This is a genomic window from Streptomyces pacificus (assembly GCF_011766325.1).
Classification (GTDB): domain Bacteria; phylum Actinomycetota; class Actinomycetes; order Streptomycetales; family Streptomycetaceae; genus Streptomyces; species Streptomyces pacificus.
On record NZ_BLLG01000019.1, the window covers coordinates 1 to 57,671 of the forward strand.

Sequence of the window (57,671 nt, forward strand, 5' to 3'; positions counted from 1 at the left end):
GGGGCCTGGCAACCCGCTACGACAAGACCGCCACCAGCTACCTTGCCGGACTCCACCTACGCGGTGCCATGATCTGGATCCGCAGCCTCCGACCGACATGATCCGAACCTGGAACAGGCCCTAGGGCGGGTTGCGAAGGTCCCTCCTGGCCTGCGGACGCCTGGCACTACTCGCCCGTCGCTCTTCGGGTACGGGAGGTGCCCTCGCGCTGCGCTGTCAGATGCATCCGAGTACGTCCGGCACCAGGATGGTGCTCGGCCCCGCGAGCGCGCATGCGCCGTGCACCGGAGGCCCCGGCCCCACTGGTGCCGGGCGGAGCCGGCCTCACCGCCCGCCCGAGCCTGCTCCGCCCCCTTGCCCGACTGCGTCTCGGCGTCCCCGGTATGTATGCATTGCGGAGTGTCGTGGGGGAGCGGCCTTGCGTTGTGTGCATCGTGTTTCACGTGAAACGTCGCTCACTGCTGCAGGGAATCATCAGTCGTGGCCGTGCGGCTGCCGCGCCGCGGGACCGCATGCCGCTCGCGAGGGTTGGTGAGTTGTCCACAGAGGTGGATTTCTCCACAGAACCACCGGCCTCGCTGGTTCGTGACCCCGAAACCATGGCAGGCTCTGTTCATCGCGAGCCTGAAGTCGAGGAGAGTGAATCCTTGCGGTCCGACGCCAACATCGCGGGACCGATGACCGATCCGGTCCCTGGTCCCCGTACCGAGTCGGCGGGGGAGGATGTTTCACGTGAAACACCGCCGCCGCTGGACGACACCCCCATTGGTCGTGCTGCCCAACTGGCGATGCAGGCTCTGGGGCGTGCCGGTGAGGGCCTTCCCCGGCCTGAGCGGACGCGTGTCATGGTCGTCGCCAACCAGAAGGGCGGGGTGGGGAAGACGACGACGACTGTCAACCTTGCCGCCTCGTTGGCGTTGCACGGTGCGCGAGTCCTGGTGATCGACCTTGATCCGCAGGGGAATGCGTCCACGGCCCTCGGTATCGACCACCACGCCGAAGTGCCCTCGATCTACGACGTCCTCGTGGAGAGTAAACCGCTGTCCGATGTGGTCCAACCGGTCTCGGACGTCGAAGGGCTCTTCTGTGCCCCGGCTACCATCGATCTCGCCGGGGCAGAGATCGAGTTGGTGTCACTGGTGGCACGGGAGAGCAGGCTGCAGCGAGCGATCAAGGCGTATGAGCAGCCGCTGGACTACATCCTGATCGATTGCCCGCCGTCGCTTGGTCTGCTGACTGTCAATGCCCTGGTAGCGGGTGCCGAGGTACTGATCCCCATCCAGTGTGAGTACTACGCGCTCGAGGGGCTGGGGCAACTCCTCAGGAACGTCGACCTGGTGCGGGGGCATCTGAACCCCACGCTCCATGTCTCGACGATTCTGCTCACCATGTACGACGGTCGCACCCGGCTTGCCTCCCAGGTAGCCGAGGAGGTGCGCAGCCACTTCGGGGAGGAGGTACTGCGAACGAGTATTCCGCGGTCCGTTCGCATCTCCGAGGCCCCGAGCTATGGGCAGACCGTCCTCACCTACGACCCGGGATCGAGTGGATCGCTGTCGTATCTTGAGGCTGCCCGTGAGATCGCGCTGCGCGGAGTGGGGATTCACTATGAGGCCCATCCCGCCCATGCGCTCAGTCAGAGAAGCCAGCAGAGTGTGTCGGAGGGGATCCAGTGAGCGAGCGACGTAGAGGCCTGGGGCGTGGGCTCGGTGCGCTGATCCCGGCAGCTCCGCAGGAGAAGCCGGGCCTTTCCGCCGGGGCCGGGTCTCCGGTTCTGACGACGGAGCGCGGCGTGGCCGCGGCAAAGGTCGCGGCGCTTCCTGCCGGGCCCCGCCCACCCGAGCAACGCCTGGCAGAGTCCGAGCCGGAGGTTCCTCCTGAGGCGACTACTCCGGCCGGTGCGCACTTCGCCGAGGTGCCGCTAGACGCCATCACTCCGAATCCTCGTCAGCCGCGTGAGGTGTTCGACGAGGACGCGCTGACGGAGTTGGTGACCTCCATCAGAGAAGTGGGACTTCTCCAGCCGGTCGTCGTACGGCAATCGGGTCCGGAGCGGTATGAGCTCATCATGGGTGAGCGCCGCTGGAGGGCCTGCCGCGAGGCCGGCCTTGAGCGCATCCCTGCGATTGTGCGTGCCACAGAGGATGAGAAGCTTCTTCTGGACGCGCTCCTGGAGAATCTTCACCGTGCTCAGCTGAACCCGCTGGAGGAGGCCGCCGCATACGACCAGTTGCTCAAGGACTTCCACTGCACCCACGACCAACTGGCCGACCGGATCGGACGCTCACGGCCTCAGGTGTCCAACACACTGCGTCTGCTCCGGCTCTCACCCCCAGTGCAGCGCCGGGTGGCCGCCGGTGTGCTGTCCGCCGGTCACGCCAGAGCTCTGCTCTCGGTGGAGGACTCCGATGAGCAGGACAGGCTGGCCCACCGAATCGTGGCGGAGGGCCTCTCGGTACGAGCGGTGGAAGAGATCGTGACCTTGATGGGGTCACGTCCGACGAGTCCACAGAAGTCCCAGGGACCCCGCGCCGGCACACGGCTGTCCCCCGCACTCACGGATCTCGCATCCCGTCTCTCTGATCGTTTCGAGACCCGGGTGAAGGTCGACCTCGGCCGGAAGAAGGGCAAGATCGTCGTCGAGTTCGCCTCGATAGAGGATCTCGACCGCATTCTCGGCACGCTCGCCCCCGACGAGGAGCGGGTCACGGCAAAGGAGCCTCCCGAGAAGGACGAGCAGGTCTGAGACCTCGACCCCGCTTCACCCGTCGAGGGCGGATCGTGCCCCGTGGACGGACACGATCCGCCCTTTGGCATCTCACAGTAGGCGCGTCCACGCTGGGTGGATACGATGCGTTCTGGTACGGCGCATCCACCTTGACCCATCTCAGAGAAGGGCGAGCCATGCGATCGGTGAGCCGCGGCCACCTACTGACAGCCGGACTGGGCATTGGCGCGGTCGGCGGATTCATCGGCAGCCTGCTCCGTGAGCGGAGCGCGCTGTCCGCTGCTCTTGACGCGGCAGTCGAAGGAAGTGAGGAGCAGCCCTCATGGGACGTCGGCTCGTACCGCTCACGCTGGACAACTTTTCCGACCTCCCCAAACGCTGCCGGGCCTGTGTCTTCTGGGAGCTTGATCCAGTCAGCGGAGAGGCAGCAGTAAAGGCGGGCAAACCAGAACTCGAGAAGGAGGCCTGGATCTCGGCTGTGCTGCTCGAGTGGGGCTCCTGCGGTCGTGTCGTCTACGTCGACGATGTTCCCGTCGGCTTTGTGCTCTACGCACCGCCCGCGTACGTTCCCCGCTCGACGGCCTTTCCCACCAGCCCGGTGTCTCCTGATGCCGTACAGCTGATGACCGCCTGGATCACCCCCGGATACCAGGGGCAGGGGCTGGGGCGAGTGGTGGTGCAGACGGTCGCCAAGGATGTGCTTCGTCGGGGGTTCAGGGCTATCGAGGCGTTCGGCGACGCACGCCGGACCGAGGCGGCCTGTGTGCTGCCGGCCGACCATCTCCTTGCGGTGGGCTTCAAGACGGTCCGCCCTCACCCCACCTACCCCAGGCTCAGGCTGGAACTCCGCACCACGCTCTCCTGGAAGGAAGACGTGGAGCTTGCTCTCGACCGGCTTCTGGGGGCAGTGCAGAAGGAGCCCGCTCTTCGGCCGTTGTAGCCGTGTCCTTGAGCCGGTGCACGGGTTCGCCTATGCGCGGGGTCGGAGACACCGAATGGGCCAGCCGGGAGCGGCGGCCCATTCGTGTTTCACGTGAAACCAAGCGCGTCAGGGCTTGGCGACCTCGTCGCCGATGAAGGCATCGAGTTCCCGGAGGAGCATGGCCTTCGGCTTGGCGCCCACGATGGTCTGGGCCACCTCGCCGTTCTGGTAGACGTTCAGTGTCGGGATGGACATGACGCCGTACTTCGCGGCCGTGGCCGGGTTCTCGTCGATGTTGAGCTTGACGACCTCGAGCTTCTCGCCGTGCTCGGCCGCGATAGCCTCCAGTGAAGGGGCGATCTGGCGGCATGGCCCGCACCATTCGGCCCAGAAGTCGACCAGCACAGGCTTGTCGCTCTTGAGGACTTCCGCTTCGAAGGTCGCATCGGTCACGGTCTTGAGGGCCACGGTGGACTCCTTAACGTACGGGTTGGGGTGGAGGGCGAAGAGGGGTCAGACGGACGCTGCCGCGGCCTTCTCCTCGTCCGCGAGGGCGGCGAGGAAGCGTTCGGCGTCCAATGCTGCGGAGCACCCAGTGCCGGCAGCGGTGATCGCCTGCCGGTATGTGTGGTCGACCACGTCGCCCGCACCGAAGACTCCGCTGAGACTCGTGCGTGTCGACGGGGCGTCCACCTTCAGGTAACCCTCCTCGTCCAGTTCCAGCTGACCCTTGAAAAGCTCGGTGCGCGGGTCGTGGCCCACGGCGATGAACAGTCCGGTGACGGACAGCCTGCTGCTCTCGCAGGTCTTGGTGTCGCGGAGGGTGAGGCCGGTCAGCTTCTGGTCGCCGTGGAGCTCGGCGACTTCGCTGTCCCAGGCGAATTTGATCTTGGGGTCGGCGAAGGCGCGCTCCTGCATGGCCTTGGAGGCACGGAGGCTGTCGCGGCGGTGGACGACGGTGACGGACCTGGCAAAGCGGGAGAGGAAGGTGGCCTCCTCCATCGCGGTGTCGCCGCCACCGACGACCGCGATGTCCTGGTCCTTGAAGAAGAAGCCGTCACACGTGGCGCACCATGAGACACCGCGCCCCGAGAGTGCGTCCTCGTTCGGCAGGCCGAGCTTCCGGTGCTGGGAGCCGGTGGCGACGATGACGGCCTTGGCGCGGTGCACCGTACCCGCCGTGTCCGTGACCGTCTTGATCTCGTCGGTCAGACTGACGGCGACGATGTCGTCGGGGATGAGTTCGGCGCCGAACCGCTCCGCCTGCGCCCGCATGTTGTCCATGAGATCCGGTCCCATGATCCCGTCACGGAAGCCCGGGAAGTTCTCCACGTCGGTGGTGTTCATCAGGGCACCACCAGCGGTGACGGCACCCTCGAACACCAGCGGGTCCAGCGAAGCGCGCGCGGTGTACAGCGCGGCCGTATAGCCGGCCGGCCCGGAGCCGATGATGATCACGTTACGGACGTCGCTCACGGGTTACTTCCTCGTCTCTGCAGACTGCCTGCTGCCTCAGGGGCCGGTCAACGACTCTCACCCCACCCAACGGATCCTACGGGGCTCGCATTCCCGCGATCGCTGAGCGGCACGGAGGCCGTTCTCAGGGGCGGGGGTAGGTATGGGTGAGCAGCAGCTCTCCCTTGCCCTCGGGTGCGGTCTCCACGCATGCCGCTGCTACGACGTAAGCCTGTACGCGGGAGATCTCCTCAGGGTGCGGCAGCACCACCAGATAGGCCGGAGTGCCCTCGAATGTGCCCTGATCGACGGCGATGGCCGCCTCGACACGGCCCGTGCCCTTCTGGATGCAGGCGGGTACCCGCAACGAGGGTGAACGCAAGGGGGAGGCTTGCGCGCCGACGCTGGTGTTCCTCTCCACTCGAGGGTCGGGTGCCGCCCGGCTTCCGGAGTCTTCTGGTTCCCTCTCGGAGGACAGCAGCGAGGTCACCCGAGCCTGAAGCGTGGCCGCCGTGATCTCATGGGCGCCTGCTGCAGCACTCGCGGCGGTGTCCGTCCTCGTCCCGGTGCTGTCGCCGCCTGCGCCCGGGGAGGTCTGAAGGAGCAGCACGGTGACGCCTGCGGCGGCAGCGCCGAAAGCGGCTGCGACGAAGGTGCCGCGACGCCGACGCCGGGCCGCGGGACGGTGACCCGGCCCGGTGGGCGCAGGGGCGTGTCCTGCGGGGCGATCGGAGGGAGGGCTCGCGGGCCGGCGGGAGACGGGCGCCGTTTCACGTGAAACAGCGGTCGGCGCGCTGTCGGGTGCAGTGGCGTCGAGCAGGGCCTCGGCAGCCAGAGCCGCGTCGATCCGGCCGACGATGTCGGCGGGCATGCGCGGGGGGCCGGGCAGGGTGCCGAGTAGACCTCGAATCTCCTCCAGTGAGCCACGGACATCCGTGCACAGCCGGCAGCCCTCGAGATGTCTCCGCACGGATGCCTGGCGGCTCGGCGGGAGGAGGCCTTCGGCGAGGTCGGCGATCTCGGACACATCAGGATGCTGAGCCGTGCCGGTCGTGGAGGTCACGTGCGTCCACCTCCGCCCTTCACAGCTGCAGGACCGTGGGGCGGCCCTGGATCGCTTTCTCCGGTCAACGGTGGGACGGATGCCCCAGGCGTCCGGTTCCTTCCCCCTGTGGGGTCATTGCTATCCCTCGCATCACGGCGGAGATGCGTCAGCAGCGGAACCAGACGGGCCCGGCCTCGTGCGCATCTGCTCTTCACGGTTCCGGTCGGGACATCCAGCACGCGAGCCGCCTCCGCGACCGGGTAGCCCTGCATGTCGACAAGCACCAGAGCGGCCCGCTGATCGACCGGCAGGGTGGCGAGGGCGGCCAGGAGCTCGCGATGGAGGTCCTGGCGCTCCGCGGGAGCCTCAGCGGACTCATGGGGCTCCAGAAGCTGCTCCAGCCGCTCGGTGTCGTCCATCGGCGAGGTCCTGCGGGACGCCGCCTTGCGGGCTCGGTCAAGACAGGCGTTGACGGTGATGCGGTGGAGCCAGGTCGTCACGGCCGACCGTCCCCTGAAGGTATGGGCGGCACGGAAAGCGGAGACAAGGGCGTCCTGCACCGCATCCGCGGCTTCCTCCCGGTCCCCCAAGGTGCGCAGGGCCACGGCCCAGAGCCGGTCGCGGTGGCGCCGCACCAGCTCACCGAAGGCGTCCGGATTCCCCGCGACATGGCGGTCCAGGAGTTGCTGGTCGCTTGCGTCGTCGAGCGCGGCGTTGTCCAACCGTGAGCCCCCTCCCCGTCCTGACGCTGGTGTCAGCCGGTGAACTTCACATCGGTGATCGCCTGCTTGTAGCCGGCGCTGCTGAAGGTGGTGTCGTGCGACACATAGGGCATCGCGGTCATCCACAGCAGCACATACCGGCTCTTCACCGGTTCCTTCGCAGTGAGCTTCAGCGAGGTCGCATTGGTCTGACCGTCCGCGATCTTCTTCATGGAATCGACCGAACCGGACGGTGACAGGGAGTCCGCCGCATACAGTGCGATCTTGGTGTAGTCGCCTCCGTAGCGGAGCGCTATCGTCGCCGATGTCACCTCCTTCTCCGCGCCGAGATCGTAGACGATTCCCACGCCCTTTTTGATCTGCGGATGCAGGTCGGGCCCGTCTCGGTAGCTGTTGGTGCGCCAGAAGGAGCCTGAGTCGCCGTCGTGGGTGTTGCCGGCGTCTTCTGCGTTCTGAGCGGTGCCGTCCGGCGCGAACTCCCTGGCGTGCTGGACGGCCAGCGGCACCGGTGTCTCCGGCTTGTCGTCCTGCTTCTCGTCCGTGGTCCGGCTGTTCCCTGGTTCGTCGCTCGTCCGGCCGCGGTCCAGCAGCTTGTCGGCGATCTGCCAGCTGCCGAGCCCCAGAGCGGCGATGAGCAGGGCGGACACCGTCCACTTCAGGAGCTTGCCGGTGCGGCTTGCCAGGGGTGCCGGCGGCATCGCCACCGTGGCGGTCGTACGGGTCGGCGTCCGGCCGTAGGTGCCCTGCTGGTAAGTGGTGCGCTGGTACTCCGGCGGGGCGGTGAAGGCGGGCTCCGGAGGGCGGATGCGGGGCATGGCCGCCACCGCCTTGGCGAGCTCGTCCGGGGTGGTGAGGGGGAGTTCCTGCCGCGACGCAGTGGCCCCGTCGTTGACCAGCGCCCGCATGGCGAGTTCGGACAGACCGCGGTGGACGCCGGCGCGCACCTGGTCGGGGGCGATCAGGCCGACGCCCTTGGGCAGCCCCGAGAGACCGTAGGCATCGCTCTCGTAGGGCCATCGCTGGGTCAGCGCCGCGTACAGCAGAGCGCCGATCGCCTCGGTGTCCGTGCGCTGGGGGCGGTCGGCGCTGATGCCCCGCAGCGCGGCGTTCACGGCGAGGCCGCGGATCCGGTACTGCCCCGTGGAGCTGCGGAGTACGGCCCCGGGAGTGAGCCTCAGATGAGCAAGGCCCTCCCGATGGGCCGCCGCCATGGCCTGGGAGAGCTGGCCGACCAACTGGTAGGCGTCATGGGCCTCCATCGGCCCTTCGGCGAGCAGTGCCGTGAGCTCGGTGGCATCGGGCAGCCACTCGTGGACGACGTAGACGAGGTCGTCTTCCTCGACGGCGTCCAGCACCTGAACGAAACGTGGGTCGCCGAGCAGTGCCGCGGAGCGGGCCGCGGCCAGCACGGATCGCGTCCGGGGATGGTCCGCCGGCAGGATGTGCACCCCGACGGCCCGCCGCAGCTTCTCGTCGACGGCCCGCCAGCTGCTGAATCCGTCCAGACGGGTGACGCACTCCTCGAGCCGGTAGCGTCCGGCGAGCGTATGGCCGCTGTGGAGTTCGGGCGCGGTGCCGACGGGCCGCTCACGGTTGTTCCGCTCGCCGCCTCCGTCGTGAGCGTCCCTCTCGGCCATCTCGTCGGCTTGCGCCTCCCCGTCGGTCGCGGCCTTGTCCGCCTGGGCGGCCAGCGGGTCGTCACCGCTGTTGTCGGCCACGTCGACGGCAGCCGTGCTACGTTCCGCCACCGTCGTTCCCTGCCTCCCCATCCGTTGAGCCATATCCCACAGCCATGCCAATTGTGCCCACAGTCCGCTGCTATGCACGACACGCGGTGGCGGACGATGGTTGTGCTCGGCCCGCTGGTGCTATCGGCCGAGTCGGCCGCGCACCATCCCGACCAGGGTGTTGAGTTCCTGGATCCTCATCCTTCTGGCCGCCACGAAGAAGACTCCGAGGAGCATCGCACCGCCCGCGACGAGTGCGACGAGCGATCCGAATGCGTCCTCGCCCAGGGAGCCCAGCACGAAGTAGGCCACGGCACCGGATGCCGCGGCCGCCGGTACGGAGGCCAGGCACAGCCGCGCATAGGTCCGCACCACGCTGGTGCCGTCGAGGTCGCCGCCCAGCCTTCTCCGCAGCCGCCGCCACGCGACCCCGACGCCGACGGCGTAGGCGAGACCGTAGGAGCCGGCCATGCCGACGACGGCCCACTCGGCCGGAAGGAGCAGGTAGCAGGTGGCCGATGCGGCGGCATTGACCGTGGCGACGATGACGGTGTTGTAGAAGGGCGTCCGGGTGTCCTCATAGGCGTAGAAACCGCGGAGGACGACGTATTGCACCGAGTAGGGGATAAGGCCGAGACCGAATGCCATCAGGATGAAGCCCATGGACCGTGCCGCCTCGGTGCCCGCCGACGCGTACAGCAGGGTGCACATGGGGACGCCGAGCGCCAGGAAGGAGAAGGCGACGGGGACGATGGCGACCGCCGAGTTGCGAAGTCCCTGGGAGATGTCGTCGCGCACCGCGCCGGCGTCGTCGTCGTGAGCGGCCCGGGAGATCCTCGGCAGTAGAGCGGCCATCACGGACACCGTGATGATCGCCTGGGGCATGGCCCAGATCAGCTGCGCGTTGGTGTAGGCGAGGAAGCCGGCTCCGTCCTTGTCCGAGGCCGCACCGGCGGCGGTGGAGAGCTGGGTGACCACGAGCACACCGGCCTGGTTGGCGAGCACGAACAGCACGGTCCACTTGGCCAGCCTGAAGGTCTTTCCGAGGCCCTGACCCTTCCAGTCGAAGCGGGGGCGGAAGCGGAAGCCCGTCTCGCGGAGGTACGGGATCATCGCGAGCGCCTGTACGACCAGGCCGAGCAGGGTGCCGACCGCGAGCAGCCGCACGCCCTCCGGCGGGATCGTCTCAACGCTCATCCGGGACTCGGAGAAGCTGCCGTAGACCCAGATGAACATTCCGAAGGTGAAGATGATGACGATGTTGTTGAGGACAGGCGTCCACATCATCGCGCCGAACCTGCCACGGGCGTTGAGGATCTGCCCCATGACCACGTGCACACCCATGAAGAAGATCGTGGGCAGGCAGAAGCGGGCGAAGGTGACGGCGACACTGTTCGCCGGCGGCTCTCCGGCGATCGTCGGCGACAAGGCCTTGATCAGCAGCGGGGCCGCGAACACGGCGATCAGGACGATCGCGCCGAGAGCGACCATGACGAGGGTCAGCAGCCGGTTGGCGTATGCCTCGCCGCCGTCCTCGTCGTTCTTCATCGAGCGGACGAGTTGGGGGACGAACACCGAGTTCAGCCCGCCACCCACCGTGAGGATGTAGATCATCGTCGGCAGCGTCAGGGCGATGGTGTAGGCGTCACCGAGCACCGCGGCGCCGAGAGCGGCAGTGATCACCAGGCTGCGGACGAAGCCGGTGACGCGGGACACCATGGTTCCGGCGGCCATCACGGCGCTGGACTTCAGCACCCCCGAGGCCCGTCCACCACTCCCCTTGGGGGGCACGGGAGCGGGCACCGGCTTCGGCTCCGGTTCCGGCACCGCCATGGGGCGCCCGCCGGCCTGCTGGTCCCGGTAGAGGTGGGCGAACGCGTCATGCTCCGGTGCGGCCTCGCCGGCCCTGGTCACCAAGTCGTCGACGCCGGTGAACTGCACGGTCCGGGCATCGTCCCCGTAGGGCAGTCGGCGCGATGGGCCATCCGGTTCCGGCGGCGGGGTCTGGGCCCAGATCCGGGGGTCCGGCGCGGGCTGCCGAGCGGACGGCTGCCGGTACAGCGGCTGCACCTGCTGGAAGCTGCCGGGGGGTGGTGGGGGGTGCGCGGCGCGGTCGTAGAGCGCCTCCGCCACGGGGTCCTGGGCGGAGAGGTCCCGGGCACGATACGGGTCGTGCTGGTACGCATCCTGGATGTACGGGTCGTCGGCAGCTTCGCCGGCCTGCGGCGGCACCTGGGCCGCTGACGGCTGCTCCGCCTGCCGAGGGCCGTGCGGAGGGTACGGAGCGCCCGAGGGAGGCGCGGTGCCGTCCGCGCCCTGCCCGCGGTCACCGTCGTACGGCGCGTTCATGGTTACCCCACCTCATCGTCCGGCCCGCCGGCCATGACATCGCTCAACGGTCCACCTTCTCACCCGCACCCGACGCGTCGGCGCTTTCCGGTGCGGTGTCCGGTGTCGGGTCACTCGGCTGCTCCGAGGCGTCGGATACCGCACGCTCGTGGGTCTCGTCAGTGGCGCCGTCCGCGGCGGCAGCATCCCGGGCCGCCGCCCGCTTGCGCTGGCTGTACATCCTGACGCCGGCCAGAACCAGCAGGAGCACACCGCCGGCGATGACGAGCATCACGGTAGGAGTGATCTCGGAAGCCTTGACCGTGAAGGTCATCGGCCCGCCGTAGAGCTTGCCGTCCTCGGTGTACAGCTGGGCCGTGACCCGCACCGGACCGTTCGCGTTGGCGTCCGCCGCGAATTTCACCGACTGGCTGTGCCCACCGTCGATCGTGATGGGCTGCTCGGCGACCACGTTGCCGTCATCGAGCCTCAGCCGGGTCGGATTGGAGGACTTCAGCCGCAGGACGAGGTTCTCGACGCCCTGAACCAGCTTGTTCTGCACCGTCACGGGGATGGTGGCGCTGCGCCCGGACAGGGTGAGCGCCGATTTCTGGATCAGCCGCACCTCGGTGGTGAGGTCCTTCAGATGGCTGTGCACACCGTCGCGGTACTGGGAAGCGACGCCCGCCCTGCCGCGCCAGGAGGTGGACATCTGCCGGTTGATCGCGTTGCCGAACGGCGTCACGACCCGGTCGGGGGAGGTGAGGATGACCTTGAAGTTGTCCAGGGTCTCCTGTGTGTTCTTGATGTCCTGGAAGGTCTGCACGGGAAGCTCGAGGGCCCTGAGGTCCTTCGGGTACTGCGATGCGGACGGTACCCGGGTCGTGGCATCCGGGTCGGGCGTTGCCTCCGAGGCCCCGATCAGGTCAATGGGCTGTGTCCAGCGCTCGTCGGCCAGTCCCTCAAGCGCCTTGGCCATGGTCTGTGCCTGGCCTGCCGTGGGCATCCGCTGGGGGGCGACCACGATGCTGCGCTGGGCGTTCGGTGCCTGCTGAGTGAGGGCCAGCGACTGGGCCAGGAACTGCTGGATCGCGCTGGTGGAGGCACCGGCCGTGCTCAGGTCCCCGGAGAAGGCCTTGGAGAGCCGTGCGTCCGCGACCACGGCTGTGGTTCCACCGCCGATGGGGCGGGCGGCCGAAGGCGTGTACGAGACGGATCCGGTCTCCCGGAGGCTGTCGCTGCGGGCGATGATGTTGTGGGCGCCGGCCGAGGTGGCGACATCGACGATCGAGTGATCGATGGCGCCCTCCACGGGCCAGGCGAAGTCCGTCGACGGTGTCACGTGGAGGATGGTCTCCACCGTCGTTTCGGCAACCGCCGTGGCCGGCTGCAGATGACCCAGCGAGCCGGACACGTCCTTGCCCCGGTGGGCGAGGGACGCCAGGTCCGGGTCCGCGAAGGGGAGGGCGACGACCGGGCCGTTCTGCACCGCCTTCTCGAGGGAGTCGAGCCATCGCTTGGCCACGGCCTGGTTGCGCCCGGGGACCGTGTCCCCCGACTCCGTTCTGACTTCGTAGCTCCTGGTCATCGCATCGACGGTGGCGAGCAGATCCGGGTCGACGACCCAGGTGATGGGGAGTCTGCTGCCGAGTGACACGAGCTGTTCCAGCCGACCCCCGGTCGCGAGTTCCGTGGCGAGTGCGTCGTTCTCGAAGACCGGGGTCTGCTGCTCGTCTGAGCCGGTCTCCGCCGACAGACGGCTGGTGGACACCAGCGGCCAGAGGAAGGCGACCTGGGTCTTCTTGCCCGCGGATTCCGGTTCCCAGGGGAGGAAGGTGCGCTCGATGCCGAGTACCTGGTCGTGGGTGCCCCCGGCAGTCCGGCCGGAGAGGGACACACCGAGCTGGTAGACGCCCGGCTTGCCGAGATCCAGTGTGCCGACCGGGACGGTCAGGGTGAAGTCCTCGCTGATCCCGGTGGCCAGCCGGTCTATCGTGACGCGGTAGGGGTCGCCGAGTGCCTTTGCGTCGGAGCCCGCGGTGTATCCGGTGGCTTTCGCTACCTCGTCGATGTGAGGCCGGCCCGAGAGGCGCGGTCCGACGCGCAGGTCGACCTCCGCGTCCGTGACGGTGTCCTTGCCCTTGTTGATGACGGTGCCCGAGATGGTGAGCGTGTCGCCCTTCACCGGCGCGCTGGGGGAGAGGCTGTTCAGCGCGATATCGACGGTGTCGGAACCGTCCAGGGCCTCCGCGGGGGGAGCCGTCGGCAGCCACAGCATGCCCGCGAGCAGCAGGGCACCCATGAGGAGTGCGGCTGCGCGCCGCACCCGCCAGCGGGCAGGAGAGGGAGCCGTCCCCTGGAAGTGTGCCGCCTCGGCCACGCGCTCGTCCGTCCCTCGTCGTCTCTTGCCGTTCGCTGGGTGCGTCCACGCATGGTAACGAGGTGCGCTGTGACGAAGTGCTCGGGACTGCTCCACATGATCGGCAGGGAGAGCGGGGACGCGGTGCCCGGGAGCGGGAAACAGGGGAGCCGTGGGCCGGGCGGTGCACGTACCCTTTTCTGTTGTGCCGAACGCCAACGAAGACAACCTCACCGAACTGAGCCAGGCGCAGCGCCGTCCCCTGAGCGAGCTGCTGCGCGTTTCCCCGGTCGCCGATGATCTCGCCTGCCGATTCCAGGAGGCCGGATTCCGTCTGGCGCTGGTCGGTGGCTCCGTGCGGGACGCTTTGCTCGGCCGGCTCGGCAACGATCTCGACTTCACGACCGATGCCCGCCCAGCGGATGTTCTGAGGATCGTCCGCCCATGGGCGGACTCCGTATGGGATGTGGGCATCGCGTTCGGTACGGTCGGGTGCCAGAAGGACGGCCTGGTCGGGGAGAGTGTCCAGCGCTTCCAGATCGAGATCACGACCTACCGTTCCGAGGCGTACGACCGGACCTCACGGAAGCCGGACGTTTCCTACGGCGACTCTGTAGAGGAGGACCTGGTCCGTCGGGACTTCACGGTGAACGCGATGGCCGTCGCACTCCCGGAGAAGCATTTCATCGATCCCCATCAAGGAGTGCGGGATCTTGCCTCGCGGGTACTGCGCACCCCGGGGGCCCCGGAGGACTCGTTCTCCGATGATCCACTGCGTATGTTGCGAGCGGCCCGGTTCGCCGCGCAGCTGGACTTCGACGTCGCACCCGAGGTTGTCACCGCGATGACGGAGATGGCCGATCGCATCGACATCGTGTCGGCCGAGCGGGTCCGTGATGAGTTCAACAAACTGATTCTCGCCCCGAACCCCCGCAAGGGGCTGGCACTGCTCGTCGACACGGGGCTCGCAGGCCGCTTCCTCCCCGAACTTCCGGCGCTGCGGCTGGAGAGTGACGAGCACCACCGGCACAAAGACGTGTACGAGCACTCGCTGATCGTGCTGGAACAGGCCATTGCGCTGGAGGAGGACGAGCCCGACCTCGTCCTGCGGCTCGCGGCGCTCCTCCACGACATCGGCAAGCCGAAGACCCGGCGCTTCGAACCGGACGGCCGTGTGTCTTTCCACCATCACGAAGTGGTGGGCGCCAAGATGACCAAGAAGCGACTTGCGGCACTCAAGTACTCAAACGACCAGGTCAAAGACATTGCCCGGCTCGTGGAACTTCATCTGCGCTTCCATGGGTACGGCACCGGTGAGTGGACCGACTCGGCAGTGCGTCGTTATGTGAGGGACGCCGGGCCGCTGCTTGAGCGCCTGCACAAGCTGACCCGCTCCGATTGCACCACGCGCAACAGGAAGAAGGCGAGCGCCCTGTCACGCACCTATGACGAGCTGGAGCAGCGCATCGCCCAGCTTCAGGAGCGGGAGCAGCTGGACGCGATCCGACCGGATCTGGACGGCAACCAGATCATGGAGGTCCTGGGGACCGGTCCTGGGCCCGTTGTCGGAGAGGCGTACGCCTTCCTGCTGGAGTTGCGACTCGAGAACGGGCCGATGGGCCGGGATGACGCGGTGGCGGCCCTGAAGGAATGGTGGGCCGCTCAGGGCTGATGGCGAAAAGGGGCATGTTTCACGTGAAACATGCCCCTTGCTTCGAGCGCGACGGGTGATGTTCCACGTGAAACATCACCCGTCCCGTTTCACGGGCTCCCTCTCGATGCGGCGCCAGTGCAGGAGCGCCACGGCACTCAGTCCGTAGAGTGCTGCCAGCAGGGCGACCAGGGGGACGGATCGCCCGTCCGGCGGGAGCATCGCCGCGGTGACTCCGGCCGCGCCCACGAAGGAGACATTGAACAGCATGTCGTAGAGGGAGAAGATCCGGCCCCGGAACCCGTCGTCAACGGCGGTCTGTACGACCGTATCGGTCACGATCTTGGATCCCTGGGTGACGAACCCGAGGGCGAATGCCGCCGTGAGGACCGGAGCCGGAGCGAAGGTCAGTCCCAGAGCCGGTTCCAGAATGCTTCCGATGCCTGCGAGCAAGGCCATCCATCCGTACCGGCCGACCCGGCCGACGGCCCAGGGTGTGACGGCCGCGGCGGCGAAGAAGCCGGCACCGGAGAGAGCCACGGCCAAGGCGAGGAGCCTCAGCCCCTCGGACTCCGTCGCGGACCAGGTGTAGCGGGAGAGCATGAGTACCATCACCGTCAGTGCGCCGTAGCAGAAGCGCAGCATGGTCATCGCGGCCAGTGCGCGAGCAGCGGAACGCCGTTCCGCCAGATGGCGCAGTCCGTCGAGGAGCCCGCGGGCGGTCGAGGCAAGGGCAGCGGCGAGACGCGGCGGCATCAACTCCGGATCCGGTCCGAGTAGCTCCCGGCTCATGCGAAGCGAGGCCAGCGCCGCGCAGAGATAGAGCGTTGCCCCGAGCAGCACGACAACCACGTCCGAGTCGGAAGCGGCGATGCGCACCGCGAAGGCAAGGCCGCCGCCGATGGTGGCGGCGATGGTACCCGCGGTCGGCGAGAGGGAGTTGGCCATCACCAGTCGCTGCTCGTCGACAACTCGCGGAAGCGCCGCTGAGAGCCCCGCCAGCACAAAGCGGTTGACCGCCGTGACGCAGAGTGCGGAAGCGTAGAAGAGCCAGTCGGGGACGGTCGCCAGCATCAGCATGGCCGTGCAGCCGGCCAGTACGGCTCGCGCCAGATTTCCGTAGAGAAAGACCTGCCGGCGCGGCCATCGGTCCAGGAGCACTCCGGCGAATGGGCCGATGAGGGAGTACGGCAGGAGCAGGACCGCCATCGCGGCCGCGATGGCGCCCGCGGTGGCCTGTCTCTCCGGGGAGAACACGATGTACGTGGCGAGTGCCACCTGGTACACGCCGTCGGCCGACTGCGACAGCAGCCGCACGGTGAGCAGACGGCGGAAGTTCGCCAGGCGCAGGAGTACGCGCAGATCACGCACGACAGGCATGTGGGCAAGCGTCACATATGAAGAGAGTCCCCGGGCAGATGGCACGGGGACTCTCGACGGGACAGGAGAACGCGGGATGCGCGCCCCTGTGCTCGATCAGCGCTCGACCTCGCCCTTGATGAACCTCTCGACGTTCGCACGGGCCTCGTCGTCGAAGTACTGGACCGGCGGGGACTTCATGAAGTAGGAGGACGCGGAGAGGATCGGTCCGCCGATACCGCGGTCCTTGGCGATCTTCGCGGCGCGCAGCGCGTCGATGATCACCCCGGCCGAGTTGGGGGAGTCCCAGACCTCGAGCTTGTACTCCAGGTTCAGCGGAACGTCACCGAAGGCGCGGCCCTCCAGGCGCACATAGGCCCACTTGCGGTCGTCCAGCCAGGCCACATAGTCGGACGGGCCGATATGGACGTTCTTCTCGCCGAGCTCGCGATCGGGGATCTGGGAGGTGACGGCCTGCGTCTTGGAGATCTTCTTGGACTCCAGGCGCTCGCGCTCGAGCATGTTCTTGAAGTCCATGTTGCCGCCGACGTTCAGCTGCATCGTGCGGTCCAGCACGACGCCCCGGTCCTCGAAGAGCTTTGCCATCACACGGTGTGTGATGGTGGCGCCCACCTGCGACTTGATGTCGTCACCGACGATCGGAACACCGGCGGCGGTGAACTTGTCGGCCCACTCCTTGGTGCCCGCGATGAACACCGGGAGGGCGTTGACGAAGGCGACCTTGGCGTCGATGGCGCACTGGGCGTAGAACTTCGCGGCATCCTCGGAGCCGACCGGCAGGTAGCAGACAAGCACGTCGACCTGCTTGTCCTTGAGGACCTGGACGACATCGACCGGGGCCTCGGCGGACTCCTCGATGGTCTCGCGGTAGTACTTCCCGAGACCGTCGAGGGTGTGGCCGCGCTGGACGCTCACACCGGTGGACGGCACGTCGCAGATCTTGATGGTGTTGTTCTCGCTGGCACCGATGGCGTCCGCGAGATCGAGGCCGACCTTCTTCGCGTCGACATCGAAGGCGGCGACGAACTCGACGTCACGGACGTGGTAGTCGCCGAACTGGACGTGCATCAGACCCGGCACCTTGCTGCCCGGGTCTGCGTCCTTGTAGTACTCGACGCCCTGCACCAGCGAGGCGGCGCAGTTGCCCACGCCGACGATGGCTACGCGAACCGAACCCATTCCGGCTGCTCCCTGTGTGTTCTCGTGCGAGACCCTGCTTCGGAGCGGGGTCTCAGTTGGTGGTGTCTTCGGACGGATCCGGCGGGTCGGGGCGCCGCGAGGCGGTGCCTGATGGGGGCGCTGCGTCCCCGCGCCGGGGCGGGCCGACCGACTCTCCGGATGTGTTGTCCTGCCGAACGGCTTCCCCGGCGGCCATGGAGCGTCGCCGGTCCCGACCCGCCCGCTCGCTCTCGATGAGTTCGTTCAGCCAGCGCACCTCGCGCTCGACGGATTCCATGCCGTGCCGTTGAAGCTCCAGCGTGTAGTCGTCGAGGCGCTCGCGTGTGCGGGCGAGGGACGCGCGCATCTTCTCCAGGCGCTCCTCGAGCCGGCTGCGCCGGCCCTCCAGGACCCGCATCCGCACCTCGCGCTCGGTCTGGCCGAAGAAGGCGAAGCGGGCCGCGAAGTGCTCGTCTTCCCAGGTGTCGGGGCCGGTGTGGGAGAGCAGTTCCTCGAAGTGCTCCTTGCCCTTCGCCGTCAACCGGTAGACGATCTTGGCCCGCCGTCCCGCGAGTGAGGCGGCGAGGGCGTCCTCGGGAGCGCTGCCCGGCTCCTCGATCAGCCGGCCATTGGCGACCAGCGTCTTGAGGCAGGGGTAGAGGGTCCCGTAACTGAAGGCCCGGAAGATGCCCAACGAGGTGTTGAGCCGCTTGCGCAGCTCGTATCCGTGCATGGGGGCCTCACGGAGCAGCCCCAGGACGGCGAATTCGAGGATGCCGGAACGTCGGCTCATCGATCGCCTCCTCTGGCTTCCGGGATGCTTATGCCGTCTTGATGTATCGACTCGATACATCAAGACGATAGAGCGACGATTCTGCTGCGACAAGAGAGGCGCCTGTGACCGGCGTCACATCGTTGGTTCATGGCAAACGACTTGCCTTGTTTAAGGCGAAACATTCCTCTGGGGGGCTTTCGTACGTGCGTAGTCTGTGCGCCATGCCGACCACCGGGAACCGTGTGACACCAGGAGGAGTCCTGACCCTGGATGCATCGCGGATGAGCCCTCCGCCGGGCTGGTCCGTACTGATGTCGGGGGGACCGGATCTCAACTGCCGCTTCCAGGCGTTCGCGCCTGCTCGAGGAGTAGTCGTTCGATGAGCGAGCACCGTCGCAAGCCGCCGCAGCCCGAGGACGGCGGACGTGCCGCGGCCCGGCGCGCCGCCCAGCAGTCTCCGACTGGCCGCCGCGCAGTCCGGGGCGCAGGCACCGGCTCTCCCTCCGCCGCGCACGGGGAAGAGCGCCCCTACGAGGGCCGGGCCGCGGCCCGGCGCGCCGCCCAGCGTGCCGGGAGCGGCCGCAGAAGGGACTCCGAGGCCGGCGGCTCCGGAACGGGGGGCCACGGTGGTGGCCGGCGCGGCACCGGGGGGCCGGGAGGACGGGACCGGGGCGGGGACCCCGGCCGGAGGCGGCTGATCGACTACCCGAGACGCGACAAGTACGGCTGGCGCCGCTGGGTGCCGTCGTGGAAGCTCGTGGCCGGCCTCTGCCTCGCCTTCCTCGGCAGCTTGATGACCGCCGGCACCATCGCATACGCGGTGGTGGGGGTTCCCGACCAGGACAAGGCAGCCAAGGCGCAGAACAACGTCTACTACTACGCCGACGGCTCACAACTGGCCGCCACCGGTGGGGAGGTCAACCGTCAGATCGTCTCGATCGACAACATCCCCATCCACATGCAGAACGCGGTGATCTCGGCCGAGAACAAGACGTTCCGTTCCGACAAGGGCATCGACCCGATGGGAATCGGCCGCGCCGTGCTCAACATGGCCAGGGGCGGCCAGACCCAGGGCGGCTCGACCATCACCCAGCAGTTCGTGAAGAACGCCATGCTCGGTGACCAGTCGCAGACCCTGAGCCGCAAGGTCAAGGAGCTCTTCATCTCGATGAAGGTCGGCACCGAGATGGAGAAGCCGAAGATCATGGAGGGCTACCTCAACACGTCGTACTACGGGCGCGGCGCCTACGGCATCCAGGCCGCAGCCCGGACCTACTACGGGGTCAACGCCAAGGAGCTCACAGCGAGCCAGTGCGCCTTCCTCGCCTCGCTCCTCAAGGGAGCCACGTACTACGACCCGGCCGGGGCGACGGAGATCGACGCCAGGGCCACGCCGAAGGCCAACACCGAGCGCGTCACGAAGCGCTGGATGTGGATCCTCGGCGAGATGCGCAAGGACGGGCACCTGACCGCCGAGGAGTACGCGAAGGCCGTCGAGTCGTTCCCGATGCCCGACAAGCCGAAGAAGAACGCACAGCTCAGTGGGCAGACCGGATACCTGGTCGACCTCGCCAAGGCGTACTTCATCAACAACAACGACCGCGGTATCACCGCCGAGCATCTCGCCAAGGGCGGCTACGAGATCCACACGACCTTCGACAGGAAGAAGGTCGAGAAGCTGGCCAAGGCCGTAGAGGACGTACGAGAGAAGCACATCGACGCGGAGAAGCGCCCCGAGACGGACACCCACGTCCAGTTCGGCGGCGCCTCGGTGAACCCCAAGACCGGGGCGATCGTGGCCATCTACGGCGGCGAGGACGCGACGAAGCACTTCACCAACAACGCGGACAAGACCGGGGCCCAGGTCGGGTCGACCTTCAAGCCGTTCGTGCTCGCCGCCGCGATGCGGGACGGCGTGCGCGACCCGAACTCCGGGCCCGTACAGGGCCCCGAGGAGCGCAGGATCGTCGACCCGGACAAGAGCCGGTACAACGGCCTCAACAAGCTGAAGATCAAGAAGTACGACGGCAGCATCTGGCGGAACGAGAAGGGCGAGGAGTGGCTGCAGCGCAACGACGGTGACGAGTCCTACCGGGACATCAACCTGCGCGAGGCGATGATCCACTCCGCCAACTCGCCGTTCGTCCAGTTGGGCATGGACGTCGGCATCGACAAGGTGCGCCAGGCGGCGCTGGACGCCGGTCTGCGCGAGGACTCGCTGATCGAGGCCGACGTCCCGTCCTTCTCGATCGGTATCTCCGACCCCAGCGCGATCCGGATGGCCGGCGCCTACGCCACCTTCGCGGCCAACGGCGAGCAACACGAGCCGTACTCGGTGACGCAGGTGAAGCACGGCGGCCAGGAGATCTTCAAGCACGAGGACAAGTCGGAGCGCGCGTTCTCCTCAGCTGTGTCCAGCAACATCACCGACGTGCTGCGGGACGTCGTCGAGGACCCCGACGGCACGGGCCGCAACGCCCGTCTCCCGGGCCGGGACGTCGCAGGCAAGACCGGTACCACCGACGGCAACAAGTCGGCGTGGTTCGTCGGCTACACGCCCCAGCTGGCGACCGCCATCGACATGTACCGGATGGACGACGACGCCGAGAACAAGAACCGGGGATTTTTGGAGATGTTCGGAACGGGCGGTCAGCAGAAGATCCACGGCTCGTCGTTCCCGTCCGAGATCTGGCACGACTACATGGAGCAGGCGCTCAAGGGCACCGAGGTCGAGCGCTTCCCCGAGCCCGAGCCCCTCGGTGCCGAGACCGTGTACGGCGGCGGTCTCAGCAGCCCCGAGCCGACGCCGTCGTCTCAGACGCCGTCGGAAACCCCCTCTCCGACCCCGTCGGAGAGTCCCTCTCAGACGCCGTCGGAGACTCCGCAGCCCTCGAAGTCCTGCAACCGGTTCGACTGGACCTGCGATCCGACCGCGGGTCAGGACGGTGATCCGACCAACGGCGGGACCGACGTGGGCGCCACGGACGGCGGCGCCGCGGACGGCGGTGTGACCACCAGCCCCTCACCGCCGACCGGCGGCAACGGCAGCACCAGCGGGGGCGGCAACGGGGGTGCCGACGGGGGCACCACCCAGGGCGGCACAGGCGGATCGCAGGGAAGCGGGAACGGCGGCGGTGGCTGGCTGGGAGGGGCGGAAGGCTGACCGCCGGTTCGCCGGCACACACACCGCGAGGGCCGCGGCACTCGGAGACCGACTCCGGTGCCGCGGCCCTCGCCGTTGTCCACAGACCGTTGTCCACAGACCGTTGTCCACAGACCGTTGTCCAGGGGCCGTCCGCCGGTGCGGCCCGTACGGCAGGATGGCCCCATGCCGAGCCCGGAGAAGACGATGCCTCAGCACGACGAGCCGCAGGTCAGTCCCACGCGGAGGGACGAGATCGCGGCTGCCGGAAGCGAGCTGGCCGGGGGCCCCGTCGGCCGCTGGGCGAGGGTCGGCGGCAGTCGGCTCACACCCGTGAGAGTCGTCGCCCTGGTGGCGATCGGGATATTCGCGCTCGGCATGGTGCAGAAGATCCCCTGCTACGACTGGGCGTGGTTCCGAGGCGCCGGCTCGCAGTACACGCACGCCTGCTACTCCGACATCCCGCATCTGTTCCTGGGACGCGGTTTCGCCGACGGCCTGGTGCCGTACTTCGACCGGCTGGACGGCGACATGGAGTATCTCGAGTACCCCGTGCTGACCGGATTGTTTATGCAGGTCGCCGCCTGGCTCACACCGTCCGGCGGCTCGGTGCAGCACCGCGAGCAGCTCTACTGGATGGTCAACGCGGGCATGCTGATGATCTGTACCGCGATCATCGCCGTGTGTGTCGCGCGGACCCATCGCCGCAGGCCGTGGGACGGGCTGCTGGTGGCGCTGGCGCCCGCGTTCGCCCTCACCGCCACCATCAACTGGGATCTTCTGGCGGTCGCTCTCACCGCGGCGGCGATGCTCATGTGGTCACGCGGGCGTGCGCTGGCCTTCGGCATCCTCATCGGGCTCGCCACGGCGGCCAAGCTGTATCCGCTGCTCCTGCTGGGCCCCCTGCTGGTGCTGTGCTGGCGGGCCGGCAGGTACCGGGAGTACGGGACGGCCGTCCTGGGCGCGGCGGGGTCCTGGCTGGCGGTGAATCTGCCGGTGATGCTGCTGGCGCCTGAAGGATGGAAGAAGTTCTACACCTTCAGCCAGGAGCGGCAGGTCGACTTCGGATCCTTCTGGCTGATCATCACCCAGCGCACGGGTGAGTCGATCGAGGTCGGCGCGGTCAACACCTATGCGGCGGCGCTGATGCTGCTGGCCTGCGCCGCCATCGCAGGGCTGGCCCTCACCGCCCCCCGCAGACCGCGGTTCGCGCAGCTGGCCTTCCTTGTCGTGGCGGCGTTCGTGCTCACCAACAAGGTCTACTCGCCGCAGTATGTGCTGTGGTTGATTCCCCTGGCCGCACTCGCCCGACCTCGCTGGCGGGACTTCCTGGTCTGGCAGGCCTGCGAGGTCGTGTACTTCCTGGGCATCTGGATGTATCTCGCCTACACGACGAGCGGGGAGAGGCACCAGGGCCTTCCACCGGAGGGCTACCAGCTGGCGATCGCCGTCCACCTGCTGGGGACGCTCTACCTGTGCGCGGTGGTGGTGCGGGACGCCCTCATGCCCGAGCGGGACGTGGTGCGGCAGGACGGCTCGGACGACCCGTCCGGAGGGGTTCTGGACAGGGCGCCGGATGTCTTCGTGCTCGGTGGGGCAGCCCACTCGCCGAGGCATGCCGCGCACTCCGTGGAAGGCCCGAGAGTGGAGTGGGGGACGACAGGACCGGCGGCCGGCTGAGCGGGACCCGGCACCGCTCCCCACGGCCGCGGGTCGCGAGAGTCCGGCCTGGGCCCGCGACGCCTGGCACGCACTCCACCGCAGTCATGCGGGCAGGGGAGGTACCCGCGCGCCGCGTCGTCGGGAGCACCTGGAGTGCGTCCGGTACCACGTCCGATGCGGGGACGACCCTCCGCCGCGATACACGACCCGTGGTAACCCCGTGCGCCGCGCGGCATCCTCGGACGCCGCCCGGGCGGGTCAGCGGTCGACCATCCGATCGAACTGGGTGGTCGTGTGGCGCAGGTGGGCGACCAACTCGTCCCCGACCTTCGGCTCAGGGGAGTCGGAGGGCACGAAGAGGATGGAGACCTGCATATGCGGAGGCTCCGCGAACCACCGCTGCTTGCCCGCCCAGACGAACGGCGACAGGTTCCGGTTGACGGTCGCCAGCCCCGCCCGGGCGACGCCCTTGGCCCGCGGCATGACGCCGTGGAGTGCCTTGGGGGCCTCCAGGCCCACACCGTGCGAGGTACCGCCCGCGACGACGACCAGCCAGCCGTCCGAGGCCGCCTTCTGCTGGCGGTATCCGAAGCGGTCCCCCCTGGCGACGCGAGTCACGTCGAGGACGGCCCCCCGGTACTCGGTCGCCTCGTGGTCGCCGAGCCAGAGCCGGGTGCCGATCCGAGCACGGAAGCGGGTCTGCGGGAACTGGTGCTGGAGCCGGGTGAGTTCGTCGGCCCGCAGATGGCTCACGAACATGGTGTGCAGCGGGAGCCGCGCGGCCCGCAGCCGGTCCATCCAGCCGATGACCTCCTCCACCGCGTCAGAGCCGTCGGTGCGGTCCAGGGGCAGATGGAGGGCGAAGCCCTCCAGCCGCACGTCCTCGATCGCGGAATGCAACTGGTGCAGGTCGCGCTCCGAGACGCCGTGCCGCCTCATGGAACTCATGCACTCGATGACGACCCGCGCCCCGACCAGGGCATGCACCCCGTCGACGGACGAGACCGAGCGGATGACCCGGTCGGGCAGCGGCACCGGTTCCTCACCGCGGCGGAAGGGGGTGAGCACGAGAAGGTCGCCGCCGAACCAGTCCTTGATCCGAGCCGCCTCATAGGTGGTTCCCACAGCGAGCGTGTCCGCCCCGAAGCGGGTCACCTCCTCCGAGAGGCGCTCGTGGCCGAACCCGTATCCGTTGCCCTTGCAGACCGGAACGAGGCCCGGGAACTGGTCGATCATGGACTTCTGGTGCGCCCGCCAGCGCGTGTTGTCGACGTAGAGGGAGAGCGCCATGGCCGGGTCCGGAACCTTTCTGGTGGCGGCGGTGTGCCAGAGCTGGGACGAAGAGGAGGAGAGGAGGAGAGGAGGAGAGAAAGGGAGGAAGAGAGGAAGAAGCGAGGGTGGAAGGGGCGGAAAGGGAAGACGGGAGGGAGACGAGAGAGGGAGGCGGTCGAAGGAGAGAGTACGGAATGATCAGCGGCGCGACATATAGATGTCGAGAGCCTTGTGCAGCACCTTGTTGAGCGGGAAGTCCCACTCACCGACGTACTCGACCGCCTCGCCGCCGGTACCCACCTTGAACTGGATCAACCCGAAGAGGTGATCGGTCTCGTCGAGCGAGTCGCTGATGCCGCGCAGGTCGTAGACGGTGGCGCCCATGGCGTAGGCGTCCCGCAGCATTCGCCACTGCATCGCGTTGGAGGGCCGGACCTCGCGGCCGATGTTGTCGGAGGCCCCGTACGAGTACCAGACGTGGCCGCCGACGACGAGCATCGTCGCCGCCGAAAGATTGACCCCGTTGTGCCGGGCGAAGTAGAGACGCATCCGGTTGGGGTCCTCCGAGTTCAGGACCGTCCACATGCGCTGGAAGTACGAGAGCGGTCGGGGGCGGAAGCGGTCGCGCTCGGCGGTGATCTCGTAGAGCCGCTGCCACTCGGCCAAGTCCTCGTAGCCGCCCTGCACGACCTCGACGCCGGCCTTCTCGGCCTTCTTGATGTTGCGCCGCCACAGCTGGTTGAAGCCCTTGAGCACGTCATCGAGCGAACGGTTGGCCAGGGGCACCTGGTACACGTACCGCGGCTGCACGTCGCCGAAGCCGGCGCCGCCGTCCTCGCCCTGCTGCCACCCCATCTTCCGGAGCCGGTCCGCGACCTCGAACGCGCGGGCCTCGATGTGCGTCGCCTCCACGTCGCGCAGGCGCTTCACGTCCGGGTCCTGGATGCCTGCCTTGATCGCGGCGGCGTCCCAGCGGCGGATCACCACGGGCGGACCCATCTTCACGGAGAAGGCGCCCTGGCTCTTGAGGTGGGCCAGCATCGGCCGGAGCCAGTCGTCCAGGTTGGGGGCGTACCAGTTGATCACCGGGCCCTCGGGCAGATAGGCCAGATAGCGCTTGATCTTGGGGAGCTGGCGGTACAGCACCAGACCGGCGCCGACGAGCTGCCCCTCCCTGTCGAACCAGCCGAGGTTCTCGGAGCGCCATTCGGTCTTCACGTCCGCCCATGCCGGGACCTGGCAGTGACTCGCCGAAGGCAGGCTCTGGACGTAGGCCAGATGCTGCTCTCGGCTGATGGTCCTCAGGGTCAGGCTCATGCGGGGCGCTCCTCGGCTGGTGTGTCCCCATGGGTCAGGGGCTCCGGCTCTCGCGCCGAAGCCTACTGGGCCCGTGAAGCGCCCCGCGTGGCTGCGGGGGGACGTGTGTTAGTAGCCGATCAGGCCGCCGAAGAGGCCGCCCTGCGCCATTCCGAGGAAGAAGCCGATCGCGGACGCCCCCAGGCCGATGACCAGGAGGAAGCGCTCCCGGGTGGTGACCGAGATGAACTGGCCGTACGCGCCCGTGAGGATTCCGATGAGTCCGGTCCAGGAGCTGAGCAGGTGCAGGTGGTGGAACTGCGCGGCCACGAACGCCACCGCACCCAGGACGAGGGTGGCGATCACCAGGGTGTCCTGGCGTGGATGGGGCTTGCCGTCCGTGGCGAGGAGAGAGCCGGTGGGGTTCGGTTGCGGCTGGGCCATGAAGCACCTCCTGGCATTCCCGGAAGGCGGCGCACTGTGACGCCGCCCACACCCGATGCGTACAGGGTGCGGTGGATGGGTGCCGGATTTCAACCGGAAGCGGGTGTCCGGGTACTGTGTACCGTCCGCACCGGTGTCTGCCCAGGTCGGCACTCGGCATCCCGCTCTCCCTGACCGATTGCGGGGCCGACTGTCAGTGCCGCCTGATGTACTGCGTAGGCATCGATGCTCAACGCATCACGACCCTCCTGCCACGGAACGACCGTGGCCGCTGAGTCCGAAGGAGGTGGGTTCCACATGCGTCACTACGAGGTGATGGTCATCCTCGACCCCGATCTCGAGGAGCGCGCTGTCTCCCCGCTGATCGAGAACTTCCTTTCCGTCGTCCGTGAGGGCAACGGAAAGGTCGAGAAGGTCGACACCTGGGGCCGTCGTCGTCTCGCTTACGAGATCAAGAAGAAGCCCGAGGGCATCTACTCGGTCATCGACCTGCAGGCCGAGCCGGCGGTCGTCAAGGAGCTCGACCGCCAGATGAGCCTGAACGAGTCGGTCCTCCGGACCAAGGTCCTCCGCCCCGAGACCCACTGAGCACCCAGCTCAGAGGGCATCGGGCTCGAGTAGCAGCAAGCAGCCAGAAGCAATCCCGCCGAGAGGTTCACCCATGGCAGGCGAGACCGTCATCACGGTCGTCGGCAATCTCGTCGACGACCCCGAGCTGCGCTTCACCCCGTCCGGTGCGGCAGTCGCGAAGTTCCGCGTAGCGTCCACCCCCCGCACCTTCGACCGTCAGACCAACGAGTGGAAGGACGGCGAGAGCCTGTTCCTGACCTGCTCGGTCTGGCGTCAGGCGGCGGAGAACGTCGCCGAGTCGCTCCAGCGAGGCATGCGCGTCGTCGTGCAGGGCCGGCTGAAGCAGCGGTCCTACGAGGACCGTGAGGGAGTCAAGCGCACGGTCTTCGAGCTGGACGTCGAGGAAGTCGGCCCCAGCCTCAAGAACGCCACGGCCAAGGTCACCAAGACCACCGGCCGCGGCGGCCAGGGCGGCTACGGCGGCGGCCAGCAGCAGGGCGGCGGCTGGGGCGGTGCTCCCGGCGGTGGCCAGCAGCAGGGCGGCGGGGCTCCCGCCGACGACCCCTGGGCCACCAGTGCGCCGCCGACCGGCGGCCAGCAGCAGTCCGGCGGCTGGGGCGGTGGCTCCGGTTCCGGTTCCGGCGGCGGCTACTCGGACGAGCCTCCTTTCTAGGGGCAGGGCCCCTGGGGAGCTCGTACTCCCACTTCTTGATCACACAGGAGAAACACCATGGCGAAGCCGCCTGTGCGCAAGCCGAAGAAGAAGGTCTGCGCTTTCTGCAAGGACAAGGTCACCTACGTCGACTACAAGGACACGAACATGCTGCGGAAGTTCATTTCCGACCGCGGCAAGATCCGTGCCCGCCGGGTGACCGGCAACTGCACGCAGCACCAGCGTGACGTCGCCACGGCCGTCAAGAACAGCCGTGAGATGGCGCTGCTGCCCTACACGTCCACCGCGCGCTAAGGGAAGGGTGACCGAACCATGAAGATCATCCTCACCCATGAGGTCTCCGGCCTCGGTGCCGCAGGTGACGTCGTCGACGTCAAGGACGGCTACGCTCGCAACTACCTGATCCCGCGCGGTTTCGCGATCCGCTGGACCAAGGGTGGCGAGAAGGACGTCGAGCAGATCCGCCGCGCCCGCAAGATCCACGAGATCGCCACCATCGAGCAGGCCAACGAGGTCAAGGCCCGTCTCGAGGGCGTGAAGGTGCGTCTGGCCGTTCGCTCCGGCGACGCCGGCCGCCTCTTCGGCTCCGTCACCCCGGCGGACATCGCCTCGGCGATCAAGTCCGCCGGTGGCCCGGAGGTGGACAAGCGCCGGGTCGAACTCGGTTCGCCGATCAAGACCCTGGGCTCGCACCAGGTGTCCGTGCGTCTGCACCCCGAGGTCGCCGCGAAGCTCGGCGTCGAGGTCGTCGCCGGCTGAACGACTGCCCGCACAGCGCAGTGGGAGGGCCGCACCCGTCCGGGTGCGGCCCTCCCTCTCGATTTCGGCATCTGCCGCCGCCACGCAGGTGCATGCTCTGCGCGTCACCGCGTGGTGGCGACGGGTGCGCAGGAATGTTTCACGTGGAACGCCGCTCGTCAGCGGGCGGCCCCCGTCACGACCCAGCGGCCGGAGCGGGCGCGGGGCCACAGGGTCGCCAGGCGGACCGCCATCATCAGGGCCATGGCCCACCAGAGCGCGGTCAGGCCGCCACCGAGAGACGGCACCAGGAGTGCGACCGGTGTGAAGACCAGCAGGGTGACGAGCATCGCGCCGGCCAGATAGGGCCCGTCGCCGGCGCCCATCAGCACACCGTCCAGGACGAATACCACACCTGCGACGGGCTGGGTGACGGCGACCACCAGCAGCGCGGGCAGCAGGGTCTCCTTGACGGAGGGATCGCTGGTGAACAGGGGAACGAAGACCGGACGTGCCAGCACGATCAGCAATCCGAGCCCTACTCCCGAAGCGATTCCCCACTCGACCATGCGGCGGCACGCGGCACGTGCTCCCTGGGGGTCGTCGGCGCCGAGGCAGCGCCCGATGATGGCCTGGCCGGCGATGGCGACGGCGTCCAGGGCGAACGTGGTAAGGCTCCAGAGGGAGAGGATGATCTGGTGCGCGGCGACGCCTGCGTCACCGAGACGGGCGGCCACGGCGGTGGCGATCAGCAGTACGGCGCGCAGCGAGAGCGTACGGACCAGCAGTGGTGCACCTGCCTGGGCACTCGCCCGTATGCCTCCGGCGTCGGGTCGCAGGGAGGCGCCGTGGCGACGGGCGCCGCGAACGACCACCACGAGATAGACCGCGGCCATTCCGGACTGGGCCAGGACAGTGCCCCAGGCGGAGCCGGCGATGCCGAGTGCGGCCCCGTAGACCAGGCCGAGACTGAGGGCCGCGTTTGCCGCGAAGCCGCTGATCGCCACATAGAGGGGGGTCCGGGTGTTGTGGAGGCCCCGGAGTACGCCGGTGGCGGCCATGACCACGAGCATGGCGGGGATGCCGAGGCTCGAGATCCGCAGATAGGTGACGGCGTGCGGGGTCGCGGTACCGGAAGCCCCGAAGACGTCCACGAGCCATGGTGCGGCAGGGAGCGCTACGGCGACGACCACGACGCCGAGCAGCAGGGCCAGCCAGATGCCGTCCATGCCCTGGCGCATCGCAGAACGCAGGTCTCCGGCGCCCACGCGCCGTGCGACTGCGGCGGTCGTGGCGTAGGCGAGGAAGACGAAGACACTGACCGCCGTCATCAGCAGCGCCGCAGCGATAGCCAGTCCGGCGAGTTGCGGGGTGCCGAGATGCCCGACGATCGCGCTGTCGACCATGACGAACAGGGGCTCTGCGACGAGTGCTCCGAAGGCTGGCAGGGCGAGTGCGATGATCTCGCGGTCATGTTGTCGGCGGCTGGATCTGGACGCCGCAGGGGCCTGTGTCATGGGCAGCAATCTAATCTTCCACAGGTAAGAGATACAAGCCGAACTTGATCCTTACTGGGTGGCGGTGTGGAGCTTCTGCTGTGGGCCGTTTGTTGTGATCTTGGCCCGGCTGGGGAAGTTTTTCTCCCCCACAGCCGGTGGATGGAGAAGCTGCAGCTCAAAGGGTGTGTGGGTTGCGGTCTATGACTTTGTCCACAGTGCTGTCCCCCGCTCCGTGCACAGGTTCCGGCGAGTTCTCCACAGCATCGGCTCGGTCGTCCACATGGCCTGTGGATAACCAGATTGGCTGACGGTGCCCGCAGCCCTACGGTGGACCGGCGCCCGATGTGCCGTGATGCGGAATCGGGCCGCTCGTGTTGTCAGTGCCGTGTCCTAAAAAGAGTGCCACGCAGAGGTCCGCGGAGCGGACGGGAGGAGGCGGCCGGTGAGTGTCCCCGAGCCCCTGGACGAGCCCTGGACCGACATCGGTCCGGGTGACCGTCTGCCCGTCTCCCGCCCCCGCCGAGGAGAGGGCTCCGGGCGCGGTGGCCGCGAGGAGCAGCATGAGCGCGGCAGGGAGAGCGTCGCCTGGGACGACGGCTCCCAGGGCTTCGAGCGAGTTCCTCCGCAGGACCTCGATGCCGAGCAGTCCGTCCTCGGCGGCATGCTCCTTTCCAAGGACGCCATTGCCGATGTCGTCGAGATCATCAAAGGCCGCGACTTCTACCGGCCCGCACACGAGACCGTCTATCAGGCGATCCTCGACCTCTACGCCAAGGGCGAGCCCGCCGACCCCATCACCGTAGCCGCGGAGCTGACCAAGCGGGGAGAGATCACCCGTGTCGGTGGTGCCTCCTATCTGCACACTCTCGTCCAGTCGGTCCCGACGGCCGCGAATGCCTCGTACTACGCGGAGATCGTGCACGAGCGCGCCGTGCTGCGGCGCCTGGTCGAGGCGGGCACGCGCATCACGCAGATGGGGTACGCGGCGGACGGCGATGTGGACGAGATCGTTAACTCGGCGCAGGCCGAGATCTACGCGGTCACCGAGCAGCGCACCAGCGAGGACTATCTGCCGCTCGGCGAGATCATGGAGGGAGCGCTCGACGAGATCGAGGCCATCGGCTCGCGCAGCGGCGAGATGACCGGAGTCCCGACCGGCTTCACCGACTTCGACTCGCTCACCAACGGTCTGCACCCCGGCCAGATGGTCGTCATCGCCGCGCGCCCCGCCATGGGCAAGTCGACGCTGGCACTCGACTTCGCGAGAGCGGCATCGATCAAGAACAATCTGCCCAGCGTGATCTTCTCTCTCGAGATGGGGCGAAACGAGATCGCGATGCGACTGCTGTCCGCAGAGGCCCGCGTCGCCCTGCACCACATGCGCTCCGGCACGATGACGGACGAGGACTGGACCCGCCTCGCACGCCGGATGCCCGATGTCTCCCAGGCGCCGCTCTACATCGACGACTCCCCGAACCTGTCGATGATGGAGATTCGAGCGAAGTGCCGGCGGCTCAAGCAGCGCAACGACCTGAAGCTCGTCGTCATCGACTATCTGCAGCTGATGCAGTCCGGCGGCTCCAAGCGGGCCGAGAGCCGGCAGCAGGAGGTCTCGGACATGTCCCGCAACCTCAAGCTGCTGGCCAAGGAACTGGAGGTCCCGGTGATCGCTCTCTCGCAGCTGAACCGTGGTCCCGAGCAGCGCACGGACAAGAAGCCCATGGTCTCGGACCTGCGTGAGTCCGGTTCCATCGAGCAGGACGCCGACATGGTGATCCTGCTGCACCGTGAGGACGCCTATGAGAAGGAATCGCCTCGCGCGGGCGAGGCGGATCTGATCGTGGCCAAGCACCGGAACGGTCCGACGGCCACCATCACGGTCGCGTTCCAGGGCCACTACTCGCGCTTTGTCGACATGGCGGCGACCTGAGTTTCCGGGCTGATGTGCGGATCCAGGGTACGAACCGGGAGGTCGATCTGCCGGACCGAAAAGCCCAGTTCGGGCATCCCCGGCGCTGCGCCGGGGAGAGCGGTCGACCCCGGCCCGGAAGTCGGATAGATCTGGTCCATGACCTCACCTCGTGAAGCTCTGCTGCCGGGCACTGAACGGGCCCTGCTGCACCGTGTCGCCGTGGCCCAGTCCGAGGGCCGGGCCCCCTCGCTCGTCGGGGCCGTCGTGAGGGACGGGGGCATGGTCTGGAGCGGGTCCCGCAGCGGTATCGGTGAAGGTGCGCCGGGCGCGGACACCCAGTACCGCATCGGCTCCCTCACCAAGACGTTCACCGCCGTGCTGGTGATGCGGCTGAGGGACGAGGGGCTGCTCGATCTCGGCGACCCGCTGGAGGGGCACCTTCCGGGAACCGGCGTGGGCGAGGCGACCATCGCCCAACTCCTGTCCCACACTGCGGGACTTGCCGCCGAGAGCCCGGCTCCGTGGTGGGAGCGCACGCCGGGCTCGGTTCGCCCCGAGCTCGCCGATGTACTCGGGGAGCACCCCAGGATTCATCCGGCGGGCCGCCGCCACCACTACTCCAACACCGGGTACGCCCTGCTGGGCTCGCTGGTCGAGGCGGTGCGGAGAAGGCCGTGGGAGGAAGTGCTGCGGAGCGAGGTCCTTGAGCCGCTGGGAATGGGCCGCACGAGCTGTCATCCGGGGGCCCCTCATGCGAGCGGTTGGGCCGTCCATCCATGGGCGGACGCGGTGATGCACGAACCGGCCGTTGACCTGGGTCTGATGGCACCGGCCGGCCAACTCTGGTCGACCGCCGCCGACCTCTGCCGCTTCGCCGGGTTCCTTGCCGAGGGCGGTGAACGTGTGCTGGGCGCCGGCTCCCTGCGCGAGATGCGGACATCGTCCGCGCCTGCGGAGCCCGGGGACTGGGACAGCACCTATGGCCTCGGCCTTCAGATCGTCCGCAGGAACGGGCAGACGCTCGTCGGGCACGCCGGATCGCTGCCGGGCTTCGTGGCCTGTCTCTGGGCCGACGTGCAGGAGGGCGTGGCCGCGGTGGTGCTCGGCAATGCCACATCAGGACCGCTTCCTGCCGTCGTGGCGGCGGATCTCGTCCACATCGTGGTGGACGCCGAGCCGCGGTTCCCGGAGCCGTGGCGTCCGATGCAGGAAGTGGACGGAGGACTGCTGGAGCTGACGGGCGCTTGGTACTGGGGTACCTCCCCCTTCGGGCTGAAGCTTGTCGCGGACCGGGGACTTGAGCTGTACCCGCTGTCGGGCCCCGGCCGGGGTTCCCGGTTCCGGGCTCGCCCCGACGGGAGCTGGCGTGGGCTGGACGGCTACTTCGCGGGCGAGACCCTTCGCGCGGTGCACGGTCCGGAGGGGCGGTTGATCCATCTCGATCTGGGGTCCTTCGCCTTCACTCGTGAGCCCTACGATCCGGCCGGCGGGGTACCCGGCGGTGTGGACGCACGAGGGTGGTGCGCTCCGCCTTCGTGACGACCGGTTCCCGCGCGCACCGTGCGGGGCGTCTGTCGTGCACTGCGTGAGGTGGCGGTTTCACGTGAAACGCCGCAGCCGACTCCGCCGGCAGGATCGCCCGCGCCCGGCTCAGGAATGAGCGGATCGGGCGGTGCCCGGCCCTCCACCTCAGCCGGCCGGACGGCCTCTCCCGTGGTGGCTGAGGCTCCCGGCCTGCCCGGACGGGCCGGTGGCAGAGCGCGGCCGGCGAGGCGGGAGGCGTGCCAAGACGCCTGCGGGACGTCAGAGGGCGCGCTTGAAACCCACGTGTGACGCCTCGAAGCCCAGACGCTCGTAGAAGTGATGCGCGTCGGTGCGGGAGGCATCGGAGGTGAGCTGGACGAGCAGACAGCCGTGTCGTCGTGATTCCTCGACCGCCCATTCGACGAGCCGGGTGCCGAGGCCGCTGCCCCGCTCGTCGGCGTGGATCCGCACCGCTTCGATGATCGAGCGGGTGGCGCCGCGACGGGATAGTCCGGGAACGAGGGTGAGTTGCAGGGTGCCGACGGCCCGGCCGTCCCGCTCGGCCACGACGAGATGCTGGTTCGGGTCTTCTGCGAGTCGCGTGAACGCGGCCAGATAGGGAGCCGGATCGCCGGGTGACTCGCGCTGCGCGCCCAGTGGATCGTCGGCGAGCATCGCCACGATCGCGGGGATATCGGTGCGGGATGCGGGCCTTATCAGCAGATCGCTCATGATCGGCAGCTTATGCGTCCCTCACGGTGGGAGCGGTGGCCGGATTCTCACGCGGAGACGATGGCCGGCGCCGGGACCGTGGGTGCGGGGAGCTTCAGCTGTTCGACGGCCCGGACCAGCGGAGCCAGGTCGGGGTTCTTCGCCGCCTCGTCGAGCGCCTCGCGCAGCGCGCGATCGTGTGTCGGACGGGCCGCGGCAAGCAGTGCCAGCCCGGCTTCCGTGACATCGGTGTAGATACCACGGCGGTCGGTGTCGCACAGATAGCGGCTGAGCAGCCCTCGGTCCTCGAGCCGGGTGACGAGGCGGGTGGTGGCGCTCTGGCTGAGCAGGACGGCATCGGCCACCTGTTTCATCTGGAGGTGGCCGCCCGGCCCGCTGTGCTGACGGCTGAGCACGTTCAGCAGTGAGTACTCCCGGACGCTCAGATCGTGATGCGTCTGAAGGGTCCGCTCGACATGGCCCTCGATCCTTCCGTGCAGCAGAGAGAGCGCGCACCAGCTCTGGGCGAGCGCGGTGAGTGCCGGGTCCGTCGCTGTCATCGGTCCGTCCTCCGTCCAGGAGCGTCTGCGGGGTCGGTGCCCTCGGCCTGCGGAGCGGCCGGATCTCCAGGGTAGACGACCAGCGCAATAGCCCGCGCTTGCAAATAAGTGTTATCGCAATTATTGTGTGCGCCTGTAAGGTGCAAACGCAATTGTCAAGAAGGTGGAACCCGTGCCGCTCGCCCTCCTCGCCCTTGCCCTCGGGGCATTCGGTATCGGAACGACCGAGTTCGTGATCATGGGCTTGCTGCCCCAGGTCGCGAGCGGCTTTCAGGTGTCGATCCCCAGCGCCGGCTTCCTGGTGACCGGGTACGCCCTCGGGGTGGTCATGGGCGCACCGGTGATGACCGCCATCGGTACCAAGGTGCCCCGCAAGCGGATGCTGATGGTGCTGATGGGCCTCTTCATCGTGGGCAACGTGCTGTCGGCCCTCGCTCCCGTCTTCGGCGTCATGCTGGCCGGCCGTGTGGTGGCCTCGCTTGCCCATGGCGCCTTCTTCGGCATCGGCTCGGTCCTCGCGGCAGACCTGGTGGCTCCGGGCCGGAAGGCAGGTGCGATCGCGATGATGTTCACCGGTCTGACCGTCGCCAATGTCGTCGGGGTTCCGCTGGGCACCTTCATCGGGCAGAGCATCGGCTGGAGGGCCACATTCCTGGCCGTCGCGGGGCTCGGGGTGCTGGGACTCGCCGGCATCGCCCTGCTGGTCCCGGAGCAGCCCAGGCCCGAGGGCGTACGGCTGCGCCATGAGGCGGCCGCCTTCGGCAATGTCCAGGTGCTGCTGGCCATGGCGATGACCGTGCTCGGGTTCGGCGGCGTCTTCGCCTCGATCACCTACATCACGCCGATGATGACCCAGGTCGCCGGCTTCGCCGAGAGCTCCGTGACCTGGCTGCTGGTGCTCTTCGGTCTGGGCATGGTCGGTGGGAACCTGATCGGCGGCAGGTACGCCGACCGGGCGCTGATGCCCCTTCTCTACGTCTCGCTCGGAGCCCTCGCCGTGACGCTGGCGCTGTTCACCTTCACCGCCCACGACAAGCTCACGGCGGCCGTCACGATCGTGCTCGTCGGCGGGCTGGGATCCGCCACCGTATCGCCGCTCCAGAAGCGGGTACTCGACCAGGCATCGGGGGCGCCCACGCTGGCCTCGGCCGTCAACATCGGTGCCTTCAACCTCGGCAACGCCCTCGCCGCCTGGCTGGGCGGCATCGTGATCGCCGCGGGCCTCGGCTTCACCGCCCCGAACTGGGTGGGGGCGCTACTCGCCGGCTCCGCACTGGTGCTGGCGGTGCTCTCCGGTGCGCTCGAGCGCCGCGGTGTCCGCCGGGTCGGCCGGGTGGCCGCCGGTTCTGCCGCCGCCGTGCCCGCCCCGGTCGCCGCGGCTCGCCGGTGACGTCATCGGCGGGGCATACCCGGGCAGGACCGGGTTCCGGCCTCGCCGCGCCGGAGGCCCCTTCGCGCTGGGCCGCCCCCTCGCCCGGTGGAACCGTGCCAGAGCTCTGTGGACCGGTGCGATGCCACTTCCGGTCCGGGTGCGGGGGCATCGCCACCGAGATCCGAGCAGCGGCCGGATGGACAGACAGGGGTGCGACGCAGCCTAACGGGAAAGCAGGTGCGGATACCCGGACTTTCCACTCTTTGTCCGCCGTCGGGCAGGAAGTTGGCATGATGCCACGATGAGTGCCGCGGCCGGTGTCACCATCCGGTCCCACTCGCCCGGATCCCGCAATCGCGAAGTCTCGTGCGGGGCGGGCATGCGTCATTGAGAACAGAGCGGCGAAAACGAGGCACGTTCCAGACCAGCGGAAGTGCGCAGACCGACCGAGAGATGTTCGAGGCGAGGCACACAATGGACGCTCCGACCACGATGTCGGCCGACAACGGGACCTCCGGCGAGAACGGTGCGCAGCGCGGGGGTGGCTGGTTCACCCCCCGGAGACAGTCCCCCGATGGACCTGCGGACTCCGGTGCGGCGAGCGGCGAAGGCGAGCGGGCCTGGCCATCGGCCGGCGGGCGGATGGTCACCCCCAGCCGGCCGGTCGCCCCCATTCGCCCCGTCGGCACGGGAGCCGAGCGGGCAGCAGCGGCCCCGCCGTGCGAGATCACCGTCCCACGCGCGGGTTCCGCCCTCGACACCCGGGTACCACCGGGGGCGCCGGCGCGAGAGGCGCCAGCGCACCGGGCTCCGCACGGGGGCGGTGCGGCCCACGCGGACTCATCCCCCCACGGGAACGGCCGACCTCTCCGCAGCGCCCCTTGGCAGCAGGGCGCCCCGTCGCATGACGGGGATCCGCCCGACCCGCGTGCCGTGCCCCACCACACCCACCAGGGCGCCCCGCTGCCCGGGACCGCTCCCCGCAGCGGAGCCGACCTCGCCGCCGGTCCTGAGCGGTACACCGCAGGTCTCTTCCCTGCAGCAGCCGAGCGGACCGCGTCCCCCGACGCCGTCCTCATCCGCCGGACCATGGAGGAGATCGCCCCGGTCGCCGACAAGGTCACCTCCTACTTCTACGCCCTGCTCTTCCTGCGCCACCCTGATCTGCGGGCCCTCTTCCCGGCCGCCATGGACACCCAGCGCGACCGGCTCCTCAAGGCGCTGCTCACGGCCGCCGAGCACTTGGACGACCCGTCCGTGCTGGTCGGCTACCTCCAGCAGCTCGGCCGGGGCCACCGCAAGTACGGCACCCGGCCCGCGCACTACCCGGCCGTCGGCGAGGCGCTCATCGGAGCACTGACCCGGTACGCGTCGACGACCTGGGACGAGGAGACCGAAGGCGCCTGGGTCCGCGCGTACACGACCATCTCCCAGATCATGATCGACTCGGCCGCCGAGGACGAGCGGTACGCGCCCGCGTGGTGGCAGGCCGAGGTGGTGTCCCACGATCTCAGGACGCCGGACATCGCGGTCGTCACCGTGCGTCCCGATCAGCCGTACCCGTTCCTGGCCGGTCAGTACACGAGTCTGGAGACCCCGTGGTGGCCGAGGGTCTGGCGGCACTACTCCTTCGCGGGGGCGCCCCGCTCCGACGGACTCCTGGCATTCCATGTGAAGGCGGTCCCGGCGGGATGGGTCTCCAACGCCCTGGTCCATCACGCCCGACCCGGCGATGTGCTCCGGCTGGGCCCGCCGGGGGGGTCGATGGTGGTGGACCACGCCACCGAGAACGGCATGCTCTGCCTGGGCGGCGGTACCGGCATCGCGCCGATCAAGGCACTCGTCGAAGACGTCGCCGAGCACGGTGAGCGCCGTCCGGTGGAGGTGTTCTACGGGGCGCGCAGTGATCACGACCTGTACGACATCGACACGATGCTGCGGCTCCAGCAGAGCCACCCCTGGCTTCAGGTCCGGCCCGTCGTGGACGGCAGGACGCGGCTGCCCGACGCGGTGCTCGCATACGGGCCGTGGAACGAGTACGACGCCTTCGTCTCCGGTCCGGTCGGGATGATCCGCAGCGGGGTGGACACGCTCAGGGGCGTCGGCATCCCCGCCGAGCGCATCCGGCACGACTCGCTCGGGTAGCTCCTGGCGGCCCTCCTCACCGGGCCGCTGTGCGGCCGAAACAGCTTCGCCTCGCCCGCAGAGCCGGGGCCGCTCCCTGCCGGGCAAAACCTGTCTGTCGGGGGCCAGGAGGGCATCCGGCCACACGTCCCTGGGCCGCATCCGGGCCGGGATCCGGCTTGCAACCCGTCCGGCGGGGCGGACGCCGGCGTCGGACGAGGGGGCGGAGCACGGATCGAGGGACCCGCTCAGCCCAGGTCGGGTGCGTGCATCGCCCGGAGCCCCTCGATGTTTCCGTCCAGGTAGTGCCGCAGGGAGAGCGGGACGAGATGCACCGCGGCGATGCCGACGCGGCTGAAGGGCACCCGGACGATCTCGTACTCGCCGCAGGGTTCCTCCACCTCGGGACCGTGCCGCCGGGACTCGTCCATGGCCGCCAGCCGGCAGACGAAGAAGTGCTGCACCTTCACCCCCGAGGCACCGCCGTCCACGATGTGCTCGACGGTGTCCACGAAGCAGGGCACCACATCGACGATTCTGGCGCCCAGTTCCTCGTCCACTTCACGGTGGAGGGCTTCGGCGACGGTCGTGTCCCCGGGCTCGACCCCGCCACCGGGAGTGACCCAGTACGGATCCATGCCGGGCTTGGTGCGCTTGATCAGGACGAGGTCGTCGCCGTCGAGCAGAATGGCGCGTGCGGTGCGCTTGACCACTGGCCGTTCGGTCATGGTCAGAGAGTGGCCCAGGGCATCCGTTCTGAAACGCCCCGCCTTCGTGCTTGCCCCAGCGCCCGCCTCGGCGAGTTCACGTGCCGCTCCCTGCCGTCACCAGGCGGCAGCGGCGCGTAGCAGCTGCTCGTGCGCACGCGCGAGGTGGGTCAGTGAGAGGGTGCCGGTACGGACGGCCAGGAAGTATGTGCGCAGGGGTGGGACAGGCGGTTCCAGCAGTGCCACCAGCCGGCCGCGCTCCAGCACGTCCTGGCACAGATAGCGGGGCAGCACGGCGAGCCCGGCGCCGGCCGCCGCCGCTTCCCGCGCGGCCCGAAGGTCGGGCGCGATGACGGCGGCCACGGCGGGCGGGCGGCTGTCGAACACCGAGGACCAGTAGCGGGAGACGAACGGCAGGGACTCATGGACCTCGACCACCGGCAGCTGCTCCAGCACGACGGCTCCCTTGCGAAGGAGTGCCCCGTCGTCCAGCCGGACCGCCAGGCCGGGCGAGGCGACCAGGACGTGCTCCTCGTCCCAGAGCGGGGTCGAGGCGAGCAGCCCGCCGCGGGGCCGGGCCGTGGTCACCGCGAGGTCGTGGTGCCCGGCCGCCAGGCCCTCGAGGACCTCCTCGGCGTTGCCCGCGAACGACGTCCGCAGCGCCAGTCCCTGCGGGACCAGGGCGGCCAGCGCGGGCAGCACCCTGGCCGAGGTGAACTCGGGCGGTCCTGCGAGATGGAGGGTGCGCACCCCGGACTCCGGCTCCAGCCCCTCCTCCACGATCTCCACCAGCGCGTCCAGGTGGGGAGCGGCTCGATGGGCCAGTTCGTCACCGGCGGTCGTGGGGCTGACTCCGCGGGCCTGACGGAGGAAGAGCGGCCGTCCCAACTGCCTTTCCAGGGTCCTGATCTGGCTGGTCACCGTGGGCTGGGAGAGACCGAGGAGCGCGGCTGCACGGGTGAACGAGCCGGCCCGGTGCACCGTGACGAACGTGCGCAGCAGGGCCAGATCCATCGTCCAACCATAAATAAGTCGATAGGCCACTGTCTCTTCCGTGATTGGACACTGACGCACAGTCAACTAGCCTTGTGCGAGCGGTTTCCGCTCCGGGCGCACCGCACGCGGCGCTGCGCGCGGAGTGTGCGTGGTGCCATGTGCCGCCGGACGGGGCGACCGCCTGCGGAAGGGGGACGGTCCGAACCATGAGGGGGGAGGCTCGGACCATCCCTCACGCCCGCGGGACCCGCGGCCGGGGCAGCGGCCGCGCCAGGCGCAGCGCCTGCCCCAGCACCCGCCGCCCGGTCACGCGCTTCGCGCCGCTGCGGCGTCCAGTGCCCGGAGCACGTCCGCGACGAGGTCCTCCGTGTCCTCCACGCCCGCCGAGAAGCGGATGAATCCCTCCGCCACGGCGTCGCCGCCCCAACGGCCCCTGCGCTCGGCGCTGGAGCGTACGCCGCCGAAGCTGGTGGCGTCGTCGACGAGCCGTGTCTGCGCGAGGAAGCGCTCGGCGTGGTCACGGCCGGGCAGCTCGAAGGAGACCACCGAGCCGAAGCGGCGCATCTGCCGGGAGGCGATCGTGTGCGCGGGATCCTCGGGCAGCCCCGGGTAGCGCAGTCCGGTGACCTCCGCGCGGCCGGCCAGCGCCCGTGCCAGCGCGAGCGCGGTGGCGCACTGGCGGTCGGATCGCAGCTGGAGGGTGGCCAGCGAGCGATGGGCCAGCCACGCCTCCATCGGGCCCGGGACGGCGCCCACGACCTTGCGCCACTGCCGGACCGGCGCGGCGAGTTCGCTGTCCCGGCACACCACGTACCCGAGCAGCAGATCGCCGTGGCCCGTCAGGCCCTTGGTGGCGCTGGCGACCGCGAAGTCCGCGCCGAGTGCCAGCGGGCGCTGGCCGAGCGGGGTGGCGAGCGTGTTGTCCACCGCGACCAGGGCGCCGCGGGCGTGCGCGGCGTCCGCGAGCCGCCGTACGTCGCACACGTCGAGGCCCGGGTTGGAGGGTGTCTCGATCCACAGCAGCTTCGCACCGTCCAGCACGGAGAGCTGGGCGCCGCCGCCGGTGGGCGCGGTGCGCACCTCGACCCCGTACTCCTCCAGCCGCTCCCGTACCAGCGGCAGGGCCTGGTAGCCGTCGTCCGGGAGCACCACCGCGTCGCCTGCAGCCACCTGGGACAGCAGGACGGCCGTGACGGCGGCCATACCCGAGGCGAGGACGACGGTCTCGGCCTCCGCGTCTCCCGGTGCCTCCAGCTCCCCGATGGCCCGCTCCAGCAGGGTCCAGGTGGGGTTGGAGTCGCGCCCGTAGGTGTACGGGCCCGTCGGTTCACCGGGCAGGTGGTAATGGGCGGCGAACGCAGGCCCGGGCAGGGCCGGCTCGTGCTTGTGCGCCTTCGGCAGACCGGCCCGTACGGCCCTGGTGCCCTCACCCGTGCTCATGCCGCCTTCTCCTCCACCGCGTCGCGCACCGCGGCGGGCGGTCTCCCGCTCGCGGTCTCCACCATGCCGGGTACTCCTCGCCCCCGTTCGTCCCGCTGCCGTGGTACGGGCCGGTGATGCCGGGATTGGTCGCCGGCCGTCGGGTCGTACAGGCGCGGCAGCCGCGCGTCCGCCGAGGTCGGTGTGATCGGCGCAGGCCCGCGCGGACGGCCCTCGTAGAAAGCGGTCACCGGGCCCGGCCCGGAGGCCCGCGCCAAGGCGCCGCTCCCCACGGGCCGGGAGCACGGTCTCCCCCGTAGGCGACCGGGGGATGCCGCCGGCAGAGGCGGGGCAGCCGGAGGAGAGGGCATCATCCGTTCAGTCCCTGCCGTCCGGGAGCACCACGTTCAGCGCCCACGACACGATCGAGACGATCAGCCCGCCGAGCACGGCCGTCCAGAAGCCCTCCACGTGGAATTCCAGATCGAGGACGCCGGCCAGCCACGAGGTCAGCAGCAGCATCAACGCGTTGACCGCCAGCGTGATCAGGCCGAGCGTGAGGATGAAGAGGGGAAGCGTCAGCAGCTGGACTATAGGCTTCACGAAGAAGTTCACGAGGCCGAAGAGCAGGGCCACGATGAGGAGAGTGGCGGTCTTCTTCGCGGTGCTGTCGCCGGTGAGCGTGATGTCCTGGAGCAGCCAGATGGCCACGGCGAGTGCCCCGGCGTTCGCGAGCGTCTTGACGAGGAAATTCATCATGTGTCTGATCGTGGCAGACGTGAGGGGACCGATGGCAGGGGCGGACGGACGATGAAGGCATTCCGGTTGGACGAACTCGAGGCGGAGCGCGCCGCCAACGACGGCGCGTATCTGCAGTTCCTGCGTGAGCGGAACATGTCCGTCGGGCTGTACGCGCTGAACGCGGGGGAGGCGGACCCGCAGCAACCGCACGGACAGGACGAGATCTACTTCGTGGTCAGCGGCCGGGCCTCGATCACCGTGGGCACGGAGACGACCCAGGTGGGTCGGGGCAGCGTCGTCTACGTCCCCGCGGGTGCGGCCCACAAATTCCACCACATCAGCGAAGATCTGCGGGTGCTGGTCGTGTTCTCCCCGCCCGAGGGCTGACCGGTCGACGCCGGTTGTCCCTAGGGGACGGCTCAGGGGCTTTCGGGGGACGCAGGCGCCCCGCGGACCGCCCTGGCGCCTCTAGCATCGAGGGTGGGACAACTCACAGAAGCGAGGTAGGACGATGGCGGTGCGCGAGATGTTGACGGGGATGCCGTGGTGGGTGAAGTGGATCGCCATCCCGCTGATCGCCCTCGTCGTCTTCGGGGGGATGATCGCGAGTGTCATCGGCTTCGTGGTCTGGCTGCTCTTCAAGGTCCTGCTCTTCGTGGCGATCGTGGGCGGGCTGATCTACGTCGTGCGGAAGTTCACGAGTGCGTCGTCCTCCAAGGGCGACTGGTAGTCCCGCACCTGACCTGACCTGACCTGACCTACCTGACCGGGGTTCCTGCCCGCGTACCGCGCGCGGGTACGCCTGTGAGCTCGTGCGGGGGGAATGGCGCAGGTGCTCCCCGGGGCCCGTCCGGACTGCCGCCAGGCCGACACTGCGGTGGCGGTCCTCCGGCGCACCCGGTCGCTCCCGTGCCGACGGTCACCGCGCACAGCCCGTTCGTGCGATGCGCCGGACGGCTTCCGGGTCCGGCACCGTTCGATGGGGCGGACGCAGCCGGTCGCCGAGCGCCGGGAATCCGCCCTGGGAACGGCCGACGGGGCGGTTCCCGTCACCGTGGGATGCACCGCCGGCGCAGCGGCGCTCTGCCTCCCGCCGCACCGGGAAGACCGTCTGGTCCCTGCGGTCGAACAACTACGCAGTGGCGTGGGCAGCATGCTCAGCCCATTCACCTTCTCTATCAGTATCGGAAAAACTACTCCTTGTGATCTACTGGTCACTTACAGCACGATGGCGGGTGGGCTCGGGCGTATATTCCCGGCCGTTCTCACAAGGTGTCTCATCCACTGCGGAGTTCACACGATGCGCGAGTCGGTTCAGGCAGAGGTTTTGATGAGCTTCCTGGTCTCCGAGGACCTCTCCTTCCGGATCCCGGTGCAGCTCACCTATGAGACGAGAGATCCCTATGCGGTGCGGATGACGTTCCACCTGCCCGGTGACGCCCCTGTGACCTGGGTGTTCGGCCGGGAGTTGCTGCTGGACGGAATCAACGGCCCCAGCGGCGACGGCGATGTGCACATCGCCCCGACCGATCCCGAGGGGCTGTCCGACGTCCGCATCCGGCTCCAGGTCGGTTTCGACCGGGCGCTGTTCCGGGTCGGCGCCGCGCCCCTGGTGGCCTTTCTCGACCGGACCGACAAGCTGGTTCCGCTGGGGCAGGAGCGTACGCTCGGCGACTTCGAGGGCAGTCTGGAAGCCGCGCTGGGCCGCATCCTCGCGGAGGAGGCCGCCGGCTGACCGTCCACCGCCGGCCGATCATCCGACGCAACCGGGCGCGAACCTATTTCGCACGCCGACGGCGCCCCCTGCTGCGCACCGCTCCGGCGGCCACACCGGTCACCGTCCCGCCGGGCCGGTCGGCCGAGACGACCAGAGCGGCCAGCGCCGTCGTCACCGGAACCGAAGCCACCAGGCCGATGGACCCGATGAGCGTCCGGACGATCTCCTCCGCCACCAGTTCGCTGGTCGCCACCATGCCCACCCCGGAGTCCGCGACGGAGAACAGCAGGAGCAGCGGCAACGCCGCCCCGGCATAGGCCAGTACGAGTGTGTTGACCACCGAGGCGATGTGGTCGCGGCCGATCCGGATACCCGCTGTGTAGAGAGCGCGCGGTCCCATCGCCGGATCCGCCTGGTGCAGTTCCCAGACCGCCGAGGTCTGGGTCACCGTGACGTCGTCGAGTACGCCGAGCGAGCCGATGATGACGCCCGCAAGCAGCAGGCCGGACATGTCGATGCTCGGGTACAGGCCGTGGATCAGACCGGTGTTGTCGTCGGTGTTGCCGGTCAGAAACGCCCAGCCGATGAACACCGAGCCGAGCAGCCCGATCAGCAGCAGTGAGATCAGCGTCCCGAGGACGGCGACCGACGTGCGGGCGTTCAGGCCGTGGCAGAGGTACAGCGCGATCAGCATGATCGCGCTCGCCCCGACCACGGCCACGATCAGCGGGTTCGAGCCCTGCAGGATCGCGGGGAGGATGAACAGGGTCAGCACGGCGAAACTCAGGCACAGAGCGATCAGCGCCATCACTCCGCGGAACCGCCCGACCAGCACGACCACGAGCGCGAAGATGCCGGCGAGCAGCATCATCGGCAGGTCCCGGTCGACATCGCTCACCGAGTACTGGAGATCGCGCGGCGCGTCGGGCGCGTACGCCACCACCACGCCTTGGCCCTCCGCCAGCTGGCGGGAGGCGTCCGGCTGGACGATCTCGACGAACGTACGGCCCTCGTCCTTTCCGGAGGTGACCTCCACGGTCGCCTTCTTGCACTTTCCCTGCTGGGAGTTGACCGCCTCCCGCCCCTCGGGGGTCGAGGTGTCACCCGTCGGAGGTACCTGTCCGGCGTTCACCTCGGCGCAGTCGACCTCCTGCACCTGCACCACCCGGGCCTGCTCGGTCTGCCGGTCGAAACCGACTCCCGTGCGCTCGTGCTCCGGTGCGCCGCCGGGCCAGAGAACGACGAGGCCGACCACCACCGCGGCCGCGAACGGGATGAGGACCGCCGCGATGACCCGTCTCAGATGCTGTGAGACGGGGGCGGCGGGCCCATGGGCATGCGCATGAGCATGGCCGGGGGCATGGCCGGGGGAGCGCGGCGGACCGCCCTTGCGGGCGTCCGGGTCCGGCGTCTGCTGGGAGGAAGTCACACACAGATCATCGCAACAACGGATGGGGCCCACTGGTCAGCACGCCAGACGGGGCGCTAGCGTGGTGTCTCACCTTTGCACACGCGGGAGCTCGGAGCACCGGGCTGAGAGGGCGCTGACCGGCCGTAACGGCCGTACGGGACAGCTGCGCCGACCGCCGAACCTGTTACCGGGTAATGCCGGCGTAGGGAGTAGGTCACATGACCACATCGGACACGCGCACGCCTGCCTCCGGATCGCCGGGGGCGGGGAAGTCCGCCGGCTGGCACAAGGGATACGTCGAGGGCTCCCGCCCCGACATCCGGGTGCCGGTCCGCAGGGTCCACCTCACCAACGGCCGGGACGTGACGCTCTACGACACGTCCGGCCCGTACACCGATCCGGGTGCCGAGACGGATGTGCGCCGCGGGCTGGCTCCGCTGCGTGAGAACTGGATCATCGGACGGGGTGACACCGAGGAGTACGCGGGCCGGCCGGTGCGGCCCGAGGACGACGGGGTCAGGCACACCTCCCCGCGCGGCGGTCTGCGCAACCTCGACGCGGTCTTCCCGGGCCGCCCGCGTCAGCCCCGCCGGGGACGCGGAGGGCAGGCGGTGACACAGCTCGCCTACGCCCGGCGCGGTGAGGTCACACCGGAGATGGAGTTCGTGGCGATCAGGGAGAACGTCTCCCCCGAGGCCGTCCGCGAAGAGATCGCCGCGGGCCGGGCCGTCCTGCCCGCCAACGTGAACCACCCCGAGACCGAGCCGATGATCATCGGTAAGCGGTTCCTGGTGAAGGTCAACGCCAACATCGGCAACTCCGCCGTGACCTCCTCGATCGAGGAGGAGGTGGAGAAGATGACCTGGGCGACACGGTGGGGAGCGGACACGGTCATGGACCTGTCCACCGGCCGCAACATCCACACCACGCGCGAGTGGGTGCTGCGCAACTCCCCCGTGCCGATCGGCACCGTCCCGCTCTACCAGGCGCTCGAGAAGGTCGACGGCCGGGCCGAGGAGCTGACCTGGGAGATCTACAAGGACACCGTGATCGAGCAGGCGGAACAGGGCGTCGACTACATGACGGTCCACGCCGGTGTGCTGTTGCGCTATGTGCCGCTCACCGCCCGCCGCAAGACCGGCATCGTCTCCCGCGGCGGCTCGATCATGGCCGCCTGGTGCCTCGCGCACCACAAGGAGTCGTTCCTGTACGAGAACTTCGATGAGCTCTGCGAGATCCTCGCGGCGTACGACGTCACCTACTCGCTCGGCGACGGGCTGCGGCCCGGCTCCATCGCCGACGCCAACGACGAGGCGCAGTTCGCCGAGTTGAGAACGCTCGGCGAACTCCACACGATCGCCAAGCGGCACCAGGTGCAGACCATGATCGAGGGCCCGGGGCACGTCCCGATGCACAAGATCAAGGAGAACATCGACCTCCAGCAGGAGATCTGCGAGGAGGCCCCGTTCTACACGCTCGGACCCCTGACCACCGATGTGGCGCCCGCCTACGACCACATCACCTCCGGAATCGGCGCGGCGATGATCGCCTGGTGGGGCACGGCCATGCTCTGCTACGTCACGCCCAAGGAGCACCTGGGCCTGCCGAACCGGGACGACGTCAAGACGGGCGTCATCACGTACAAGATCGCGGCGCATGCCGCGGACCTCGCCAAGGGGCACCCCGGCGCACAGGAGTGGGACGACGCGCTCTCGGACGCGCGCTTCGAGTTCCGCTGGGAGGACCAGTTCAACCTCGCCCTGGACCCCGACACGGCACGGGAGTTCCATGACGAGACGTTGCCGGCCGAGCCGGCGAAGACCGCGCACTTCTGCTCCATGTGCGGTCCCAAGTTCTGCTCGATGAAGATCAGCAGAAGCATCAGCGAGCAGTTCGGCGGTGACGAGCCGGCGGCCTCGGACCAGGAGATCGCCGAGGGCATGCTGCAGAAGTCCAGGGAGTTCGCCGCCTCGGGCAACCGGGTGTACCTTCCGCTGGCGGACTGACCGGGCAGCGGAAGCGGCCCGGGATCCCGTGCGGTCGCGGACCGGTTCCGCCGCCCCGACGCCCCGGGGCCCCGGGGCCCCGGTCCGCGGAGGCAGGCGCGTGCGGGCTATTCGGGCCGGTTCTCCGGCGGCCCGAAGTCGGGGCTGGTGAAGTCCGGGCTGGTGAACGTCGGGCGGGGCCCGGTCGGGCCGCCGTCGCTCGGACTTGAGAAGTCGGGTCCGCTGTAGCCCACCTTGGGGATGCGGTTCACCGCGCGGGGCGGGGTGTGGGAGGCCGGATCGGCGCCGGGATCCGCCAGGGCGGCTCGCAGGAACGGGAGGACGCCGCGTTCGAGGAGGGCGTGCCGCCAGGCTTCTTTGGCGCGCGCCACCTCGTCGGGCAGTTCGCCGGTGGCGTCCTCGGCGGGTACCTGGGTCGCCCTGTTCCGAAGCGCGGTGACCAGCAGGCCGATCGCGGCGGCGAGGAGCCCTGCGGCCGTCAGCGCACCGAAGAACCAGCCCGCCGTCAACAAGGTCTCGGCGAATGCGGCGTCGGGGCTGACGGCCTTCAGGACGTAGCCGACGAGCAGGAGGATCAGCGCGGCGGTGCCGGCGAGCACCGGTGCAAGGACGGTGATTACGGCGGCGAAGCCGGCGCCCGTCTCCGAGGGGGCGCCGGCCGCGGGGCCGGGGCCGCCCCCGGGCCCGCCCGCCGATGCACGTGCCTCCTGGCGGGCCGTCACATAGTGGCCGTACTCGGCCGCGGCGGCGCCGGTGATGTGCGAGGTGGCCTTCAGCGCCATCGTGCGCAGTTGTTCGGCGGTGAGCCGCCGGCCGATCCCGTCGAGTTCTGGACGGTTGTGCGCGGTGCGCAGCACGTCGTTGAGGACGCGCTCATACTCGGCGCGGTCCTCGGAGTGCAGGTGCGGAGCGCTGTTCATGTGTGTCCCCCGATGCTCCGTAGGGCCGGTTTGCCCATGGGGATGCGGCAGCTTGGCGGAAACGGAGGAGAGCCTGCCACGGATAGGCCGATGGTAGAGCGGTTACGCCACGGCGTGGCAGGGGTTCTCGAAATCGGCCGCCAGGATGGCTTCAAGCCTGCAGTGGGAGGGGGGCGACCAGTAGCTTTCCGGCCATGGTCACTCCGCCGTCCATGGCGACGGCCAGGCCGTCCGCGTACACATGCGGGCCTTCCACCAGCGGCTCGGCCTTCCCCTCACCGTCCGCGTCCTCGGCGCCGACCTCGCCTAGCAGGTAGGGGATGGGGCTGTGGCCATGGACGATCCGGCCCCCGCCGTAGGCGGCGAGCAGCTCCCTCACGGCCTTGGGGCCGTTGTCGTCCCGGAAGGCGAAGCGCTTGGTGAACTTCCGGAAGAGGTCCCAGCACTCGTCAGCGTCGTTGCGGTTGATGATCTCGTGGACCGTGTCGTTGACGTCCTCGATCGTGGTGCCGTAGTCGAGGTAGGCGGTCGTGTCGGAGTGCATCAGCAGATGCCCGTCCTCCTCCACCACCGCGTCGAGCCGGGACATCCACTGCAGATGGACGTCCTGGAGGCGGTCCATATCGTTCTTCTGGCCTCCGTTGAGCAGCCATGCCGCCTGGAAGGTGGCAGTGCCCGCGCCCGAGTTGACGGGCGTGTCCCCGAAGCGCCTGGCACCGATGAGCAGCAGCTCGTGATTGCCCATCAGGGCCTTGCAGTAGCCGCCGGCCGCAGCGGCCTCGGCCGAGAGCCGCATGACGAGGTCGATGACGCCGATCCCGTCCGGTCCGCGGTCGGTGAAGTCGCCCAGGAACCACAGCCGGGCGTTGCCCGCGGACCAGTGGCCTTCGGAGTCGATCAGCCCCTCGGTGGTGAGCGCGGCGACGAGTTCGTCCAGGTAGCCGTGCACGTCCCCCACCACATAGAGCGGACCGGGGCCCTCCGGGGCGGGTTGCCGATCGGCGGCGGCCACCCGGACGGTGCCGTCGCGGTCGAGCACCGGCAGGTCGCGCTCGGTGGGGGTGTAGCCCTCGGGCGGTTCGTCGTCCGGGACGGCATCGCCGGGGTGGACCTGCGGGTCCTCGGGGTCCTCGGGGGCCCCCGGCACGGCGTCCTCGGCCCGGTGCGGGGCCGTCCCGGGGGCGCCGGCCTCTCCATCGGCTGCCCGGGCCGCAGGGGCCGGGTCGTCCGCCCGGTGTGGGTCGTCCGCCCGGTCCGCGGGTGCCGGTTGCGGGGCGGATTCCCCGGACCGCAGCGGAATCGGCCGGGGTACTGAGTCCTCCGGGTGCGCGAGCGCGTACTCCCGGGAGGAGCATTCCGACTGCACCGGAACCTGTGCGTACGGCGGGACGCGGAAGTCGCGCGATGTCGCCGTGCGCACCACGGGTCCCTGACCTGCCCCCTGAGTCATCGACCCCTCCACCACCGTCGCGCCGCCCTCACCGCCGGACCGGCCTGGTCGGGGACGGTCCTCGGTGTCGTGCGCCCATCATAGGAATGCGGATCGTGCTCTGTGACGCACCAGGGGTGCTGAATCCGGGTACTGCCGCGGTTCACTGGTCGTTTCGCCCTGATTGCACTGGTTCTGCGGGACGGCTCTCACTTCCGGGAAGGGGATCGCGGGGCGCTTACCGTCGTACGGGGAGAACTCCGCTGCGACGACGCCCGGACGATGAGTTCGGTCGGTATCACCTGCTCCACCGGGCGCCCGCCGTCCGCTCCCTCGATGGCGTCGATCAGCAGCTGGACCACGGCCGTGCCGATGCGCCGCGGCTTGAGCGAGAGCGTGGTGATCGACGGGTCCGTGTTCGCGTACACGGTGGACTCGCTGCAGCAGACCAGCAGCAGATCGTCGGGCACGCGCAGCCCGTACCGGCGGGCGGCGGCCAGCAGGTCCGTGCCGTTGGGGTCGAAGAGCCCGTACACCGCGTCGGGCCGGTCGGGCCGGGCGAGCAGCCGGTCGGCGGCGACCGCGCCGGCGCACGGGTCGTGGGCGGGGTACGCCTCGTAGACCGGATCCTGACCCACCCGTTCGCACCAGTCGAGATAGGCCGTGGTGGAGAGCCGCGTGTAGGTGTCCGTGGTGGTGCCGGTGAGCAGGCCGATCCGTCGTGCGCCGCCGGCCGCCAGATGGTCGAGCAGCTCGAGGACGGCGGCCTCGTGGTCGTTGTCGACCCAGGCGGTGACGGGAAGGGTGCCTGCGGGGCGGCCGTCGGAGACGACGGGCAGGCCCTGGCGGACGAGTTCGGTGACCACGGGGTCGTGGTCCGACGGGTCGATCACGACGGTGCCGTCGAGCGCGACATTGGACCAGACGTCATGGCGTGAGGTGGCGGGGAGGATGACCAGCGCGTATCCGCGGGCCAGCGCGGCGGAGGTGGCGGCGCGGGCCATCTCCGCGAAGTACGCGAACTCCGTGAAGGTGAAGGGTTCGTCCCCGTATGTCGTGACCGTGAGGCCGATGAGGCCGGACTTGCCGGTACGGAGCGTGCGGGCCGCGGCCGAAGGGCGGTAGCCCAGCCGGTCGGCGACCTCGCGGACATGGCGGCGGGTGGCGTCCGGGAGCCGGCCCTTTCCGTTCAGCGCGTCCGAGACGGTCGTGATGGAGACACCGGCCGCGGCCGCGACGTCGCGGATGCCCGCCCGGCCCTGCCGATTGCCCCGGCGTGATGTCTCCGTCCGGCTCACCTGGTGCTTCCCTGCTGCTGTCATGGCAGGCCGATAGTAGGGCGAGGCGGGTCGGTGCAGCCGGTCGGATATACCGGCATGGGAAGGCACGTTTCTGCACGGCCATGTATGGCCAATAGCCTTGCAATGCAAGGCAGTTGAGGGTGGTTGTGCTGGTCTTGGGGCTCTCGACCGGTGCGGACCTGCCGAATGGCTCAGGTATCGAAGCGGTCTCAACTCACCACTACGAGGGATGCGCGCCACGGAGTGAGCCACCGGCGCGCGGCAATCCGGTATGCGCTCTCCATCGCCTCGGCCCGGGCACCCGCTGATCCCGGTGAACCCCGGCACCCTCCCGGTCGCGCACGGTCCGCTGTCTGACCGTGCCCGCCCAAGGCCCGGCTCCGGGCCCCGCTCGCTCCCCCATTCGCAGGAGAAGGGAATCCTCATAAGGTGAGCAGCATTGGCGAACCCAGACGCACGACGGTCGAGGAGGACCTGCGGTGAGCGAGACGAGCCCCAAGCTGCGCGCCGAACTGGACGGCATTCCCACATACAGGCCCGGCAGGCCCGCCGCTGCCGGCGGGCCGGTCGCGTTCAAGCTCTCCTCCAACGAGAACCCCTATCCGCCGCTGCCCGGGGTGATGGAGACCGCCGTCGCCGCCGCGGGAGACTTCAACCGGTACCCGGACATGGCCTGCACCGGACTGATGAACGAACTCGCCGACCGCTTCGGGGTGCCGGTGACGCACCTGGCGACGGGCACCGGCTCGGTGGGCGTCGCCCAGCAGCTGCTGCAGATCACGTCGGGCCCCGGCGACGAGGTCGTCTACCCCTGGCGGTCCTTCGAGGCATACCCGATCATCACCCGGATCAGCGGTGCCACCTCCGTTCCCGTGGCGTTGACCTCCGAGGACGTGCACGACCTGGACGCCATGGCGGACGCCGTCACCGACCGCACCCGGCTGGTCTTCGTCTGCAATCCGAACAACCCCACCGGCACGGTGGTGCACCGGCAGGAGCTGGAGCGGTTCCTCGACCGTGTGCCCTCTGATGTGCTGGTGGTCCTGGACGAGGCGTACCGCGAGTTCATCCGGGACCCCGGGGTGCCGGACGGCCTGGAGATCTACCGCGCCCGCCCGAACGTCGCGGTGCTGCGCACCTTCTCCAAGGCCTATGGCCTGGCCGGGCTCAGGATCGGGTTCGCCGTGGCCCACGAGCCCGTGGCCGCCGCGCTGCGCAAGACGGCGGTACCGTTCGGCGTCAGCCAGGTCGCCCAGGACGCGGCGGTGGCGTCGCTGCGGGCGGAGGACGAACTGCTCGGCAGGGTCGGCGCGCTGGTCGCGGAGCGGACGCGGGTGTGCGGGGCGCTGCGGAAGCAGGGCTGGACGGTGCCGCCGACAGAGGCGAACTTCGTATGGCTGCGGCTGGGGGAGCGGGCGGCCGAGTTCGCGGCCGCCTGCGAGGCTGCGGGTGTGGTGGTGCGGCCGTTCCCGGGCGAAGGGGTGCGGGTCACCATCGGCGAGTACGAGGCGAACGACGTGTTCCTGCACGCGGCCGAGGCGTTCCGCCGCGGCCGGTAGGGCGCGGGGCGGAGCGGCGGCGACCCTCCCGGTCCCGGCCCACGCCCGGCTGCCGCTGCCGCTCTGCCCCTTGTCCCTGCCCGCCTGCTCTGCCCGTCTGCTCTGCCCGCCTGCCGCCCTGTCCGCTGCCCCGTGCCGGGCCCCGGTCCGCAATCCGAGGGTGGCGGATTTCGCCATCTGCCGGGCGTCCGAATCGGGGCCGGCAGGCCGGATCCAGCGGTCCGGGCATCGCGTCGGCGGGGGGAGCGTGAAGCCGCTCCCCCGCCCGGAGCACCGCGGGTCGCCCGCGGCGGAGGAGCGACGGCCCCTTCGAGGGCGCCGCGCCCGATGGAGGTCCGGCCGAACGCCGAGCGGAGCGCTGCGGAGAACGCCGAGGTGAGACGCTCAGCGGGCCGGGTACGGCGGGTCTCCCGTGCCGCGGGTCCCTCCGCATACCGCGGCCGTCGGCCGAGTGGTCGCACGGCCGGGACGGCATGCCGACCGGTCGGTATCTCCTTGGGGCACCCCCGCCCGCATGTGCGGATTTCGGATGGCTCATAATTGCTTGTGAATGTGAACGCGTTCACAAGCGTGGGCTGTGGCGCGGTTCCGGGAACCGCGCCGCGCCCGCCGTGACGCATACGACGAGAGCGCCGATGCGACCCGAGGCCATGCAAGGAGAGACGACGTGGACCTAGCCCTGGCGCCAGAGACACTGGCCCGCTGGCAGTTCGGCATCACCACCGTCTACCACTTCCTCTTCGTCCCCCTGACGATCTCCCTGGCGGCGCTGACTGCGGGGCTGCAGACGGCGTGGGTGCGCACCGGCAAGGAGAAGTACCTCAGGGCGACCAAGTTCTGGGGGAAGCTCTTCCTGATCAACATCGCCATGGGTGTCGTCACCGGCATCGTGCAGGAGTTCCAGTTCGGCATGAACTGGTCCGACTACTCGCGCTTCGTCGGAGACGTGTTCGGTGCCCCGCTCGCCTTCGAGGCGCTGATCGCGTTCTTCTTCGAGTCCACCTTCATCGGGCTGTGGATCTTCGGCTGGGACAAGCTCCCCAAGAAGATCCACCTCGCCTGTATATGGATGGTCGCCCTCGGCACCATCCTGTCCTCCTACTTCATCCTGGCGGCCAACTCCTGGATGCAGCACCCCGTGGGGTACCGGATCAACCCGGAGAACGGACGGGCGGAACTCACCGACTTCTGGCTTGTGCTGACCCAGGACACGGCCCTCACCCAGGTCTTCCACACGCTCTCCGGCGCCTTCCTCACCGGAGGGGCCTTCATGGTCGGCATCGCTGCCTTCCACCTGCTGCGCAAGAAGCACGTCCAGGTGATGAAGAGCTCACTGCGCCTGGGCCTGGTGACGATCGCCGTCGCCGGCCTGCTGACGGCGGTCAGCGGCGATCTGCTGGGCAAGGTCATGTTTAGGCAGCAGCCGATGAAGATGGCCGCGGCCGAGGCGCTCTGGGACGGCGAGAGCCCGGCGCCCTTCTCCCTGTTCGCCTACGGCGACGTGGACAAGGGCCACAACAAGGTCGCCATAGAGATCCCGGGCCTGCTGTCCTTCCTGGCGAACGACGACTTCACGTCCCATGTGCCGGGTATCAACGACACCAACAAGGCGGAGCAGGAGAAGTACGGCCCGGGCGACTACCGGCCCAACATCCCGGTCACCTACTGGGGCTTCCGCTGGATGATCGGTTTCGGCATGGCGTCGTTCGCCGTCGGCCTGGCCGGGCTCTGGCTGACCCGGAAGAAGTTCATGCTGCCGCCGGCGTCGAGGGCCGGCGAGGACGACGTACCCCATGTGGTGCTGTTCCGGAAGCCGCTCGGGCCGAGGCCCACCCGGCTGTACTGGCTCACGGCCGTCTGGACGCTCGGCTTCCCGTTGATCGCCAACTCCTGGGGCTGGATCTTCACGGAGATGGGGCGTCAGCCCTGGGTCGTGTACGGCGTCCTGCGCACCCGGGATGCCGTCTCCCCCGGTGTCACCCAGGGCGAGGTGCTCACGTCGATGATCGTCTTCACGCTCATCTACGCGATCCTCGCCGTCATCGAGGTCAAGCTGCTGGTCACGTACGTCAAGGCCGGGCCTCCCGAGCTCACCGAGGCCGACCTCAATCCACCCACCAAGATCGGCGGCGACGAGCGTGACGCCGACCGGCCGATGGCCTTCTCGTACTGAGACCGAGGACTGGGATCTGAGGCATGGAACTCCACGACGTCTGGTTCGTACTCATCGCCGTCCTGTGGACCGGCTACTTCTTCCTGGAGGGCTTCGACTTCGGGGTGGGTGTCCTGACGAAGCTGCTCGCCCGCGACCGGGCCGAGAAGCGCGTCCTCATCAACACGATAGGCCCGGTCTGGGACGGCAACGAGGTGTGGCTGCTGACGGCGGGCGGTGCGACGTTCGCCGCCTTTCCCGAGTGGTACGCCACGCTGTTCTCGGGCTTCTATCTGCCGCTGCTGCTCATCCTGGTCTGCCTGATCGTGCGCGGTGTCGCGTTCGAGTACCGGGCCAAGCGACCTGAGGAGCGCTGGCAGCGCAACTGGGAGCAGGCCATCTTCTGGACCTCGCTCATACCGGCGTTCCTGTGGGGCGTGGCCTTCGGGAACATCGTGCGCGGCGTGAAGATCGACCAGGAGATGGAGTACGTCGGCACGTTCTGGGACCTGCTGAACCCGTACGCGATCCTGGGTGGTCTGGTGACCCTGGCGCTCTTCACCTTCCATGGCACGGTGTTCACGGCGCTGAAGACCGTCGGGGACATCAGGGAGCGGGCCAGAAGGCTCGCCCGGAGCCTCGGCGTGGTCACGGCCGTGCTGGCACTCGGCTTCCTGGGCTGGACGCAGGCCGAGAAGGGCGACGGCGCCAGCCTGGTAGCCGCGACCGTCGCGGTGGTGGCGCTGGTCGCCGCGCTCGGAGCGAACCGGGCAGGGCGCGAGGGCTGGGCGTTCGCCCTCTCGGGCGTCACGATCGTGGCGGCGGTGGCGATGCTGTTCCTGACCCTCTTCCCGAACGTGATGCCGTCGTCGCTCGACGAGGCGTGGAGCCTGACGGTGACCAACGCGTCCTCGAGCCCCTACACCCTGAAGATCATGACCTGGTGCGCCGGGATCGCGACGCCCATGGTGCTGCTGTACCAGGGCTGGACCTACTGGGTGTTCCGGAAGCGGATCGGCACGCAGCACATCGCCGACCCGCACTGAGGCCGGAGCCCCATCGGGACCACCCGGTTCCTCGACCAAGGGATGTTTCACGTGAAACCCGTCGACCCGCGCCTGCTTCGGTACGCCCGGGCCACCCGCCTCTTCCTGGCGACCGTGGTAGCACTCGGCCTTGCCGGGGCTGCGCTGGTCGTGGCCCAGGCGATGCTGATCGCCGACGTGGTGGTCGGCGCCTTCCAGCGCGGTCTGGGCGCCGACGAACTGTGGACGCCGCTGGCGCTGCTGGCCGTCGTCGCCGCCGGGCGCGGGCTGGTGACCTGGCTCACCGAACTGGCCGCCCACCGGGCGAGTGCGGCGGTCAAGTCGGAGCTGCGCCGGCGGGTGCTGGAACGGGTCGGGGAGCTGGGGCCGGGGTGGCTGAGCGGACAGCGGAGTGGTTCCCTGGCCGCCCTCGCCACTCGCGGGGTGGACGCGCTCGACGACTACTTCGCCCGCTATCTGCCGCAGCTGGGGCTGGCGGTGGTCGTCCCGGTCGCGGTGCTGGCCCGGATCGTCACCGAGGACTGGGTCTCCGCGGCGGTGATCGTGGTCACCCTGCCGCTGATCCCGATCTTCATGGTGCTGATCGGCTGGGCTACGGAAGCCCGGATGAACCGTCAGTGGACCCTGCTTTCCCGGCTGTCCGGACACTTTCTGGACGTGGTCGCCGGGCTGCCGACGCTCAAGGTGTTCGGCCGGGCGAAGGCCCAGGCCGAGGCGATTCGGAAGATCACCTCGGAGTACCGGCGGGCGACGCTGAGGACCCTGAGGATCGCGTTCCTCTCGTCCTTCGCCCTGGAACTGCTGTCGACGCTCTCCGTGGCCCTGGTGGCGGTCGGCATCGGCATGCGGCTCGTGCACGGGGATCTGGATCTCCACACCGGGCTCGTCGTGCTCATTCTGGCCCCCGAGGCCTATCTGCCGCTGCGGCAGGTCGGGGCGCAGTACCACGCCGCCGCGGAGGGGCTGGCGGCGGCGGAGGAGATGTTCCGGGTGCTGGAGACCCCGGTCCGGGCCGGTGGCACGGCGCCGGCGCCCGGCGCCCGGGGACTGCGGCTGGAACTGGACTCCGTGACGGTGCGGCACGGGGGCCGGGCCGCACCCTCGCTGGACGCCGTGTCACTGACGGTGGAGCACGGTGAGACCGTCGCGCTGGTCGGCCCGAGCGGCGTCGGCAAGTCGACGCTGCTCGATGCCGTGCTGGGCTTCGTGGCACCGGACGAGGGCGCGGTCCGGGTGGGCGCCCCGGGGCAGGGGCCGGTGGACCTGACCTCCGTGGACCGGGCGGCCTGGCACCGGCAGATCGCCTGGGTACCGCAGCGGCCGTACCTCTTCGCGGGGACGGTCGCGGAGAACGTACGGCTCGCCCGGCAGGACGCGGATGAGGCGGAGGTCCTGGCGGCACTCCGGGAGGCCGGTGCGGAGGACTTCACGGCCGCGCTGCCGCAGGGGGTGGACACGGTCCTCGGTGAGGACGGGGCAGGGCTGTCCGCGGGCCAGCGCCAGCGGATCGCGCTCGCCCGGGCCTTCCTCGCCGACCGGCCGCTGCTGCTGCTCGACGAGCCCACCGCGGCGCTGGACGGGGAGACCGAGGCGGGCATCGCGGACGCGGTACGGAGGCTGGCACGCGGCAGGACGGTACTGCTCGTCGTCCACCGGCCCGCACTGCTGACCGTGGCCGACCGCGTGGTCGAACTGGGTTCGGCCCGGCAGGCTGACCACGGTGCGGAAACCCCCTGGCCCCCGGCCTCGCCCGACGGCGACGTCCGGGCTCCGGCCGCCATCCCGTCCGCCGAGCCCTCGCATGACCGAGCACCCTCGCATGACCGAGAGTGCTCCACGACCGGCTCCACGACCGGCTCCACGACCAGCTCCACGACGGGTTCCACGACGGGTTCCACGACCGGTTCCACCAAGGGCTGCGTCACCGGTTCCGTGCACCGGACCTCCGCGGGGGCGACCGACCGGGCGGACGTGCGGGTGCTTGCGCGGGTGCGCGGGGCGGCCGGCGCGAACCGCGGCCGTCTGGTGACGGCGCTGCTGCTCGGGAGCCTGGCCCTGGGATCCGCCGTGGGCCTTATGGCGGTGTCGGGATGGCTGATCTCCCGGGCCTCGGAGCAGCCGCCGGTGCTCTATCTGATGGTGGCCGTCACGGCGACGCGGGCATTCGGGATCGGGCGGGCGGTGTTCCGCTACGCCGAGCGGCTCGTCTCCCACGACGCCGTGCTGAGGATGCTGGCCGAGTTGAGAGTGGGCGTGTACCGCCGGCTGGAGCGGATCGCGCCCGCCGGGCTGAGCCGCACCCGCCGGGGCGATCTGCTGTCCCGGCTCGTCGCCGACGTGGACGCACTCCAGGACTACTGGCTGCGCTGGCTGCTGCCGGCCGGCGCGGCTCTCGTCGTCGGGGCCGCATCGGTCGGCTTCACCATGTGGCTGCTGCCCGAGGCGGGAGCCGGTCTGGCGGTGGGACTGCTCGCGGCCGGGGTGGTCGTACCCCTGCTGAGCGGGGCGGTCGCACGGC

At 69.3% G+C, this 57,671-nt stretch carries 47 protein-coding genes (1 of these 47 running past the window's edge); 22 read left to right on the forward strand and 25 right to left on the reverse strand.

Features of this window, described 5'->3' with window-relative positions; all coding sequences use genetic code 11:
• Positions 1–599: 599 nt before the first annotated feature.
• The 3 genes from SCWH03_RS23430 (at position 600) to SCWH03_RS23440 (ending at position 3,668) form a co-directional block, all read left to right on the forward strand.
• Positions 600–1,676 carry a ParA family protein gene (locus SCWH03_RS23430; protein WP_173266368.1) on the forward strand — a complete coding sequence of 359 codons (1,077 nt, stop codon included), beginning with the start codon at positions 600–602 and terminating at the stop codon, positions 1,674–1,676.
• Positions 1,673–2,746: a ParB/RepB/Spo0J family partition protein gene (locus tag SCWH03_RS23435; protein WP_173266287.1), complete on the forward strand. Its 1,074-nt coding sequence runs from the start codon at positions 1,673–1,675 to the stop codon at positions 2,744–2,746. The genes SCWH03_RS23430 and SCWH03_RS23435 overlap by 4 nt, the downstream gene beginning before the upstream one ends.
• Before the next feature lie 304 nt (positions 2,747–3,050).
• Positions 3,051–3,668: a GNAT family N-acetyltransferase gene (locus SCWH03_RS23440; RefSeq protein WP_173266288.1), complete on the forward strand. Its 618-nt coding sequence runs from the start codon at positions 3,051–3,053 to the stop codon at positions 3,666–3,668.
• A gap of 108 nt (positions 3,669–3,776) precedes the next feature.
• Here the strand turns inward: SCWH03_RS23440 and trxA are convergent, their stop codons facing one another.
• The 7 genes from trxA to SCWH03_RS23475 form a co-directional block, all read right to left on the reverse strand.
• A complete protein-coding gene (trxA, locus tag SCWH03_RS23445; RefSeq protein WP_173266289.1) occupies positions 3,777–4,118 on the reverse strand; it encodes a thioredoxin in 342 nt (113 codons plus the stop codon).
• Between the two features lie 45 nt (positions 4,119–4,163).
• Complete coding sequence (gene trxB, locus SCWH03_RS23450) at positions 4,164–5,126, reverse strand: thioredoxin-disulfide reductase (RefSeq protein WP_173266290.1); 963 nt, start codon at positions 5,124–5,126, stop codon at positions 4,164–4,166.
• Positions 5,127–5,250: 124 nt separating this feature from the next.
• Positions 5,251–6,168, reverse strand: a complete 918-nt coding sequence (locus SCWH03_RS23455; RefSeq protein WP_173266291.1) for an RsmA family anti-sigma factor — start codon at positions 6,166–6,168, stop codon at positions 5,251–5,253.
• Positions 6,165–6,872 (reverse strand): RNA polymerase sigma factor SigM, encoded by a 708-nt coding sequence (gene sigM / locus SCWH03_RS23460; RefSeq protein WP_173266292.1) that lies wholly within the window; start codon positions 6,870–6,872, stop codon positions 6,165–6,167. Before sigM ends, SCWH03_RS23455 begins: the two co-directional genes overlap by 4 nt.
• A gap of 32 nt (positions 6,873–6,904) precedes the next feature.
• The gene (locus SCWH03_RS23465) at positions 6,905–8,620 is read right to left on the reverse strand and encodes a protein kinase family protein (protein WP_173266293.1); all 1,716 of its coding nucleotides are present in this window, start codon (positions 8,618–8,620) and stop codon (positions 6,905–6,907) included.
• Between the two features lie 120 nt (positions 8,621–8,740).
• The gene (murJ, locus tag SCWH03_RS23470) at positions 8,741–10,948 is read right to left on the reverse strand and encodes a murein biosynthesis integral membrane protein MurJ (protein ID WP_173266294.1); all 2,208 of its coding nucleotides are present in this window, start codon (positions 10,946–10,948) and stop codon (positions 8,741–8,743) included.
• A 43-nt stretch (positions 10,949–10,991) separates the two neighbouring features.
• A complete protein-coding gene (locus SCWH03_RS23475; protein ID WP_173266295.1) occupies positions 10,992–13,307 on the reverse strand; it encodes a DUF6049 family protein in 2,316 nt (771 codons plus the stop codon).
• 184 nt (positions 13,308–13,491) lie between these two features.
• On the opposite strand from SCWH03_RS23475, the gene SCWH03_RS23480 reads away from it, so the two are divergent.
• Positions 13,492–14,958: a CCA tRNA nucleotidyltransferase gene (locus tag SCWH03_RS23480; protein ID WP_173266296.1), complete on the forward strand. Its 1,467-nt coding sequence runs from the start codon at positions 13,492–13,494 to the stop codon at positions 14,956–14,958.
• 75 nt (positions 14,959–15,033) lie between these two features.
• Here SCWH03_RS23480 and SCWH03_RS23485 read toward each other — a convergent pair whose 3' ends face one another.
• The 3 genes from SCWH03_RS23485 to SCWH03_RS23495 form a co-directional block, all read right to left on the reverse strand.
• Entirely contained in the window at positions 15,034–16,317 is a 1,284-nt protein-coding gene (locus SCWH03_RS23485; protein ID WP_173266297.1) for an MFS transporter, read from the reverse strand.
• Positions 16,318–16,413: 96 nt separating this feature from the next.
• On the reverse strand, positions 16,414–17,496 hold the full coding sequence (locus tag SCWH03_RS23490; protein WP_173266298.1) for an inositol-3-phosphate synthase: 1,083 nt from the start codon (positions 17,494–17,496) through the stop codon (positions 16,414–16,416).
• Positions 17,497–17,548: 52 nt separating this feature from the next.
• Positions 17,549–18,268 carry a PadR family transcriptional regulator gene (locus SCWH03_RS23495; protein ID WP_173266299.1) on the reverse strand — a complete coding sequence of 240 codons (720 nt, stop codon included), beginning with the start codon at positions 18,266–18,268 and terminating at the stop codon, positions 17,549–17,551.
• Positions 18,269–18,629: 361 nt separating this feature from the next.
• On the opposite strand from SCWH03_RS23495, the gene SCWH03_RS23500 reads away from it, so the two are divergent.
• On the forward strand, positions 18,630–21,413 hold the full coding sequence (locus tag SCWH03_RS23500) for a transglycosylase domain-containing protein (protein ID WP_173266300.1): 2,784 nt from the start codon (positions 18,630–18,632) through the stop codon (positions 21,411–21,413).
• A 165-nt stretch (positions 21,414–21,578) separates the two neighbouring features.
• Positions 21,579–23,072: a glycosyltransferase family 87 protein gene (locus SCWH03_RS23505; RefSeq protein WP_173266301.1), complete on the forward strand. Its 1,494-nt coding sequence runs from the start codon at positions 21,579–21,581 to the stop codon at positions 23,070–23,072.
• Between the two features lie 240 nt (positions 23,073–23,312).
• Here the strand turns inward: SCWH03_RS23505 and SCWH03_RS23510 are convergent, their stop codons facing one another.
• The 3 genes from SCWH03_RS23510 to SCWH03_RS23520 all read right to left on the reverse strand — a co-directional run bounded on the left by SCWH03_RS23510 (position 23,313) and on the right by SCWH03_RS23520 (position 26,066).
• A complete protein-coding gene (locus tag SCWH03_RS23510; protein ID WP_173266302.1) occupies positions 23,313–24,344 on the reverse strand; it encodes an alanine racemase in 1,032 nt (343 codons plus the stop codon).
• 180 nt (positions 24,345–24,524) lie between these two features.
• The gene (locus SCWH03_RS23515) at positions 24,525–25,643 is read right to left on the reverse strand and encodes a lipid II:glycine glycyltransferase FemX (protein ID WP_173266303.1); all 1,119 of its coding nucleotides are present in this window, start codon (positions 25,641–25,643) and stop codon (positions 24,525–24,527) included.
• 108 nt (positions 25,644–25,751) lie between these two features.
• The gene (locus tag SCWH03_RS23520; protein ID WP_173266304.1) at positions 25,752–26,066 is read right to left on the reverse strand and encodes a hypothetical protein; all 315 of its coding nucleotides are present in this window, start codon (positions 26,064–26,066) and stop codon (positions 25,752–25,754) included.
• Positions 26,067–26,363: 297 nt separating this feature from the next.
• On the opposite strand from SCWH03_RS23520, the gene rpsF reads away from it, so the two are divergent.
• The 4 genes from rpsF to rplI all read left to right on the forward strand — a co-directional run bounded on the left by rpsF (position 26,364) and on the right by rplI (position 28,068).
• Positions 26,364–26,654 carry a 30S ribosomal protein S6 gene (gene rpsF, locus SCWH03_RS23525; protein ID WP_027734081.1) on the forward strand — a complete coding sequence of 97 codons (291 nt, stop codon included), beginning with the start codon at positions 26,364–26,366 and terminating at the stop codon, positions 26,652–26,654.
• A 73-nt stretch (positions 26,655–26,727) separates the two neighbouring features.
• The gene (locus SCWH03_RS23530) at positions 26,728–27,309 is read left to right on the forward strand and encodes a single-stranded DNA-binding protein (protein ID WP_173266305.1); all 582 of its coding nucleotides are present in this window, start codon (positions 26,728–26,730) and stop codon (positions 27,307–27,309) included.
• A gap of 57 nt (positions 27,310–27,366) precedes the next feature.
• Complete coding sequence (gene rpsR / locus SCWH03_RS23535) at positions 27,367–27,603, forward strand: 30S ribosomal protein S18 (RefSeq protein WP_003949403.1); 237 nt, start codon at positions 27,367–27,369, stop codon at positions 27,601–27,603.
• Between the two features lie 18 nt (positions 27,604–27,621).
• Positions 27,622–28,068: a 50S ribosomal protein L9 gene (gene rplI / locus SCWH03_RS23540; protein WP_173266306.1), complete on the forward strand. Its 447-nt coding sequence runs from the start codon at positions 27,622–27,624 to the stop codon at positions 28,066–28,068.
• A 158-nt stretch (positions 28,069–28,226) separates the two neighbouring features.
• Here rplI and SCWH03_RS23545 read toward each other — a convergent pair whose 3' ends face one another.
• Entirely contained in the window at positions 28,227–29,564 is a 1,338-nt protein-coding gene (locus tag SCWH03_RS23545; RefSeq protein WP_173266307.1) for an MATE family efflux transporter, read from the reverse strand.
• 424 nt (positions 29,565–29,988) lie between these two features.
• Here SCWH03_RS23545 and dnaB point away from each other — a divergent pair, with 424 nt between their 5' ends.
• Positions 29,989–31,476: a replicative DNA helicase gene (dnaB, locus tag SCWH03_RS23550; protein WP_173266308.1), complete on the forward strand. Its 1,488-nt coding sequence runs from the start codon at positions 29,989–29,991 to the stop codon at positions 31,474–31,476.
• Here the strand turns inward: dnaB and SCWH03_RS23555 are convergent.
• Positions 31,443–31,616 (reverse strand): hypothetical protein, encoded by a 174-nt coding sequence (locus tag SCWH03_RS23555; RefSeq protein ID WP_173266309.1) that lies wholly within the window; start codon positions 31,614–31,616, stop codon positions 31,443–31,445. The two genes, dnaB and SCWH03_RS23555, sit on opposite strands and share 34 nt — an antisense overlap.
• Here SCWH03_RS23555 and SCWH03_RS23560 point away from each other — a divergent pair.
• Positions 31,615–32,997: a serine hydrolase domain-containing protein gene (locus tag SCWH03_RS23560; protein WP_173266310.1), complete on the forward strand. Its 1,383-nt coding sequence runs from the start codon at positions 31,615–31,617 to the stop codon at positions 32,995–32,997. The two genes, SCWH03_RS23555 and SCWH03_RS23560, sit on opposite strands and share 2 nt — an antisense overlap.
• 264 nt (positions 32,998–33,261) lie before the next feature.
• Here the strand turns inward: SCWH03_RS23560 and SCWH03_RS23565 are convergent, their stop codons facing one another.
• Both SCWH03_RS23565 and SCWH03_RS23570 read right to left on the reverse strand, forming a co-directional pair.
• Positions 33,262–33,714 (reverse strand): GNAT family N-acetyltransferase, encoded by a 453-nt coding sequence (locus SCWH03_RS23565; RefSeq protein WP_173266311.1) that lies wholly within the window; start codon positions 33,712–33,714, stop codon positions 33,262–33,264.
• A gap of 47 nt (positions 33,715–33,761) precedes the next feature.
• Positions 33,762–34,253, reverse strand: a complete 492-nt coding sequence (locus SCWH03_RS23570) for a MarR family winged helix-turn-helix transcriptional regulator (RefSeq protein WP_173266312.1) — start codon at positions 34,251–34,253, stop codon at positions 33,762–33,764.
• Between the two features lie 172 nt (positions 34,254–34,425).
• Between SCWH03_RS23570 and SCWH03_RS23575 the strand changes: the two genes are divergently transcribed.
• Both SCWH03_RS23575 and SCWH03_RS23580 read left to right on the forward strand, forming a co-directional pair.
• Positions 34,426–35,643: an MFS transporter gene (locus SCWH03_RS23575; RefSeq protein ID WP_173266313.1), complete on the forward strand. Its 1,218-nt coding sequence runs from the start codon at positions 34,426–34,428 to the stop codon at positions 35,641–35,643.
• A gap of 435 nt (positions 35,644–36,078) precedes the next feature.
• The gene (locus SCWH03_RS23580; protein ID WP_371872755.1) at positions 36,079–37,770 is read left to right on the forward strand and encodes a globin domain-containing protein; all 1,692 of its coding nucleotides are present in this window, start codon (positions 36,079–36,081) and stop codon (positions 37,768–37,770) included.
• A gap of 227 nt (positions 37,771–37,997) precedes the next feature.
• Here SCWH03_RS23580 and SCWH03_RS23585 read toward each other — a convergent pair whose 3' ends face one another.
• The 4 genes from SCWH03_RS23585 to SCWH03_RS23600 all read right to left on the reverse strand — a co-directional run bounded on the left by SCWH03_RS23585 (position 37,998) and on the right by SCWH03_RS23600 (position 41,630).
• On the reverse strand, positions 37,998–38,477 hold the full coding sequence (locus SCWH03_RS23585) for an NUDIX hydrolase (RefSeq protein ID WP_173266315.1): 480 nt from the start codon (positions 38,475–38,477) through the stop codon (positions 37,998–38,000).
• Between the two features lie 96 nt (positions 38,478–38,573).
• Entirely contained in the window at positions 38,574–39,470 is an 897-nt protein-coding gene (locus SCWH03_RS23590) for a LysR family transcriptional regulator (protein WP_173266316.1), read from the reverse strand.
• A 288-nt stretch (positions 39,471–39,758) separates the two neighbouring features.
• Positions 39,759–40,892, reverse strand: a complete 1,134-nt coding sequence (locus SCWH03_RS23595) for a cystathionine gamma-lyase (RefSeq protein WP_173266317.1) — start codon at positions 40,890–40,892, stop codon at positions 39,759–39,761.
• Between the two features lie 357 nt (positions 40,893–41,249).
• Entirely contained in the window at positions 41,250–41,630 is a 381-nt protein-coding gene (locus SCWH03_RS23600; protein ID WP_173266318.1) for a phage holin family protein, read from the reverse strand.
• A gap of 51 nt (positions 41,631–41,681) precedes the next feature.
• Here SCWH03_RS23600 and SCWH03_RS23605 point away from each other — a divergent pair, with 51 nt between their 5' ends.
• The 3 genes from SCWH03_RS23605 to SCWH03_RS23615 all read left to right on the forward strand — a co-directional run bounded on the left by SCWH03_RS23605 (position 41,682) and on the right by SCWH03_RS23615 (position 43,347).
• Complete coding sequence (locus SCWH03_RS23605) at positions 41,682–41,999, forward strand: cupin domain-containing protein (protein WP_173266319.1); 318 nt, start codon at positions 41,682–41,684, stop codon at positions 41,997–41,999.
• A 124-nt stretch (positions 42,000–42,123) separates the two neighbouring features.
• Positions 42,124–42,342 (forward strand): DUF5326 family protein, encoded by a 219-nt coding sequence (locus SCWH03_RS23610; RefSeq protein ID WP_371872756.1) that lies wholly within the window; start codon positions 42,124–42,126, stop codon positions 42,340–42,342.
• A 570-nt stretch (positions 42,343–42,912) separates the two neighbouring features.
• A complete protein-coding gene (locus SCWH03_RS23615; RefSeq protein WP_173266320.1) occupies positions 42,913–43,347 on the forward strand; it encodes an SsgA family sporulation/cell division regulator in 435 nt (144 codons plus the stop codon).
• Positions 43,348–43,390: 43 nt separating this feature from the next.
• On the opposite strand, the gene SCWH03_RS23620 is transcribed toward SCWH03_RS23615, so the two are convergent.
• Positions 43,391–44,758: a YibE/F family protein gene (locus tag SCWH03_RS23620; RefSeq protein ID WP_173266321.1), complete on the reverse strand. Its 1,368-nt coding sequence runs from the start codon at positions 44,756–44,758 to the stop codon at positions 43,391–43,393.
• 200 nt (positions 44,759–44,958) lie between these two features.
• Here SCWH03_RS23620 and thiC point away from each other — a divergent pair, with 200 nt between their 5' ends.
• Positions 44,959–46,746 carry a phosphomethylpyrimidine synthase ThiC gene (gene thiC, locus SCWH03_RS23625; RefSeq protein ID WP_173266322.1) on the forward strand — a complete coding sequence of 596 codons (1,788 nt, stop codon included), beginning with the start codon at positions 44,959–44,961 and terminating at the stop codon, positions 46,744–46,746.
• A gap of 107 nt (positions 46,747–46,853) precedes the next feature.
• Here the strand turns inward: thiC and SCWH03_RS23630 are convergent, their stop codons facing one another.
• The 3 genes from SCWH03_RS23630 to SCWH03_RS23640 all read right to left on the reverse strand — a co-directional run bounded on the left by SCWH03_RS23630 (position 46,854) and on the right by SCWH03_RS23640 (position 50,417).
• Entirely contained in the window at positions 46,854–47,666 is an 813-nt protein-coding gene (locus tag SCWH03_RS23630) for a hypothetical protein (protein ID WP_173266323.1), read from the reverse strand.
• A gap of 151 nt (positions 47,667–47,817) precedes the next feature.
• Positions 47,818–49,131, reverse strand: a complete 1,314-nt coding sequence (locus tag SCWH03_RS23635) for a metallophosphoesterase (RefSeq protein WP_254076969.1) — start codon at positions 49,129–49,131, stop codon at positions 47,818–47,820.
• Positions 49,132–49,304: 173 nt separating this feature from the next.
• The gene (locus tag SCWH03_RS23640) at positions 49,305–50,417 is read right to left on the reverse strand and encodes a LacI family DNA-binding transcriptional regulator (RefSeq protein WP_173266325.1); all 1,113 of its coding nucleotides are present in this window, start codon (positions 50,415–50,417) and stop codon (positions 49,305–49,307) included.
• Positions 50,418–50,875: 458 nt separating this feature from the next.
• On the opposite strand from SCWH03_RS23640, the gene hisC reads away from it, so the two are divergent.
• The 4 genes from hisC to cydD form a co-directional block, all read left to right on the forward strand.
• Positions 50,876–51,955 (forward strand): histidinol-phosphate transaminase, encoded by a 1,080-nt coding sequence (hisC, locus tag SCWH03_RS23645; RefSeq protein ID WP_173266326.1) that lies wholly within the window; start codon positions 50,876–50,878, stop codon positions 51,953–51,955.
• 667 nt (positions 51,956–52,622) lie between these two features.
• Positions 52,623–54,128, forward strand: a complete 1,506-nt coding sequence (locus SCWH03_RS23650) for a cytochrome ubiquinol oxidase subunit I (RefSeq protein ID WP_173266327.1) — start codon at positions 52,623–52,625, stop codon at positions 54,126–54,128.
• Positions 54,129–54,151: 23 nt separating this feature from the next.
• Positions 54,152–55,153 (forward strand): cytochrome d ubiquinol oxidase subunit II, encoded by a 1,002-nt coding sequence (gene cydB / locus SCWH03_RS23655; RefSeq protein WP_173266328.1) that lies wholly within the window; start codon positions 54,152–54,154, stop codon positions 55,151–55,153.
• Between the two features lie 42 nt (positions 55,154–55,195).
• Positions 55,196–57,671: the 5' portion of a thiol reductant ABC exporter subunit CydD gene (gene cydD, locus SCWH03_RS23660; RefSeq protein ID WP_254076970.1), read on the forward strand. 1,226 nt of this gene lie beyond the right edge of the window; 2,476 of the gene's 3,702 nt are visible here — the first part of the coding sequence; its start codon is at positions 55,196–55,198; its stop codon lies off the right edge, out of view.

Excerpts from the sequence above, each read along its gene's own strand:
- cydB (WP_173266328.1), top strand. The coding sequence starts at position 54,152 with ATGGAACTCCACGACGTCTGGTTCGTACTCATCGCCGTCCTGTGGACC.
- SCWH03_RS23510 (WP_173266302.1), bottom strand. The coding sequence starts at position 24,344 with ATGGCGCTCTCCCTCTACGTCGACAACACGCGCTGGCGGGCGCACCAG.
- SCWH03_RS23430 (WP_173266368.1), top strand. The coding sequence starts at position 600 with ATGGCAGGCTCTGTTCATCGCGAGCCTGAAGTCGAGGAGAGTGAATCC.
- SCWH03_RS23500 (WP_173266300.1), top strand. The coding sequence starts at position 18,630 with ATGAGCGAGCACCGTCGCAAGCCGCCGCAGCCCGAGGACGGCGGACGT.
- SCWH03_RS23595 (WP_173266317.1), bottom strand. The coding sequence starts at position 40,892 with ATGAGCACGGGTGAGGGCACCAGGGCCGTACGGGCCGGTCTGCCGAAG.
- SCWH03_RS23530 (WP_173266305.1), top strand. The coding sequence starts at position 26,728 with ATGGCAGGCGAGACCGTCATCACGGTCGTCGGCAATCTCGTCGACGAC.
- SCWH03_RS23585 (WP_173266315.1), bottom strand. The coding sequence starts at position 38,477 with ATGACCGAACGGCCAGTGGTCAAGCGCACCGCACGCGCCATTCTGCTC.
- rpsR (WP_003949403.1), top strand. The coding sequence starts at position 27,367 with ATGGCGAAGCCGCCTGTGCGCAAGCCGAAGAAGAAGGTCTGCGCTTTC.
- rpsF (WP_027734081.1), top strand. The coding sequence starts at position 26,364 with ATGCGTCACTACGAGGTGATGGTCATCCTCGACCCCGATCTCGAGGAG.
- SCWH03_RS23580 (WP_371872755.1), top strand. The coding sequence starts at position 36,079 with ATGTTCGAGGCGAGGCACACAATGGACGCTCCGACCACGATGTCGGCC.
- SCWH03_RS23495 (WP_173266299.1), bottom strand. The coding sequence starts at position 18,268 with ATGAGCCGACGTTCCGGCATCCTCGAATTCGCCGTCCTGGGGCTGCTC.
- SCWH03_RS23610 (WP_371872756.1), top strand. The coding sequence starts at position 42,124 with ATGGCGGTGCGCGAGATGTTGACGGGGATGCCGTGGTGGGTGAAGTGG.
- SCWH03_RS23520 (WP_173266304.1), bottom strand. The coding sequence starts at position 26,066 with ATGGCCCAGCCGCAACCGAACCCCACCGGCTCTCTCCTCGCCACGGAC.
- SCWH03_RS23490 (WP_173266298.1), bottom strand. The coding sequence starts at position 17,496 with ATGGGTTCGGTTCGCGTAGCCATCGTCGGCGTGGGCAACTGCGCCGCC.
- SCWH03_RS23600 (WP_173266318.1), bottom strand. The coding sequence starts at position 41,630 with ATGATGAATTTCCTCGTCAAGACGCTCGCGAACGCCGGGGCACTCGCC.
- thiC (WP_173266322.1), top strand. The coding sequence starts at position 44,959 with ATGACCACATCGGACACGCGCACGCCTGCCTCCGGATCGCCGGGGGCG.
- SCWH03_RS23640 (WP_173266325.1), bottom strand. The coding sequence starts at position 50,417 with ATGACAGCAGCAGGGAAGCACCAGGTGAGCCGGACGGAGACATCACGC.
- SCWH03_RS23440 (WP_173266288.1), top strand. The coding sequence starts at position 3,051 with ATGGGACGTCGGCTCGTACCGCTCACGCTGGACAACTTTTCCGACCTC.
- SCWH03_RS23555 (WP_173266309.1), bottom strand. The coding sequence starts at position 31,616 with ATGGACCAGATCTATCCGACTTCCGGGCCGGGGTCGACCGCTCTCCCC.
- SCWH03_RS23590 (WP_173266316.1), bottom strand. The coding sequence starts at position 39,470 with ATGGATCTGGCCCTGCTGCGCACGTTCGTCACGGTGCACCGGGCCGGC.
- SCWH03_RS23605 (WP_173266319.1), top strand. The coding sequence starts at position 41,682 with ATGAAGGCATTCCGGTTGGACGAACTCGAGGCGGAGCGCGCCGCCAAC.
- SCWH03_RS23505 (WP_173266301.1), top strand. The coding sequence starts at position 21,579 with ATGCCGAGCCCGGAGAAGACGATGCCTCAGCACGACGAGCCGCAGGTC.
- murJ (WP_173266294.1), bottom strand. The coding sequence starts at position 10,948 with ATGAACGCGCCGTACGACGGTGACCGCGGGCAGGGCGCGGACGGCACC.
- SCWH03_RS23545 (WP_173266307.1), bottom strand. The coding sequence starts at position 29,564 with ATGACACAGGCCCCTGCGGCGTCCAGATCCAGCCGCCGACAACATGAC.
- SCWH03_RS23560 (WP_173266310.1), top strand. The coding sequence starts at position 31,615 with ATGACCTCACCTCGTGAAGCTCTGCTGCCGGGCACTGAACGGGCCCTG.
- SCWH03_RS23515 (WP_173266303.1), bottom strand. The coding sequence starts at position 25,643 with ATGAGCCTGACCCTGAGGACCATCAGCCGAGAGCAGCATCTGGCCTAC.
- rplI (WP_173266306.1), top strand. The coding sequence starts at position 27,622 with ATGAAGATCATCCTCACCCATGAGGTCTCCGGCCTCGGTGCCGCAGGT.
- SCWH03_RS23615 (WP_173266320.1), top strand. The coding sequence starts at position 42,913 with ATGCGCGAGTCGGTTCAGGCAGAGGTTTTGATGAGCTTCCTGGTCTCC.
- SCWH03_RS23570 (WP_173266312.1), bottom strand. The coding sequence starts at position 34,253 with ATGACAGCGACGGACCCGGCACTCACCGCGCTCGCCCAGAGCTGGTGC.
- SCWH03_RS23565 (WP_173266311.1), bottom strand. The coding sequence starts at position 33,714 with ATGAGCGATCTGCTGATAAGGCCCGCATCCCGCACCGATATCCCCGCG.
- SCWH03_RS23485 (WP_173266297.1), bottom strand. The coding sequence starts at position 16,317 with ATGCCTGTCGTGCGTGATCTGCGCGTACTCCTGCGCCTGGCGAACTTC.
- SCWH03_RS23630 (WP_173266323.1), bottom strand. The coding sequence starts at position 47,666 with ATGAACAGCGCTCCGCACCTGCACTCCGAGGACCGCGCCGAGTATGAG.